This window comes from Streptomyces sp. NPDC059455 (genome assembly GCF_042750115.1).
Lineage (GTDB): Bacteria > Actinomycetota > Actinomycetes > Streptomycetales > Streptomycetaceae > Streptomyces > Streptomyces endocoffeicus.
Genome location: NZ_JBHYVB010000032.1, coordinates 4,233 through 60,924 on the forward strand (window position 1 = coordinate 4,233; position 56,692 = coordinate 60,924).

48 protein-coding genes, 6 pseudogenes and 1 riboswitch (1 of these 55 running past the window's edge) are annotated in these 56,692 nt (G+C 72.0%); of the genes and pseudogenes, 30 read left to right on the forward strand and 24 right to left on the reverse strand.

The window, feature by feature from the left end; genetic code table 11:
• Nucleotides 1-811: pseudogene (locus ACFXB5_RS14110) on the reverse strand (SDR family NAD(P)-dependent oxidoreductase); the annotation flags it as partial.
• A gap of 151 nt (nt 812-962) precedes the next feature.
• On the opposite strand from ACFXB5_RS14110, the gene ACFXB5_RS14115 reads away from it, so the two are divergent.
• Nucleotides 963-1,880 (forward strand): helix-turn-helix transcriptional regulator, encoded by a 918-nt coding sequence (locus tag ACFXB5_RS14115; RefSeq protein ID WP_385206786.1) that lies wholly within the window; start codon nt 963-965, stop codon nt 1,878-1,880.
• Here the strand turns inward: ACFXB5_RS14115 and metE are convergent.
• From metE to ACFXB5_RS14150, 7 genes and pseudogenes are all read right to left on the reverse strand, one after another.
• Nucleotides 1,821-4,139: a 5-methyltetrahydropteroyltriglutamate--homocysteine S-methyltransferase gene (gene metE / locus ACFXB5_RS14120; RefSeq protein ID WP_385206788.1), complete on the reverse strand. Its 2,319-nt coding sequence runs from the start codon at nt 4,137-4,139 to the stop codon at nt 1,821-1,823. The genes ACFXB5_RS14115 and metE overlap by 60 nt on opposite strands.
• A gap of 166 nt (nt 4,140-4,305) precedes the next feature.
• Nucleotides 4,306-4,528: riboswitch (cobalamin riboswitch) on the reverse strand.
• Nucleotides 4,529-4,596: 68 nt separating this feature from the next.
• Complete coding sequence (locus tag ACFXB5_RS14125) at nt 4,597-4,806, reverse strand: hypothetical protein (RefSeq protein WP_201850588.1); 210 nt, start codon at nt 4,804-4,806, stop codon at nt 4,597-4,599.
• Between the two features lie 167 nt (nt 4,807-4,973).
• Nucleotides 4,974-5,888, reverse strand: coding sequence for a helix-turn-helix domain-containing protein (locus ACFXB5_RS14130; RefSeq protein WP_385206791.1), 915 nt, complete (start codon nt 5,886-5,888; stop codon nt 4,974-4,976).
• A 218-nt stretch (nt 5,889-6,106) separates the two neighbouring features.
• Nucleotides 6,107-9,145, reverse strand: coding sequence for an endo-alpha-N-acetylgalactosaminidase family protein (locus tag ACFXB5_RS14135; RefSeq protein WP_385206930.1), 3,039 nt, complete (start codon nt 9,143-9,145; stop codon nt 6,107-6,109).
• Nucleotides 9,146-9,352: 207 nt separating this feature from the next.
• Nucleotides 9,353-10,006, reverse strand: coding sequence for a hypothetical protein (locus tag ACFXB5_RS14140; RefSeq protein WP_385206794.1), 654 nt, complete (start codon nt 10,004-10,006; stop codon nt 9,353-9,355).
• A gap of 13 nt (nt 10,007-10,019) precedes the next feature.
• Nucleotides 10,020-10,292 (reverse strand): annotated as a pseudogene (locus tag ACFXB5_RS14145) (alpha/beta hydrolase); the annotation flags it as partial.
• A gap of 84 nt (nt 10,293-10,376) precedes the next feature.
• On the reverse strand, nt 10,377-10,688 hold the full coding sequence (locus tag ACFXB5_RS14150; RefSeq protein WP_385206796.1) for a hypothetical protein: 312 nt from the start codon (nt 10,686-10,688) through the stop codon (nt 10,377-10,379).
• A 154-nt stretch (nt 10,689-10,842) separates the two neighbouring features.
• Here ACFXB5_RS14150 and ACFXB5_RS14155 point away from each other — a divergent pair, with 154 nt between their 5' ends.
• From ACFXB5_RS14155 to ACFXB5_RS14170, 4 genes are all read left to right on the forward strand, one after another.
• A complete protein-coding gene (locus ACFXB5_RS14155) occupies nt 10,843-12,018 on the forward strand; it encodes a sensor histidine kinase (RefSeq protein WP_385206799.1) in 1,176 nt (391 codons plus the stop codon).
• Nucleotides 12,019-12,696, forward strand: a complete 678-nt coding sequence (locus ACFXB5_RS14160) for a response regulator (RefSeq protein WP_385206801.1) — start codon at nt 12,019-12,021, stop codon at nt 12,694-12,696.
• A gap of 152 nt (nt 12,697-12,848) precedes the next feature.
• Nucleotides 12,849-14,186, forward strand: a complete 1,338-nt coding sequence (locus tag ACFXB5_RS14165) for an aldehyde dehydrogenase family protein (protein ID WP_385206804.1) — start codon at nt 12,849-12,851, stop codon at nt 14,184-14,186.
• A gap of 31 nt (nt 14,187-14,217) precedes the next feature.
• Nucleotides 14,218-15,033: an alpha/beta fold hydrolase gene (locus ACFXB5_RS14170; RefSeq protein WP_385206806.1), complete on the forward strand. Its 816-nt coding sequence runs from the start codon at nt 14,218-14,220 to the stop codon at nt 15,031-15,033.
• A gap of 39 nt (nt 15,034-15,072) precedes the next feature.
• Here the strand turns inward: ACFXB5_RS14170 and ACFXB5_RS14175 are convergent, their stop codons facing one another.
• Complete coding sequence (locus ACFXB5_RS14175; protein WP_385206809.1) at nt 15,073-15,639, reverse strand: CGNR zinc finger domain-containing protein; 567 nt, start codon at nt 15,637-15,639, stop codon at nt 15,073-15,075.
• A gap of 143 nt (nt 15,640-15,782) precedes the next feature.
• On the opposite strand from ACFXB5_RS14175, the gene ACFXB5_RS14180 reads away from it, so the two are divergent.
• On the forward strand, nt 15,783-16,799 hold the full coding sequence (locus ACFXB5_RS14180; RefSeq protein ID WP_385206812.1) for a hypothetical protein: 1,017 nt from the start codon (nt 15,783-15,785) through the stop codon (nt 16,797-16,799).
• 140 nt (nt 16,800-16,939) lie between these two features.
• Nucleotides 16,940-17,422, forward strand: coding sequence for a molybdopterin-dependent oxidoreductase (locus ACFXB5_RS14185; protein ID WP_385206815.1), 483 nt, complete (start codon nt 16,940-16,942; stop codon nt 17,420-17,422).
• Between the two features lie 33 nt (nt 17,423-17,455).
• Here the strand turns inward: ACFXB5_RS14185 and ACFXB5_RS14190 are convergent, their stop codons facing one another.
• A complete protein-coding gene (locus tag ACFXB5_RS14190; protein WP_385206818.1) occupies nt 17,456-18,307 on the reverse strand; it encodes a putative RNA methyltransferase in 852 nt (283 codons plus the stop codon).
• A 251-nt stretch (nt 18,308-18,558) separates the two neighbouring features.
• On the opposite strand from ACFXB5_RS14190, the pseudogene ACFXB5_RS14195 reads away from it, so the two are divergent.
• Nucleotides 18,559-19,617: pseudogene (locus ACFXB5_RS14195) on the forward strand (glycoside hydrolase family 71/99-like protein); the annotation flags it as partial.
• A gap of 336 nt (nt 19,618-19,953) precedes the next feature.
• On the opposite strand, the gene ACFXB5_RS14200 reads toward ACFXB5_RS14195, so the two are convergent.
• Nucleotides 19,954-20,205: a hypothetical protein gene (locus tag ACFXB5_RS14200; RefSeq protein WP_385206820.1), complete on the reverse strand. Its 252-nt coding sequence runs from the start codon at nt 20,203-20,205 to the stop codon at nt 19,954-19,956.
• Nucleotides 20,206-20,366: 161 nt separating this feature from the next.
• On the opposite strand from ACFXB5_RS14200, the gene ACFXB5_RS14205 reads away from it, so the two are divergent.
• From ACFXB5_RS14205 to ACFXB5_RS14235, 7 genes and pseudogenes are all read left to right on the forward strand, one after another.
• Complete coding sequence (locus tag ACFXB5_RS14205; protein ID WP_385206823.1) at nt 20,367-21,161, forward strand: IclR family transcriptional regulator; 795 nt, start codon at nt 20,367-20,369, stop codon at nt 21,159-21,161.
• A gap of 121 nt (nt 21,162-21,282) precedes the next feature.
• The gene (locus ACFXB5_RS14210) at nt 21,283-21,561 is read left to right on the forward strand and encodes a hypothetical protein (RefSeq protein ID WP_385206825.1); all 279 of its coding nucleotides are present in this window, start codon (nt 21,283-21,285) and stop codon (nt 21,559-21,561) included.
• A gap of 61 nt (nt 21,562-21,622) precedes the next feature.
• On the forward strand, nt 21,623-22,798 hold the full coding sequence (locus tag ACFXB5_RS14215) for a Gfo/Idh/MocA family protein (RefSeq protein ID WP_385206828.1): 1,176 nt from the start codon (nt 21,623-21,625) through the stop codon (nt 22,796-22,798).
• 8 nt (nt 22,799-22,806) lie between these two features.
• Nucleotides 22,807-23,159 (forward strand): annotated as a pseudogene (locus tag ACFXB5_RS14220) (alpha-mannosidase); the annotation flags it as partial.
• A gap of 15 nt (nt 23,160-23,174) precedes the next feature.
• Nucleotides 23,175-23,774, forward strand: coding sequence for an ROK family protein (locus ACFXB5_RS14225; protein WP_385206933.1), 600 nt, complete (start codon nt 23,175-23,177; stop codon nt 23,772-23,774).
• 260 nt (nt 23,775-24,034) lie between these two features.
• Nucleotides 24,035-24,778, forward strand: a pseudogene (locus ACFXB5_RS14230) (ThuA domain-containing protein); the annotation flags it as partial.
• Between the two features lie 29 nt (nt 24,779-24,807).
• A complete protein-coding gene (locus ACFXB5_RS14235; RefSeq protein ID WP_385206936.1) occupies nt 24,808-27,195 on the forward strand; it encodes a glycoside hydrolase N-terminal domain-containing protein in 2,388 nt (795 codons plus the stop codon).
• 52 nt (nt 27,196-27,247) lie between these two features.
• Here ACFXB5_RS14235 and ACFXB5_RS14240 read toward each other — a convergent pair whose 3' ends face one another.
• The 8 genes from ACFXB5_RS14240 to ACFXB5_RS14275 form a co-directional block, all read right to left on the reverse strand.
• Entirely contained in the window at nt 27,248-27,946 is a 699-nt protein-coding gene (locus ACFXB5_RS14240) for an HAD family hydrolase (protein WP_385206830.1), read from the reverse strand.
• A gap of 5 nt (nt 27,947-27,951) precedes the next feature.
• Nucleotides 27,952-29,055 carry an FAD-dependent oxidoreductase gene (locus ACFXB5_RS14245; protein WP_385206832.1) on the reverse strand — a complete coding sequence of 368 codons (1,104 nt, stop codon included), beginning with the start codon at nt 29,053-29,055 and terminating at the stop codon, nt 27,952-27,954.
• Between the two features lie 81 nt (nt 29,056-29,136).
• Nucleotides 29,137-29,943 (reverse strand): acetoacetate decarboxylase family protein, encoded by an 807-nt coding sequence (locus ACFXB5_RS14250; RefSeq protein ID WP_385206835.1) that lies wholly within the window; start codon nt 29,941-29,943, stop codon nt 29,137-29,139.
• A gap of 48 nt (nt 29,944-29,991) precedes the next feature.
• Nucleotides 29,992-31,353, reverse strand: coding sequence for a pyridoxal phosphate-dependent decarboxylase family protein (locus ACFXB5_RS14255; protein WP_385206837.1), 1,362 nt, complete (start codon nt 31,351-31,353; stop codon nt 29,992-29,994).
• A 70-nt stretch (nt 31,354-31,423) separates the two neighbouring features.
• A complete protein-coding gene (locus ACFXB5_RS14260; RefSeq protein WP_385206840.1) occupies nt 31,424-32,272 on the reverse strand; it encodes a fumarylacetoacetate hydrolase family protein in 849 nt (282 codons plus the stop codon).
• 11 nt (nt 32,273-32,283) lie between these two features.
• The gene (locus tag ACFXB5_RS14265; protein ID WP_385206843.1) at nt 32,284-33,222 is read right to left on the reverse strand and encodes a 3,4-dihydroxyphenylacetate 2,3-dioxygenase; all 939 of its coding nucleotides are present in this window, start codon (nt 33,220-33,222) and stop codon (nt 32,284-32,286) included.
• Nucleotides 33,215-34,726 (reverse strand): aldehyde dehydrogenase, encoded by a 1,512-nt coding sequence (locus ACFXB5_RS14270; protein ID WP_385206846.1) that lies wholly within the window; start codon nt 34,724-34,726, stop codon nt 33,215-33,217. Before ACFXB5_RS14270 ends, ACFXB5_RS14265 begins: the two co-directional genes overlap by 8 nt.
• 119 nt (nt 34,727-34,845) lie before the next feature.
• On the reverse strand, nt 34,846-35,421 hold the full coding sequence (locus tag ACFXB5_RS14275) for a MarR family winged helix-turn-helix transcriptional regulator (RefSeq protein WP_201850642.1): 576 nt from the start codon (nt 35,419-35,421) through the stop codon (nt 34,846-34,848).
• Nucleotides 35,422-35,747: 326 nt separating this feature from the next.
• Between ACFXB5_RS14275 and ACFXB5_RS14280 the strand changes: the two genes are divergently transcribed.
• Entirely contained in the window at nt 35,748-37,103 is a 1,356-nt protein-coding gene (locus tag ACFXB5_RS14280; RefSeq protein WP_385206849.1) for a glutamine synthetase family protein, read from the forward strand.
• 48 nt (nt 37,104-37,151) lie between these two features.
• Here the strand turns inward: ACFXB5_RS14280 and ACFXB5_RS14285 are convergent, their stop codons facing one another.
• Together ACFXB5_RS14285 and ACFXB5_RS14290 are read right to left on the reverse strand one after the other, a co-directional pair.
• Nucleotides 37,152-37,571 (reverse strand): cupin domain-containing protein, encoded by a 420-nt coding sequence (locus ACFXB5_RS14285; protein WP_385206851.1) that lies wholly within the window; start codon nt 37,569-37,571, stop codon nt 37,152-37,154.
• Nucleotides 37,572-37,654: 83 nt separating this feature from the next.
• On the reverse strand, nt 37,655-38,632 hold the full coding sequence (locus ACFXB5_RS14290; RefSeq protein ID WP_385206854.1) for an aldo/keto reductase: 978 nt from the start codon (nt 38,630-38,632) through the stop codon (nt 37,655-37,657).
• Nucleotides 38,633-38,891: 259 nt separating this feature from the next.
• On the opposite strand from ACFXB5_RS14290, the gene ACFXB5_RS14295 reads away from it, so the two are divergent.
• A complete protein-coding gene (locus ACFXB5_RS14295; RefSeq protein WP_385206857.1) occupies nt 38,892-39,779 on the forward strand; it encodes a helix-turn-helix transcriptional regulator in 888 nt (295 codons plus the stop codon).
• A gap of 43 nt (nt 39,780-39,822) precedes the next feature.
• On the opposite strand, the gene ACFXB5_RS14300 is transcribed toward ACFXB5_RS14295, so the two are convergent.
• Nucleotides 39,823-40,764: a LysR substrate-binding domain-containing protein gene (locus tag ACFXB5_RS14300; RefSeq protein ID WP_385206859.1), complete on the reverse strand. Its 942-nt coding sequence runs from the start codon at nt 40,762-40,764 to the stop codon at nt 39,823-39,825.
• Between the two features lie 98 nt (nt 40,765-40,862).
• On the opposite strand from ACFXB5_RS14300, the gene ACFXB5_RS14305 reads away from it, so the two are divergent.
• From ACFXB5_RS14305 to ACFXB5_RS14325, 5 genes are all read left to right on the forward strand, one after another.
• Complete coding sequence (locus ACFXB5_RS14305; protein WP_385206862.1) at nt 40,863-42,176, forward strand: aspartate aminotransferase family protein; 1,314 nt, start codon at nt 40,863-40,865, stop codon at nt 42,174-42,176.
• A gap of 138 nt (nt 42,177-42,314) precedes the next feature.
• Entirely contained in the window at nt 42,315-43,241 is a 927-nt protein-coding gene (locus ACFXB5_RS14310; protein ID WP_385206939.1) for an ABC transporter ATP-binding protein, read from the forward strand.
• Nucleotides 43,238-44,053, forward strand: a complete 816-nt coding sequence (locus ACFXB5_RS14315) for an ABC transporter permease (protein WP_385206865.1) — start codon at nt 43,238-43,240, stop codon at nt 44,051-44,053. Before ACFXB5_RS14310 ends, ACFXB5_RS14315 begins: the two co-directional genes overlap by 4 nt.
• A gap of 310 nt (nt 44,054-44,363) precedes the next feature.
• A complete protein-coding gene (locus ACFXB5_RS14320; protein WP_385206868.1) occupies nt 44,364-45,320 on the forward strand; it encodes a sensor histidine kinase in 957 nt (318 codons plus the stop codon).
• Entirely contained in the window at nt 45,317-45,922 is a 606-nt protein-coding gene (locus ACFXB5_RS14325; protein ID WP_385206871.1) for a DNA-binding response regulator, read from the forward strand. The genes ACFXB5_RS14320 and ACFXB5_RS14325 overlap by 4 nt, the downstream gene beginning before the upstream one ends.
• 40 nt (nt 45,923-45,962) lie before the next feature.
• Here the strand turns inward: ACFXB5_RS14325 and ACFXB5_RS14330 are convergent, their stop codons facing one another.
• Nucleotides 45,963-46,979: an alpha/beta fold hydrolase gene (locus ACFXB5_RS14330; RefSeq protein WP_385206874.1), complete on the reverse strand. Its 1,017-nt coding sequence runs from the start codon at nt 46,977-46,979 to the stop codon at nt 45,963-45,965.
• Between the two features lie 211 nt (nt 46,980-47,190).
• Here ACFXB5_RS14330 and ACFXB5_RS14335 point away from each other — a divergent pair, with 211 nt between their 5' ends.
• The 7 genes and pseudogenes from ACFXB5_RS14335 (at nt 47,191) to ACFXB5_RS14365 (ending at nt 54,368) form a co-directional block, all read left to right on the forward strand.
• On the forward strand, nt 47,191-48,345 hold the full coding sequence (locus ACFXB5_RS14335) for an anion permease (RefSeq protein ID WP_385206877.1): 1,155 nt from the start codon (nt 47,191-47,193) through the stop codon (nt 48,343-48,345).
• Nucleotides 48,346-48,372: 27 nt separating this feature from the next.
• A pseudogene (locus tag ACFXB5_RS14340) lies at nt 48,373-48,608 on the forward strand (hypothetical protein).
• A 20-nt stretch (nt 48,609-48,628) separates the two neighbouring features.
• Entirely contained in the window at nt 48,629-49,567 is a 939-nt protein-coding gene (ppk2, locus tag ACFXB5_RS14345) for a polyphosphate kinase 2 (RefSeq protein ID WP_385206880.1), read from the forward strand.
• A 271-nt stretch (nt 49,568-49,838) separates the two neighbouring features.
• Nucleotides 49,839-50,777 (forward strand): phosphate/phosphite/phosphonate ABC transporter substrate-binding protein, encoded by a 939-nt coding sequence (locus tag ACFXB5_RS14350; RefSeq protein WP_385206883.1) that lies wholly within the window; start codon nt 49,839-49,841, stop codon nt 50,775-50,777.
• The gene (gene phnC, locus ACFXB5_RS14355) at nt 50,774-51,691 is read left to right on the forward strand and encodes a phosphonate ABC transporter ATP-binding protein (RefSeq protein WP_385206886.1); all 918 of its coding nucleotides are present in this window, start codon (nt 50,774-50,776) and stop codon (nt 51,689-51,691) included. Before ACFXB5_RS14350 ends, phnC begins: the two co-directional genes overlap by 4 nt.
• Nucleotides 51,692-53,482, forward strand: coding sequence for a phosphonate ABC transporter, permease protein PhnE (gene phnE / locus ACFXB5_RS14360; RefSeq protein WP_385206888.1), 1,791 nt, complete (start codon nt 51,692-51,694; stop codon nt 53,480-53,482).
• 157 nt (nt 53,483-53,639) lie between these two features.
• Nucleotides 53,640-54,368: a GntR family transcriptional regulator gene (locus ACFXB5_RS14365; protein ID WP_385206891.1), complete on the forward strand. Its 729-nt coding sequence runs from the start codon at nt 53,640-53,642 to the stop codon at nt 54,366-54,368.
• A gap of 147 nt (nt 54,369-54,515) precedes the next feature.
• On the opposite strand, the gene ACFXB5_RS14370 is transcribed toward ACFXB5_RS14365, so the two are convergent.
• Nucleotides 54,516-55,847: a family 43 glycosylhydrolase gene (locus ACFXB5_RS14370; RefSeq protein WP_385206894.1), complete on the reverse strand. Its 1,332-nt coding sequence runs from the start codon at nt 55,845-55,847 to the stop codon at nt 54,516-54,518.
• A gap of 126 nt (nt 55,848-55,973) precedes the next feature.
• On the opposite strand from ACFXB5_RS14370, the gene ACFXB5_RS14375 reads away from it, so the two are divergent.
• Nucleotides 55,974-56,692, forward strand: the start of a protein-coding gene (locus tag ACFXB5_RS14375; protein WP_385206897.1) for an aconitate hydratase. The gene runs 1,261 nt beyond the window's last position; only the first 719 of its 1,980 coding nucleotides appear in the window; it begins with the start codon at nt 55,974-55,976; its stop codon lies beyond the right edge, outside the window.

Below are 56,692 nucleotides of genomic sequence, written 5' to 3' on the forward strand. Positions count from 1 at the left end.
GTGCCGGGGTCGTGCCCAGCACGACATCGGCGAGGTAGCGGCCCGCGGCGCCGCGGCCGGTGGCGAACGGCGTGAGGACCATCACCGGCAGGACGCGCCGCATGGCGAAGCGGGAAAGCGGACCGGCGTTGCGGGCGAGACCGGTGCCGGGGACGAAACCGGGGTTGTACGCGATGGCGTCGATCCCGGCCGGAAGCCTCCGCGCGTACTCGTGCACGAGGTGGATGGCGGCCAGCTTGCTCGTCGAGTACGCGGTGCGCCCGCCCGCCGTGCCGGCCGGCTTGGCGAAGGCGCCCGGACGGGCCAGGACATCGGGGGAGTTCCAGACGGGGCCGGGCACCATGCCCAGGTTGTGCTTGAAGTCCCCGAAGTGGGTGTCGCTGACGGTGATCACGATCCGGGCGGGCGCGGTGAAGCGGTCCTGGAGCACCCGGACGAAGAGGTGGTTGGCCAGTACGTTGATGGCGAAGGTGGCCTCGTACCCGTCGGGGGATTCGGTCAGCGCGTTGGTGTACTGCATCCCCGCGTTGCCCACGAAGCCGCGCAGCGGTGGCAGATCACCGCGCTCCAGCCGGTCATGGATCTCGGTGGCGGCGGAGCGGACGCTCTGGAGCGAGCCGAGGTCCGCCGGGACGTACGAGACCGTACGCCCGCCCGTGGCGAGCTCCTCGGCGAGCTGGGCGCCGGAGGACGCGCGGGCCACGACGAGGAGGTGCGCGTCGGGCGACCGGCGCACGATGTGCTCCGCGGCGACGCGCCCGATCCCGCGGCTCGCGCCCGTCATCACGATGGTGTGCTCCGTAGCGGGCATGGAAGGCTCCCTCACTGGTCGGCCGATGGCGCCCGGTCCGGGCGCGGCGGCTCCACGTTCGCCGCCCCCGTCGACGCCGACCAGTGCCGTCCCCGTCACTAGGACCGGCAGTACCCAGGCTCATCCGGCGCCGCGCGGCGAGAATGAACCCATGGCTTCCTCCCGCTCCGACTTCGCCGCGCTCCTGCGCGCCTGGCGCGACCGCCTCGCCCCGGCCGACGCCGGCTTCACCCCGAAGGCGAGCCGCCGCGCGCCGGGGCTGCGTCGCGAGGAGCTCGCCGAGCTGGCCGGGCTCTCCGTCGACTACATCCTGCGCCTGGAGCAGGGACGCGCGAAGCACCCCTCGGACCAGGTCGTCGGCGCCCTCGCCCGCGCCCTCCAGCTGTCCCGCGCCGAACGCGACCAGCTGTACCGGAGCGCCGGGCTGCTGCCGCCGCGGGACGGGACGGTCAGCGCCCATGTGCCCCCGGGCATCCAGCGGCTCGCGGCGCGCCTGGGCGACGTCCCGATCGGGGTGTTCACCGCCGACTGGACCCTGGTGTGGTGGAACGCCATGTGGAGCGCCCTGCACGGCGACCCCACCGTCCTCCCGGCCGCCGAACGCAACCTGGCCCGCGCCCTGTTCGGCACCGGTGCCGCCCGCGACCCGGTGCTCCGCGTCCGGCCCGAACGCGGACTCGACACCTTCGAAACCTCCATCGTGGCCGACCTCAAGGACGCCGTCTCCCGCTACCCCGCCGACACCCGGCTCGCCCGCCTGGTGCGGGAACTACGGGCGGAGTCCGAGGCCTTCGCCCGTCACTGGGCCACCCGGACGACCGCCGCCCAGCACACCTCCGACCGCAAGACGATCCGGCATCCGGAGATCGGCGACATCCTGCTCGACTGCGATGTGCTCATCGTCCCCGGCGCGGATCTGCGCATGGTCACCTACACGGCGGCGACCGGAAGCGGCGACGCGGGCAAGCTGGACCTGCTGCGCGTCACCGGTCCCGGCCGGTCGTCCGGGTCAGGACGCGGGCAGCTCACCGCGGACCGTACGGGCCGCGGTGACCAGGTTCTCCAGTGAGGAGCGGGTCTCCGGCCAGCCGCGGGTCTTCAGACCGCAGTCGGGGTTGACCCACAGCCGCTCGGCGGGGATGGCCTTCAGGCCCGTCCGCAGCAGTTCGGCCGCCTCTTCCGCGCTGGGCACCCGCGGGGAGTGGATGTCGTACACCCCGGGCCCGGCCTCGCGCGGATAGCCGTGGGCGGCGAGCTCGCGGGCCACCCGCATATGGGAGCGGGCGGCCTCCAGACTGATGACATCGGCGTCGAGGTCGTCGATCGCCTGGACGATGTCGCCGAACTCGGCGTAGCACATATGGGTGTGGATCTGGGTGTCGGGGCGTACCCCGCCGGTGGTGAGCCGGAAGGCCTCGGTCGCCCAGGCCAGATAGGCGGGCCGGTCGGCGGTGCGCAGGGGCAGGGTCTCGCGCAGCGCGGGCTCGTCCACCTGGATGACCGAGGTCCCGGCCGCCTCCAGGTCGTTCACCTCGTCGCGCAGGGCGAGGGCGACCTGGCGCGCGGTGTCGCCGCGGGGCTGGTCGTCGCGGACGAAGGACCACGCGAGCATGGTGACCGGGCCGGTGAGCATGCCCTTGACCGGGCGTTCGGTGAGGGACTGGGCGTACGCCGTCCAGCGCACCGTCATCGGTTCGGGGCGCGAGACGTCACCGGCCAGGATCGGCGGGCGGACGTAACGGGTGCCGTAGGACTGGACCCAGCCGTGCTGTGTGGCGAGATAGCCGGTGAGCCGCTCGGCGAAGTACTGGACCATGTCGTTGCGCTCGGCCTCGCCGTGCACCAGCACATCCAGGCCGGTCTGCTCCTGGAAGGAGATCACCTCCTGGATCTCGGCCTTGATGCGCTCCTCGTAACCGGCCGTGTCGATCCGGCCGCGGCGCAGGTCGGCGCGGGCGGTGCGGAGTTCGCCGGTCTGCGGGAAGGAGCCGATGGTGGTGGTCGGCAGCGGCGGCAGGCGGAGGTGGGCGCGCTGGGCCGCGGTGCGCTCGGCGTACGGCTGGGAGCGGCGGGCGTCGTCCCCGGTGACCGCGGCGGCGCGGGCGCGGACGGCCGGGTCGCGGGTGATGGGGGAGTTGGCGCGGGAGGCGAGGTCGGCCCGGTTCGCGGCCAGCTCGGCGGTGATCGCGCCGGTGCCGCGGGCCAGGCCCTTGGCGAGGGTGACGATCTCCGCGGTCTTCTGCCGGGCGAAGGCCAGCCAGCGCAGGATCTGCGGTTCGATGTCCCGCTCGGCCGTCGTGTCGAGGGGGACGTGCAGCAGCGAGCAGGAGGCGGCCACATCGACCCGGTCCGCCAGGCCCAGCAGGGTGCCGAGCGTGGTCAGGGACTTTTCCAGGTCGTTGACCCAGATGTTGCGGCCGCTGACGACCCCGGCGACCAGTCGCTTGCGGGGCAGCCCGCCGACGGCGGCCAGCGCGTCCAGATGCGCCGCGGCGGCCTCCGTGAAGTCCAGCGCCAGCCCCTCGACCGGGGCCTTGGCCAGCACCGGCAGCGCCTCGCCGAGGCGGTCGAAGTACGAGGCGACCAGCAGTTTCGGGCGGTCGGTGAGGGCGCCGAGGTCACGGTAGGCGCGCCCGGCCGCGTGTCGCTCGGCGGGGGCGCGGTCCTGGACCAGGGCCGGCTCGTCGAGCTGCACCCACTCGGCACCGGCCGCCCGCAGATCGGCCAGGACCTCGGCGTACACCGGAAGCAGCCGGTCCAGGAGGGTGAGCGGCTCGAAGCCGGCGGGCGCGCCGGGCGCGGGCTTGGCGAGGAGGAGGTAGGTGACGGGGCCGACGAGGACCGGCCGCGCGGTCAGCCCGAGGGCGAGGGCCTCCTTGAGCTCCGCGACCTGCTTGGCGGAGTCGGCCGCGAACACCGTGTCCGGACCCAGCTCGGGGACCAGATAGTGGTAGTTGGTGTCGAACCACTTGGTCATCTCCAGCGGCGCCACGTCCTGAGTGCCCCGCGCCATCGCGAAGTACCCGTCGAGCGGGTCGGCGGCGACGGCGTCCCGGTGGCGGTCGGGGATGGCGCCGACCATGACGGTGGTGTCCAGCACATGGTCGTAGTACGAGAAGTCGCCCGTGGGGACTTCGTCGATGCCCGCCCCGGCCAGTCGCCGCCAGTTGGCGCGGCGCAGTTCGGCGGTGGTGGCCCTCAGCGCTTCGGCGGTGACGCGGCCCTTCCAGTAGCCCTCGATCGCCTTCTTCAGTTCCCGGTTCGGGCCCTGGCGGGGGTAGCCGTACACGGTGGCCCGTGCCGCCGCGGCCGCGGACTTGGTGGTCACGGAGATCTCCTTCGCGAGATGAATCCCTGAGGTCCCGGCGACGGGAGGAGAGCGCGAAGGGTGACGGACCGGACGCCACGACCTCGCGCGGCAGGCGCGCGGTCGTCCGCCTGGTGCATGTTCGCCGACCCGCCCTCGAGGTCACCGGGATGTCCGCGCACGGGTGGTCCGTACGCGGGCAGATGGCAGGTCTTCGGACTCACGGGCGCGTCCTCCTCAGGAGGACACCTAATGGCCGTCGCTTCCCAGGTCCCTCTCACCGGACCCAGTGCGTATGACGGCGGTCGTTCCCGCTCACCGCTGCGGGGCAGTCCCGGATTTCCACCGGGTTCCCTCTTGCGACGCGTCCCGCCTGGCGGACGGGGCGAACCAGCTGCACCGGCCAGCCTACGGCATGGGAAACCCCCGGCCGCGTGGGCCGGGGGTTCCGCCCCTCACGGGCTCGTGGCGCGGGGGGTCAGCACGAGCTGGAGTCCGACTGGCCCACCAGGTTGACCGGGACGGTGACGAAGGAGAACTGGTTGCTGGCGCATACGCCGGGGAAGGTCGTGCTGCTGGCGTTGTTGACGGTGACATCGGGGCCGTCCTCCGCGACGGCACCGGTCGCGCCGACGGCGAGGGACGCGGCGGTGAGAGCGAGCGTGGACAGGGCGGTCCGCATACGCATGGGAACTCCTTGATGGGGATGAGCGGCCGGAAATGACCGGCTTCGCATGCATGGTGCCCCTTTGTCGTGCGGATCGCGGCCCAACGTCCCCCCAATGGGCTAACACGTCACCCGCCGCCTCGTCATGCGCCGCCTCGTCATGCGCCGCCTCGTCACTCGCCGTTTCGTCATGCGCCGCCGAGCCGTGCGTCGTCCGGCGGGGCGCAGGGCGGGATCGTCGGTGGGCGGGCCGGGTCGGGGACGCGGTTGGTGAAACCGCCGGGGACCGAGCGGCACTGCTGCTCGCGGAAGTGGACCGGTGCGGTGCCCACGCGGCGGGCGAACAGCCTGCTGAAGTAGGCGGGGTCGTCGTAGCCGACGCGGCGGGCGATGGCGGCCACCGGCATTTCGGTACCGACGAGGAGCTCCTTGGCCCGGCCCAGCCGGATCCCGAGGAGGTAGTCCTTGGGGCTGCACCCCGCGCCGCGCCGTACCGCGGTGCGCAGTTCGGCCGGTGTCATGCCGTGCCGGGCGGCGTGCTCGGCCACCGACAGGGATTGGAAGGCGTCCCTGGCCAGCGCCTGGAGCACCGGATGGCCGTCCGAGCCGCCACCGGCGCGCACGCGGCGCAGGGCGACGAGGAGTTCATGGACGGCGGCGGCCGTCTCGACCTCCAGGAACGGATTGCCCCGGCGCGCGGCGCGGACGATGCGACCGATGGCCGTACGGGCGGTGGCGGTGTCGGTGAGCGCGACCACCGGACGGTCCGGGTCGATATAGCCCAGATCGGCGTACGCGGCGGTGGCCGGGCCGGTGAAGTCGACGAACGCCTCGTCCCATCCGGTGTCCGGGTCCGGGCCGTAGTGGTGGCTGACACCGGGGGTGAGCCAGAGCAGCGCGGGCGCGGTGACGGTACGGCGGCGGCCGTCCGCGCCGCGGAACCAGCCGCGGCCCGCGCTGATGACCACCGCCACATGATGGTCGAGGACCCGCGGGCCGACGACGGGCAGGGCGCCGTGCTGGAGGCCGACACCGAGACACACCAGGCCGAGCCGGTGATGGGCCGGGCTGGGCGTGAAGTACCGCATCCAGGTGTGATACATCCGCGGTCCCCTCCGGTCGGCTGCGCCCCCACCCGCAGATCTTCGCCCACGGACCGCCCGCTCGCCAGGGGGCGGGAGGGGGCCGTGCGGCGGGGTGGATGGACACGTAACCGAAGGTGGGGACCGCGGGGAGCGGGACACGTGTGCGGGCCGTCCCGCTCCCTCCGCGGTGTCAGCCCCGCTCCCTCCGCGGTGTCAGCCCCGCTCCCCGCGCGGTGTCAGTCCAGCTCCTCCACGGTGAAGGAGTCGAGCGTGAACTCCGCGGTGCCGCTGTCGCCGGTCTTCCGCAGCCCCACCCACAGCTCGCCGTCCGCGGGCGCGGTGACGGTGTAGCCGTGCGTGGCCCGCCCGGTGGCGGCGGGCAGCGGGGTGCGCTCCAGCTCCCGCGCCCCGGGCTCGTCCACGGCCGTGACCCATGCGTACTGACCGGCCGCCTCGTTGGCGTAGGTCAGGGTCACCCGGTAGCACCGCCCGGGGCGGAAGCGGGCGGTGTGCGGCACCGTACGGTAGACCAGGCCCGGGTTCTCGCCGCGCGACTTCAGCGACTGGCCGCCCTCGAGCACATCGTCGATCACCTTGCCGTTCCAACCGGCCTGAGTGTACGGGGCGTGCCGCCGCGCGATATGCGTCCGCGGGTCGGTCACCCCGCCCGCGTCGCCCTTGACGAACGGGCCCCAGCCCTGGGGCACCCGCTCGAAGTCCTCGTACACCAGCGCGCCGGGCCTCGTGGTCCGCCGGGCCCGCACGACCCGCAGCCGGTCGAAGCGGACCCGGGCCCGCCCCGCCGCCACGTCGAGGGTGAGGGTGACCGGGCCGCCGCCGTCGGGGACGGTGAAGTAGGTGAACATCCGCTGGAAACGGGTGCCGTGTTTGCGGTCGGCCGCCATGTGGTTCACGGCGGTCGAGGTCTCGGTCCAGTTCTCCGCGGTGACGCCGTCGGCGGTGTGCACCCGCAGCGCGGCCCGCCGCCGCTCACCGGCCTCCGCCCCCACCTCCACCTGTACGGAGGCCACATAGCCGCCGGGGGCCAGCCGGCCGATGCGCTGGCCGACGGTGGCGGCGGCGCCCTCGCCGATGACCAGTTCGTAGTCGCCCAGCGCACCGCGTTCCACGGTGGCCGGGCCGGTGGTCTGCCGGCCGCGCAGCGAACCGGAGTGGAAACCGGGGTCGTACAGCGGGGTGCCCTCGCCCCAGCCGGGCGCCGCCTGGGCAGGGGCGGGGGAGCGCAGCACCACATAGGGGACGTCGGGGTCGGCGGTGACGCTGATGTGGCCGTCGCGCACCGGCAGGGTGACCGGCTTGGCGCGCCCCTGGTCGGTGAGGCGGTACAGCACCACGGACCGCCGTCCCGACCAGCCGCGCGGCAGCCGCCAACGGGTGGTGCCACCCGCCGGGTTGTAGTGGTAGAGCTTGGCGGGGTCGGTGGCCTCGCGCGGCTCCCAGGGCAGCAGATAGCCACCGCCGTCGTAGACCAGCCGCCCGTCGGTGGTGATGCGGCGGACGCCGCCGGTGTCGGTGACGGAGGTGCGGCCGGGCCCCTCGAAGGTGATCTCGTGGTCGCCCCAGGTGCGGATGGGGTACGCCTGGAGATACTTGGCGGGCAGACTGTGGGTCCAGATGAGCCGGTAGAAGGCGGTCCAGTCGGTCTTGCCGGTCCAGCCCTCGAAGTTGCCCATCCGGGGGATGCCGAGCAGGGTGGGCCACTTGTCGGCGAAGGCATCCTTCTGGTGGTTGCGGAGGAAGCGGATGAGCCGGGAGTTGATACCGCGCGAGCTGTCCGGGCCGTAGTCGGTCTCGGTGGCCCAGTGCGACCACAGCGAGGAGCGCTCCAGCCCGTGGCCCCATTCGGTGGCCACCCGCCAGCCCTGCTCGCGCAGGGCCCGCTGGAGCCGGTCGGAGTTCCAGCCGGACTCGCGGAAGACATCGATGTAGAGACCGGCGAGGGCCGGGTCGGTGTCGTTCCGCAGGTCCTGGAAACGCCGGACGATATCGCCGGAGACCAGGTCGCGGCGGGCGTCGATGCGGTACGACTGGTCCAGCCAGTCCCACTGCTTGTCGTGTCTGTCGACCAGTGTCTCGGAGAAGGCGTTGGCCACCGGATAGGACTCGGTGGCGTTGACGTGCACCGCGAAGTCGCTGTTCCAGCGGCGTCCGGAGCGCAGCAGGGTGTTGAGGTCGGCCAGACCACCGGCGCGGGTGTTGTAGTTGCCCGCGTAGTCGGGGTGGGCGGAGTCATGGCCCTCCGACTGATAGCCCTTGAGCAGGGTGTACTGCCGCAGTCCATCGGTGGCCAGCGCGATGCGCTTGACATTGTCGAGGGTGTCGAGGAACGGGTTGGTGGCCTGGCTGGCGAAGTTGAACGGGATGTGCGGGACGACCCGCAGATGCTGCTCGTCGGCGCCGAGCGGATTGACCATGATGTCGCGGAAGGCGATGGCGGCGTCCTGCCAGTCGACCACGCCGTCGCCGTTGCGGTCCCGGGTGAGGACCACGGTGGCCCAGGGCAGCGGCTCGGTGGCGCCGACGGGAGCGGTGGCGGCCCGGTGGGTCCACTCACCGCAGCAGAGCCGGGCGGTGATCTGCCCGTCCTCGCGCACCGTCTGCCGCCACAGCCGTCCGTTCTCCCACGTGGTGCCCGCGGCGGAGGAGGGCTTGTCCCAGACCGTGTTGGTCTCGACGGCGGCGGCGAGCCGGTCGGTGCTGACGACGGCGTAGGCGCAGCCGATGGGGTCGTCGTCGGTGGGCGTGTCGGCCGTGGGCCGGACCACGGTGTCACCGCTCTTGGCCTGGTCGAGGTCGATCCGCGCGGCCAGCAGGGTGGCGCCCGGCTGGTCGGCGCCGACACTGAGGAACGCGAGGCCGGGGATGCGCAGGGTGCCCACGCGCAGCGCGTCGGTGTCGGCGATCCGGGTGACGCGCCAGTCGACCTGCCATTCGCTGACCCGGACACGGATGTCGATCTCGGCGTCCGCGCCGAAGGCGAGGGTGTAGCTGATGTGGTCCGGGCCGCTGGTGACGGCGGTGGTGCGGGGGGTGTGTTCGACGCCGTCGATGAGCACCGTACGGACCGGCTCCCGCTGCCCGTACAGCACCGCGCCGCTCTCGCGGTCGGTGTACGCGACGATGCGCGGGAACTCCGGGTCCACCCGGACCTCCAGCCGCTTCGACCGCAATGTGCGCTCGGTGTCACGGGCGTGCGCGGTGCCACCGCCCGCGCTGATGGCCGTTCCGATTCCGGCCAGTGTGGTGGTAACCATGACCGCTCTGCGGCCGGGCCGCCACGCTCCCGGCCGCCCCTCCTCTGTGTGGGTCAACGCGCCGCTCCTCCCTCGCTGGTGGGAACAGTGCTCCACCTTGGGACGGCGGCGGGGCGGCCGCCCATGGACAAGTGCGCGGGGGTGTTGGACTAACGGACCGTGGCGCCCATCACGACAAGCGGCCACGACCAGTCCGAGGAACTGGGATCAGCCCGCCGCGCCGTCGAGCAGCCGGCTGTACCGCAGCCGCAGCGCCCGCTCGGTGCTGGCCGCCACGGTGACGAGCCCGACCACGGTGTTGCCCCATGCCGACAGATCAATGGGCGAGGTGAACGTCCCGACGTACTGGGCGACGCCCTCCGGCGCCCGGGTGACCTGTTCGGCGAGCTGAAGGATCAGGAGAACCAGGCCGACGACGAGCATGATCACTGAGAGGAAGCCGATAAAGCGGCTCAGTCCGGGGTGCGATCGGTCGAGGCGCGCGCGGCGCCCCTCGGCGGAGCGGGGGTCCGGGATGAGCTGGAGCTCGGCCCCCTCGGCGGTGACGTAGTGGCAGCGCTTGAGTCCGAAGCCGCTCGCCCTTACTTCGACGGTGCCGCCCTGGACGGGGAAGACGGCAGGGACTTTGGACTCGGCGTGATGCCTGCCATCGAGGTACAGATGGGCCTTGACGTAGCCGTCCGACGTGTTCTGATGCTTGACGTCGACGGCGTAGACCGTCTGCCGGCCGTCGTCGTTCATCAGCCGGAGGTGGAACAGTGCGCGGGTAAGCATCTGCCACCAGCGGAAGCGCTTCAACGCTCGTCCGTCCCCGGGCTTGACCCGCTGCACGGCCCGACGATGCCGCCACTCCTTGATCATGTCTCTACTCCTGTGACGTGCTGGGCTCGGCAGCGCAGGCGAGGTCCGCCCGGATCCGGTCCATGTCGCGCGCGGTGTTCGCGGTGGCGGTGTGCGGCAGCATCCGCGCCGTCCGCGAGGTGGCGCACTGCTTGGCGATGGTCCGGGCGTTCCCCGCCTCCCGCGCGACATCGGCCGCGGTGTCCGCGTACGGCGGGAAGTTGCCGCGGGTCTGCTGCTCCGGCGTCAGGTCGCAGGTCACCGGCGTGCTGTGGCCGACGCCACGCGTATCGAAGCCGATCACGTTTGCGCATCTGTTGTCCTCCTGAGGGGCGCGTACGGGGGCGCCGGAACGGGTGGGCTCGGGACGGCCCCGTCGTCCCGGATGCCGTCAGACCGTTCCTCGGCCGCGGGTTCCCCCGGAATTACCGGCCCGCTCGGTGGTCGGTTCCTTGCGAGTGTGCGCCCAGCCACCGAGCACCATGGCGACGAGCGCGATGGATCCGAGGAGGATCATCTGGCCGGTGAGGCCGCCGGGAACCCCGTTGACGATGCCCCACAGCGGCTCGGTGTCCGGGTTGAGCAAACCGTGGATCACCCCTTGGGCGGCCAGGGCCGTGATCACCATCCCGACCGCCTCAAGGGCCGCATAGCCACCCTTGCGCATCGCGCTTCTCCGTTTGGTGTTCGGTTGTCTCGGCACGTGAACGAGTCTGTCCGTGCGGCGCGGCAGGCACATCAGCCCGGCGGCTCGAACCGCCTTCGACCAAGGACGAGGCGGGGATACGACTCTGGTCGGGGGCACATCAGCCCCCGGGTCTGACGCACGGGCCGCACCGTGTCGCGATAATGACCAGGTGAATACGGACGTCGCGCCACCGCTCGGATGGTGGCAGCAGACCTGGCGGCTGATGGCGGCCGCGGCAGTGGGCATACCGCTCTGGCTCTCCACCGGTGTGGTGCTGCGGACGGAGACGACCGGACCCGGCTCGTGGTTCTTCATCGGTGATCCGCTGGTGGCTCTCGGCTGTCTGACGGCGCTTCTGTGGCGGCGGCGGTTCCCGCTCGCTGTCGCCATGACGGTCGCGATCGCCTCGACCGCGTCGGCGCTCGCCTCCGGCGCCGCGTTTCTGGCGCTGCTCTCGCTCTCCACCCGTCGCCGTCCGGTGGAGAGCGGGGTCGCCGGGCTGGCCCTCGTGACCGCGTCACAGTTCGCCGGCGGGATCTACCCGACCCCGGCCGGCCCGCTGTGGCTCGCACTCGCGCTACCGGCGCTGATCGCGGGCATCGCCGTGGCCGCGGGCATGGCCATCGGCGCGCGCCGTGTCGAAGTGCGGTCTTTCCGGGACCGGGCGGAGAGCGCGGAGCGGGAACAGGCCGCGCGAGCGGCACAGGCACGGGCGTTGGAGCGCAACCGGATCGCCCGCGAGATGCACGATGTGCTCGCGCACCGGATCTCCCTGGTCGCCATGCAGGCCGGAGTGCTGGACCACCGCGGCGACCTCACAGCGGAGGAAAACCGCGTGCTGGTCCGCGGTATCGCCGATGGCTCCCACCAAGCGCTGGAAGAACTACGGGATGTCCTGGGTGTGCTCCGGGCCGACCCGGGCCGCCCGGAACCACCGCAGCCCTCCCTCGACGGAATCCCCGACCTGGTGGCCGACGCCCGCACGTCCGGACTGGACGTCACGCTCACCACCACCGTGACGGGAACACCGTCCGACGTCGTCGGACGCACCTGCTACCGGATCGTCCAGGAAGGACTGACCAACGCCGCCAAACACGCCCCTGGCGCACATGTACACATCACCCTCGAAGGAACAGCGGGCGACGGATTCAACGTCAGCGTCCACAACACCCCGGCCGCCAGGGCGACCGCACCACCACCGGCATCGGGATTCGGTCTGCTCGGCCTCAGCGAACGCATCACCCTCGCCGGCGGAGAACTCGACCACCACCCCACACCCGACAACGGATACCTCCTCACCGCGCGGCTACCCTGGCCGAACCCCACCCACGAAAAGAGAGCATGAGTGGATACCGATCGGGAGCCGGTGCGTGTCGTCATCGTCGACGACGACCAACTGGTGCGGATGGCGCTGCGACTCGTCCTCGAGGCCGAACCGGACCTGAACGTCGTCGCGGAGGCGGCCGACGGGGATGCCGCGCTCACCGTGGTGGACGAGCGGCGGCCGGACGTCGTGCTGATGGACGTGCGGATGCCCGGCCGTGACGGTCTCAGCGCGACCCGGGAACTCCTCACCAGGCCGGCGCCGCCGCGGGTGCTCATCCTGACCACATTCGACTCCGACGATCTGGTGCTCGGCGCACTGCGCGCCGGAGCACTCGGGTTCGTCCTCAAGGACACCCCGCCGGCGCGGATCATCGACGCGGTGCGGACCGTCGCGGAAGGGAACCCCGTGCTGTCCCCGGTGGCCACGGCACGGGTGATCGCCGCGGCCACCGGGCCACAGTCCTCCACGGCTCGCAGCTCGTCCCGCGAGGCCGCGCGGAAACAGCTGTCCGCCCTGACGACACGAGAACTCGATACCGCTCGGGCCATCGCGGACGGGCTGGGCAACCCGGAGATCGCCGGGCGGCTGCACATCAGCGTCGCGACCGTCAAGGCGCACATAAGCAACCTGTTCGCCAAGCTGGCGGTGGAGAACCGGGTGCAGATCGCACTCCTGGTCCGCGACGCGGAGGAATGAGCCTGGTCAGCGAGCACCTGGGACATGGTCTATTAACTGAAGAGGATTACAGATCCGCGGTCACGTGTGCTATAACGTAAGCGTCTAAATCATAAAGACGCTTACGTCGAGCACCCGTGCCCGCCGGCCGGGCGCCAGAGAACGGACGCCCCATGACCCTCACCCACCCCGCCTTCACCGAGACCGACGCCGCCGCCCTCGTGGCGCGGCTGCGGGAGACCCATCGCAGCGGCCGCACCAAACCCCTCGCCTGGCGCCGCGAGCAGCTCATCCGGCTGCGCGCCCTGCTGACCGAGAACCGCGAGGCCATCGCCGACGCCCTCTGGGCCGATCTGCGCAAGAACCGCGCCGAGGTCGACCAGTCGGAGATCGACATCACGGTTCGCGAGATCGACGACTACCTCGACCACCTGGAGGAGTGGCTCGCCCCGCAGCCCGCGGAGGTCACCGTCTCCCATCTGCCGGAGGGGACCACGGCCCGCACCGAGTTCGACCCCCTCGGTGTCGCCCTGGTCCTGTCGGCCTGGAACTATCCGATCTATCTGCTGCTGACCCCCGTCGCCGCCGCGCTGGCTGCCGGTAACGCGGCGGTCATCAAGCCCTCCGAACTCGCCGAGCAGACCTCCGCACTGCTGGCCCGGCTGCTTCCGGCCCATCTCGACACCGAGGCCACCGCCGTGGTCGAGGGCGGTGTCGCACAGACGACATCGCTGCTGGCCCAGCGCTTCGACCACGTCTTCTACACCGGCAACGGCACCGTGGGCCGGATCGTGATGCGCGCGGCGGCCGAGCATCTGACCCCCGTCACCCTGGAACTCGGCGGCAAGTCCCCGGTCTTCGTCGACCGGGATGCCGACCTCACCACGGTGGCCGAACGCATCGCGGCCACCAAGTTCTCCAACGCCGGGCAGATCTGTGTCGCGCCCGACTACGTCCTCACCGACCCGGACACGGCCCAGGCGCTGGTGCCCGCCCTGGCCCAGGCGATCGAGCGGCAGTACGGCGCCGATCCGAGGGCCGCCGGGAACTTCGGCCGCATCGTCAACGAGCGCCACTTCGACCGGCTGACCGCACTGCTCGGCTCCGGCCGCACCGTGGTCGGCGGGCAGACCGACCGCGCCGAGAAGTACATCGCCCCGACCGTGCTGCTGGACGTCAAGCCGGACGAGCCGGTGATGCGGGAGGAGATCTTCGGCCCCATCCTGCCCATCCTGGCCGTCGACGACCTCTCCGAGGCCATCGCCTTCATCAACGACCGCGACAAGCCGCTCGCGCTCTACGCCTTCACCGAGAACGACACCACCCGGGCCCGGCTGATCGCCGAAACCTCCTCGGGCGCCGTCAACTTCGGCTTCCCGGTCTTCCATCTGACCCTGCCGACCCTGCCGTTCGGCGGCGTCGGGGAGAGCGGCATGGGCAGCTACCACGGCCGCTACTCACTGGAGACGTTCAGCCACCGCAAGGCGGTCCTCGACGTCCCGCTGAGCTGAATCACCACATGGTGTGCGAAAGGACAAGGACATGAGCGAGATCAAGCCCCGGTTCCGGACGGTCGACGGACTGTCCATCCGGTACGCCGAGAGCGACAAGCCCCATGAGCACGAAGCGCTGCTGCTGAGCCCCTGGCCGGAGAGTCTGTACGCCTACGACGCCGGCTGGTCGCGGCTGGCCGAGCACGCCCATCTGATCGCGGTGGACCTGCCGGGGTTCGGGCACTCCGAGCTCCGCGAGGACCTGCTGTCGCCCAGGGCGATGGGCGAGTTCATCGTGCGGCTCGCCGATGCCTTCGGGCTGGCGAAGCCGCATGTCGTGGGCCCGGACATCGGCACCAGCGCGGTGTTGTTCGCCGCGGCCCAGCACCCGGACCGGTTCCGCAGCGCGGTCGTGGGCACCGGTGGCGCGGCGGTCCCGCTGCAACTGGGCGGTGTGCTGGACGAGTGGGTGCACGCCGAGGACCTGGCTCCGTACCGGGCGCTGGGCCCCAAGGACATCATGACGGCCGCCATTGCCAACATCGAGGGCTATGAGCTGCCGGAGGTGGTGCGCGAGGACTACCTCGCGGCCTATGTGGGCCAGCGGTTCGTCGATCAGATGCCGTACGTCCGTGCGTACCCCGGCGAACTGCCGGTGCTGAGCACGCTGCTGCCCGGTATCGAGACGCCGGTCCAGGTCATCGCGGGCCGCCACGACCCGGTGGTGCCGCTGGCGAACGCCGAGTATCTGCACGAGCGCCTGCCGAACAGCAAGCTCGACATCATCGATGTGGGCCACTTCGTCTGGGAGGAAGGCGCGGACGACTACGCCAAGGCCGTCACCGGCTGGTGGCAGGCGAACTGACCCTTCCCCCACCGCATGCTCCGCCCGGCGGCTCTCGGGTCAGCCGCCGGGCCGGGCCTTCTTCCGGGCCCGGTACGCGGCCACGTTGCTCTTGTTGCCGCAGGTGTCGTACGCGTGCCAGCGCTGGGTGCGGCTGCGCGTGGTGTCGTAGAACGCGTGGTCGCAGCGCTCATTGGCGCAGATGCGGATACGTGGCCAGGTGCCGTCGGAGATAAGCTCCGCCACCGCGAGGGTGATGCCACCGAGCACGGGGTCGCCGCCCACCTGCCGCAGCCGCACCTTCCCCGGCTCCGAGAAGTCCTGCCGCAGTGTGACGGGGGACGCGCGCTCGGCCAGCCGTGCCCAGCCGGGTGCCGCCTCCGCGCTGTCCGGCGCGGTGATGATGTCCATGAGGGTCGTGCGCAGACCGCGGATCTTGGCCATGCGCTGCGGTGATGGTCTCTCCGCGGCGGGTTGGCCGAACGGGCGCAGGACGGTGCTCGCCGTCTCGGGGTCCTGGAGCGTCTCCGGGAACGCGGGGCCGTGCGGCCGGGAGTTGAGCAGGTCCACGATCGCCTCGGCGGTCGCGGGGATCCGCCGCCCGGAGTCCGATTCTTCACTGGCCACCCAGCCAGCGTAGCACATGGTCTATTGGCAAATGAGACTTACGTCTCAGTGGTCGCACATGCTATAACGTAAGCGGCTAAAAAATTAGACCATTACGTCACTCTGGCAACTCCGTGGCTCCATCGACTCCTAGGACACAGCTCATGGCCTCCGCCACTTCGGTCGAATCCCCGCCGTACACGGCCCCCGCCTCCCGTGGCTCGCGGAGCGCGAGCATCAGTCTGCTGGCGATCTCGCTGGGCTCGGCGGGCCTCGGCGGGGCCTGGCAGGCGGCGGCCTCCGCCGTGTCGGCGTGGATCCAGATCAGCGATGCGCTGTACGCGGTCAGCGGGCTGATCTGGGTCGTCCTCCTGGCCGCGTACGTACGCCACGGCGGAGCCCGGTGGCGCAATCTGCGCGAGGATCTGCGCCACCCGGGCCAGGGGTTCGCCCTCGCGTACGTCCCCATCATCGGCATGCTGATCACCGGCCACTTCTCGCGCTTCGGTCAGGACGGGGCCCGCTGGGCCTACGTGGTCTTCCTCGTGGCGGCCGCGCTGGTGGCCGCCCGGCTGCTCGCCCACTGGCTCACCGGCACCCTCAGTGAGACCGCCCTGCACCCCGGCTATCTGCTGCCGGTCTCCTCCGGGCCGTTCATCGCGAGCATCACCGCGTCGACGCTGCGCCTCCCCGAGGTGGCGGCGGCGGCCTTCGCCGTGGGGGTTCTGTACTGGCTGGCCTTCGGGACGGTCATCCTCGGCAGCCTGGTCACCGGCAGTCCGCTTCCGCCACCGGCCCGGCCCACCCTCACCGTCCTGATCATCCCGCCCGCCGTGGGCGGCAGCGCCTGGCTCGCCGCCCATGGGGGCCGCCTGGACGGGGTCGGCTACGGATTCTCCGGCATCCTCTTCTTCACCCTCGCCCTGGTCGCCTTTCTGCTGCCGACCCTCCGCGAGCGGTCGTTCCACACGGGGCTGTGGGTCTACATCTTTCCGGTGGCCGCCACCACGAACTTCCTGGTGCGCTGGTCGTACGCGGCGGACGTGCCGGATCGGGAGGTCGCCGTCTGGGCGCTGCTGACCGTGGCGAGCGGTGCCTTCCTCCTCCTGGGCGCCGCGACGCTCGTCCATGGCGGTCGGCTCTGGCGCCTGCGGTCCGGTCGTCACCCGAACCATCGGTGAGTCGGATGTCGCCATGCCGCAGATGCGAGGGACAGACAGGCTTCTCCCTGGCATGAGCGCGATCTTTGGTCTATCGGCATGGCATGTGCGTTTGCCTGGGATGGGTGTTCGGGTAACGCTCCTCCAGGAGGTGGTAGGCCGTGAGTGACTCCCTCGCAGCTGCCAGGACGGCCGCCGGTCCGATGGCGGAAGTCGCCCTCACCGGCGATCTGACCCGCCCCGCCCGGCTGACGGTGTCCGAGCTGCTCTCCTGGCCCCAGCACCGGGCCCAGGTGAGCTTCGACTGCGCCACCAGTGGCATCCAGCACCACCGCTTCACCGGGCCGTTTCTGCATGACGTCCTGGTCGCCGCCGGCCCCGGCTTCGACCCCGCCCGGCGCAAGGACCGGCTGCGCTTCCTGATCGCCGTACGTGGCGTGGACGGCCACCGCGCGCTGCTGTCCTGGGCCGAGATCGACCCGGACTTCGGCCGTGCCCCCGTGCTGCTCGCGGTCACCATCGACGACACTCCGCTCGACCGCGCGGGCCCCCAGCTCGTCCTGCCCCAGGACCGCTGCGGCGCCCGGTACATCAGCGGTATCGAGGCGATCCGCGTGGACGGCGGATACACCGTCTGGACGTGATGGCCCCTGGCGGAACCCGGTGGGGGCCGGGCGTCAGACCAGCGGGCGGTACGCGGTGAGCGTGACGGACAGCGTCACATCGCAGGGCTCGGGCAGCCGCGCGATGCGCTCCTCCAGCCGTCCGCCCTCCTGATGCCAGGCGTTGGGGCCCATCCCCACCAGCTGCGGCAGGGCCTTGTGGTCCAGTGTCATGGTGCTCCGCGACCGCTCCCGGGCCACCTCGGTGAAATGCGCCGAGAGCCGGTCCGCCAGCCGCTCGTCCTTCTGCTCGCCCACCCGCAGCAGCCCCAGCGCCTCCACCAGTTCCCGTAGATGATCGGGCCGGGGTGTCACCACCAGCAGCACACCCTCGGGACGCAGAATCCGCCGCAGCTCGGCCGGATTGCGCGGTGCGAAGACATTGAGGACCACCGACGCGGCCCCGTCGGCGAGCGGCAGCCCGTCCCAGGCGTCGGCCACCACCGCGCTGATCCGGGGATGCGCCCGCGCGGCCCGGCGGGCGGCGAACTTGGAGATGTCGAGCAGGATTCCCTCGGAGTCCGGGAACTCCGACATCACCCGGCCGAGGTGATAGCCCGTTCCGCCACCGATGTCCACGACACAGCCGGGGTCCCCGCCCGTCGCCGCCGGTGCCGTCTCGCGCGCGAGCGCGGCCAGTGCTCCGGCGATCGGCGCGTAGTGACCGGCGGCCAGGAAGTCCGCGCGGGCCGCCACCATGGCGGCGGTGTCCGCGCTGAACTTGGCGGCGCCACGCAGCAGATTGACATACCCCTGCTTCGCCACGTCGAAGCTGTGCCCCTGCGAGCACCGCAGCACGCCGTCGGTCATCGTCATGGCGCCGGAACAGTACGGGCAGTGAAGGTACCGAACCGCCTCTTTCCGCATTGTGTCCCCCGTTACCGCCGTTGTCCTGACAGGACCCCAGCCTATGCAGAGGACCCCGGGGTGCCGCACACCCACCCCCGCCTCGGTCCGCGGGCGGGCTCGTTCCTCGCAATAGCACGAGAGGCCAGGATGGCGGTGGCCGCCTGAATTCGGCTTATCGTCAATTGAATTGCGGAACCGTTAATGCGTTATTATGCTCCGCCGCAGCGAGCACCCCACACAAGCCGCTCACTGCCGGAAAGGCAGGCCCTATGGGTATTTCACGCCGCCATCTCATCGGTTCCGCGCTCGGTGCCACGGCGCTCGGCGCGTTGGGCGCCGCCAGGCTGACGACGGGCACCGCGGACGCGGCCAGTCCGCCCGGTGACGTCGTAGGGAAGATCACCGTCGGTTATCAGGGCTGGTTCGCCTGTGCGGGTGACGGTGCCCCGATCAATGGCTGGTGGCATTGGGCCGCCGATATGTCCCGGCCGCCGTCGCCGGGCAATACGGGCATTCACAGCTGGCCGGATATGCGCGACTACGCCAAGGGCTACAAGACCGGCTACAACAACCTCAACAACGGCCGGCCGGCCACCTTGTTCTCGTCCTATGACCAGCAGACCGTGGACACCCACTTCCGCTGGATGCGGCAGTACGACATCGACACCGCCGCGCTCCAGCGGTTCAACCCCAGAACGGCAAGCCGGTGGTGGGCATCTGGGGGTTCGGCTTCAACGAGGCCAACAAGCCCTGGGCGGCCGCGGACTGCCTGGACATCGTCAACTGGTTCACATCCCAGGGCTGTTATGTGATGGGCGGGGTCCCACACCCACTGGCGGTCCGGCAACGAGGACTCACGCCCCGGCTACATCGGCGTCTACCACGCCTTCCACATGCTCTCGCCGTGGATGGTGGGCCGCATCGGCAACATCGCCGACACCGACCGCTTCTTCGGCGGCGTCAACACCCCGGACCAGGCCGACTGCGATGCCAACGGGATCGACTACCAGCCGTGTGTGCTCCCCGGCGACACCCACTCGCGGCAGCGCGCCCACGGCGACTTCATGTGGCGGCAGTTCTACAACATGGTGCGGGTCGGCGCGCAGGGCATCTACATCTCCATGTTCGACGAGTACAACGAGGGCAATCAGATCGCCAAGACGGCGGAGAACGCGTCGATGGTGCCGTCCGGATCGGGGATCTGGGCGCTCGACGAGGACGGCACCGTCTGCTCCTCCGACTACTACCTCCGGCTCACCGGAGACGGCGGCCGGATGCTCAGGAAGCAGATCGCGCTGACCCCCAACCGGCCCACGAAACCGGTGGTCTAGGCCTTGAACCGGCCCACCCAGTACGCGGTGCGGTCGAGATAGGCCGTCTCGGCCGCGTGGCCCGTCCGCCCGTACGCCCCGCTGTAGGTCCGGTAGCTCGGCGCCGTGGGCGGGGTGGCGGTGGCGGGCTCGATCTGGCTGGGCGAGCCGGGCGGTGGCGGATGAACTCGAGGCGGCGGGCACGGCGGCCGCCGCCCGGCCTCCCGCCGCGGTGAGGGCCCCGGCGCCCAGGGCGCCCGCGGCCGTGCGGGTCAGAAAGGTCCGGCGCGTGGTGCCGGGGCTCTGTGCCATCTCACGTTCCTTCCGTGGCGGAGGAGCACCTCGGAACCCTCGTCAGTGGGGGTCCTTGGTGACGGCGTCCGCGGTGCGCCAGCGGTGGGCGGGGGAGAAGCCCAGCAGCCGGACGCAGCGCGAGGTGTCGTACAGCCCCGCGAAGCGGGACAGCGGGGCCGTGATCTCGGCGGTGGGGTGGTAGCGGGCGAGCGGCTTGGCCGTGCCGACAGCGCCGCGGCGAGGCCGAGCGCCGCGAGACGGGCACGTCGTGGCGGCGGGGAGGAACGGCCCGAGGGAGGAGAAAGAGGACAACTGGTCCGCATACGAGCCCTCGCCTGATGCAAAGCGTTCAGAAGACCGAATAACGTTGGAGTAACGGAACGTAGGCTTGCCGTGATATAGCGTCAAGACGAGCTACGTAAGTTGTCGGGGACCGGGGCCGACGGGCGCCGGGCCGGGGAGCGGAGGCTGGTGTGGAATCGGTGTCGGGAGCAGCGCGGGTCCGGCGTCACGAGGACGTCAAGTCCGCGGCGCGCGTCCTGGAAGTGCTCGAACTCCTGGGTGCCGAGGGCGCCCGGCTCTCGCTCGCCGACATGGCGAGCACCCTGTCCGTGCCCAAGAGCAGCCTGCACGCGGTGCTGCGCACCATGGAGTCACGCCGCTGGGTGGAGACCGACCCGTCCGGAACGCTGTACAGCATCGGCCTCAAGGCGCTGCTGACCGGCACCGCGTATCTGGAGAGCGACGACCTGGCCGGGATCGCGGGGCCCGTGCTCGACCTGCTGGCCGAGGAGACGGGCGAGGCCGTCCACCTCGGGCGGCTGGACCACACGGACGTCGTCTATCTGGCCAAGCGCGAATCCCGCCACGCCCTGCGGATGTACTCGGCGGTCGGCCGCCGGCTGCCCGCGCACGCCACCGCGCTGGGCAAGGCGGTCCTGTCCCAGTACGACGCCGCGGAGGTCCAGCGCCGCCTCAACTGGCCGCTCCCGGCGCTCACTCCGAGCACCGTCACCGACCCGGACGAGCTGCTCGCCCAGCTCGCCGACGCCCGCAAGCGCGGCTGGGCGGTGGACGAGGGGGAGAGTTCGGTGGACATCCGCTGTGTGGCGGTCCCGCTCGGCACCGGGCACGGCGGCGGCGACGCGATCAGCTGCTCGGCGCCGCGCAGCCGCATGGACGACGCCCGGCTGGGCGAGATCGCCGCCCATGTCACCGAGGCGGCCCACTCGTTGCGCACCCTGCTGAAGCGCCTCGGGGAGCACTGAGCCTCCGGGCCCCGCCGCACGCCTGGGTCCGGCCATATCCCGGTACGGTCATTGACACCGCTCCCGAACCCTCCTTACGTTCGAATGGACGATCGCCATTCGGCTATGGGAATGGGAGCGTATGTCCGCACCCCGCGAGCCGCATCTCCCGCTGGCCCAGGCCCCCTGGGTGGAGGAGCGCGGCGACAAGCTCCGCATCACCGCCGTACGCACCTTCCTGACGGCACCTCAAGGCTGCCCGTACCCCATCGTGCGGGTCGAGACCAACGACCCCGGGCTGTACGGCCTCGGCGTCGACTTCGACGAGTTCGCCGCGCGCGGATATCCGGCGCCCGAACCCCTGGCCCACGACCGCTGGGCCCTGCTGCGGACCACCGACGGGAGCGTGCAGAGGCCGTGACACCTAACGCGACGAGCGAATGGGCGCCCCAGGGGCGGGCGCTGACCGGGAGGGGGCCGCTGTGGGCGAGCCGCTGAGGATAGGGCTGGTCGGGGCGGGCAAGATCAGCGGGGCCTATCTGGACACGCTGCCACGGCTGCCGGGACTGCGCCTGACCGCTGTGACCGACCTCAACCGGGCCCGCGCGGAGGCCGCGGCCAAGACCGCCGAAGCCGCGGCCAAAACCGCCGAGGCCGCCGCCAAGGGCGCGGAGGCCGCGGCCAAGAGCACCGGGGGCGGCGTGGCCGTCGCCGCGTCTGCCGACGAGCTGATGGCACGCGAGGACGTCGACGCCGTACTCAACCTGACCATCCCGGCGGCGCACGCCGAGGTCGCGCTGGCCGCGCTCGCCGCGGGACGGCATGTGTACGGCGAGAAGCCGCTGTCCGGCACCCGCGAGGAGGCCGACGCCATCCTGGGCGCGGCCGGGCGAACGGGGCTGCGGGTCGGCTGCGCGCCGGACACCGTGCTCGGCCCGGGTACCCAGACCGCGCGCCGGGCCGTGGACGACGGGCTCATCGGCACACCGGTCGCGGCCACCGCCTTCATGACCACCGCCGGGCACGAGGCGTGGCATCCGGACCCGGAGTTCTACTACCGGCCCGGCGGCGGGCCGCTGCTGGACATGGGCCCGTACTATCTGTCCGCCCTGGTGCACCTGCTGGGCCCGGTGGTCCGGGTCACCGGGGCGGCCTCCCGGCCGCGCGCCCAGCGAAGCGTCGGCAGCGGGCCGCGCGCGGGCGAGCGTTTCGCGGTCGAGGTGGACACCCATGTCACGGGCGTCCTGGAGCATCGAGGCGGCGCGCTCACCACGCTGCTGATGAGCTTCGATGTGCACGCGGCCCGGCTGCCGCGCATCGAAGTCCACGGCAGTGAGGGCTCGCTGTCGGTACCGGACCCCAACACCTTCGACGGCCCGGTGGAGCTCTGGCGCGGTGGCGCCTGGGAGCCGCTGGCGCCGTCGGCCGGGTACGCGGGCTCCGCCCGGGGGTACGGCCTGGCCGATATGGCGCGGGCGCTGCGGGCGGGCCGTCCGCACCGGGCCTCCGCCGAGCTCGCCCGGCATGTCCTGGACGTCATGCTCACCCTGCTCGACGCGGCCCGGGAGCGGACCTCGCTGCCGGTCGGCACCACATGTTCCCGTCCCGAGCCCGTGCCCTTCGTGGGCGAGCTGTCCGCGTCGGCGGGCCACGGCTAGGGCGGTGTCACGACGTCAGCCGCCGCACCCGCGAGGACGGCGGAACCACCACCCTCCGGCTCCCCCTGCTGCGCGGCCCCCACAGCCCCGACCCCCACGCGGACCGGGGCCGGCACCGCTTCCGCTACGCGCTGTGCCCCGGCGCCGACATGGCGACGCCGTGACCGGGGGGTACGCCTTCAGCCTCCCGCTGCGCCCGGCCGCCACCCGGCTCGCCGGACCGCCGCTGGTCGCGGTGGGCGATCCGGGCGTCGTGGTGGAGGCGGTCAAGCTCGCCGACGACCGCTCCGGCGATGTCGTGGTCCGGTTCTACGAGTCGCGAGGGGGCAGGGTCCGTACCACCCTCGCCGCCGGGTTCGCCCGCGCCCGTGACTTCGTGTACTTGTACCTGGGCACCGGGGTCGGCGCCGGGCTGTTCCTCAACGGCGATATCCACCGCGGGGTCAGCGCCAACGCCGGGGAGTTCGGCCAGCTGTGCGCCGTCGCCCTGGAACGGGTGGGCGCGGACGGCAGACCGGAGATCCTGCCCGAATGCAATCCGCCGGTGTCCGTCCCCGGCACGGCCGCCCGGCTCGGCTTGGCCCTCGGCCCGCGCGCCGCTCACGATCCGCGCGAGGCGCACCGGGTGGTGAGCGCGGCGGCGGGGGCCGGTGACCCGGTGGCCGAGAAGGCCATGCGCCACGTCGCCGGGGCCATCGGCAGGGGAGCGCTGTCCCTGGTGGACCTGCTGGACATCGATCTGATCGTGCTCGGCGGGGCGTTCTTCACCGACGGGGGTCGCCGACCTCTACACGGACGAGATCTCCCGTGTCGTCAACGACTTCCCGACCGCCAGACGACTGCGCCGCGTCGATGTCGAACGGTCCGTGCTCAGCCGCGAGGCCGCCGCCGTCGGCGCCGCGTCGACCATCTTCCACGCCACGTTCACCACGCGGCTGGCGGGCCGTCCCGCACCCACGAGGCGGTGAACGGATGACCGGGCACAGGATTTTGTCAACGGGCTTTGCAAAGTGGGGCCGACTCGGTACGGTCCCCTTACGCTCAGCGGACGCGGCCCATCCCCTCACGGAGGCTCGCATCCGTGCGGAGCCCCAGGCGCGACGGCGCGCGCTGTGCCCAACCCCCTTTGAGAATCACACTTCTCCCCGGAGGTTCCCCGTGCACAGGAAACGTCCCGACCTGCCCACCCCCGGCCTCGACCTGCCCGCCCCCGGCCCCGCCCGGCGCCGCTCCGTGATGAAGGCCGCGACCGGCGCCGTCCTGATCACCGCGGCGAACGCGCCCGCGTGGGCCGCGCCCGTCCGCAGACGGCCGAAGGCGGGCCGGGTGCTGGTGTTCTCCAAGACGGCGGGCTTCCGTCACGACTCCATCCCCGACGGCATCGCCGCCATCCGGCAACTGGGCACCCAGGCCGGGTTCGCCGTCGACGCCACCGAGGACGCCGCCGCCTTCACCCCCGGCAACCTCGCCCGCTACGCCGCCGTGGTCTTCCTGTCCACGACCGGCGACGTCCTCGACACGGGCCGGCAGACGGCCTTCGAGGGTTACATCGCGGCGGGCGGCGGCTACGCGGGGGTGCACGCCGCCGCCGACACCGAGTACGACTGGCCGTTCTACGGCGGCCTGTGCGGTGCCTGGTTCCAGTCCCACCCGGCGATCCAGCAGGCCACGGTGAAGGTCGAGGACCACGCCCACCCGGCGACGGCCCACCTCGGAAACACCTGGGTCCGCACCGACGAGTGGTACAACTACCGCACCAATCCCCGTGGTACGCCCACTGTGCACGTGCTGGCCTCGCTGGACGAGTCCTCGTACAGCGGCGGCGCCATGAACGGCGATCATCCCATCAGCTGGTACCAGGCGTACAAGGGCGGCCGGGCCTTCTACACCGGCCTGGGCCACACCAAGGAGTCCTACGCCGAGCCCGCCTTCCGGCAGCACCTCCTCGGCGGCATCACCTACGCCATGGGCGTGGCCAAGTGACCCCTGACGTCCCGCGCCGGCGGTTCATGGCCCTCGCCGCCACGACCACCACGGGCCTCGCGGCCACCGGCCTGCCCGCCGGGTCCGCCCACGCCGCGCGGCACGGCGGCCATCAGGCGGCGGACCGGCCGCTGGCACTGTGGTACCGCGCGCCCGCCGCCGACTGGCTGAGCGCCCTGCCGCTGGGCAACGGGCGGCTCGGCGCGATGGTGTTCGGGGGCACCGAGACCGAGCGGCTGCAGCTCAACGCGGACACCCTCTGGGCGGGCGGGCCGCACGAATACGACAACCACAAGGGGCTGGCCGCCCTGCCCCGCATTCGGCAGCTCGTCTTCGACGGCAAGTGGCCCGAGGCCGAGACGCTGATCAACTCCGACTTCCTCGGCGTGCCCGGTGGCCAGGCCCAGTACCAGACCGTCGGCAACCTGCTCCTGAGGCTGCCGACGGGCGGCACGGTGTCCGGCTACCGGCGGGAGCTGGACCTGGACTCGGCGATCGCCACCACCACCTGCACCCGCGACGGTGTGACGTACACCCGCGAGGCGTTCGCCAGCGCTCCCGACCGTGTCATCGTCGTCCGGCTGTCCGCCTCGAAGAAGGGCGCCCTGTCCTTCGACGCCACGTTCGACAGCCCGCTGCACACCTCCCTGTCCTCGCCCGACCCGCTCACCGCCGCGCTCGACGGGACCGGAGACGCCACGGGCGGGGTGGACGGCGCGGTGGGATTCCGCGCGCTTGTGCGGGTGCTCGCCGAGGGCGGCACCACCACCAGCGCGGGCGGGACCGTCACCGTCCGGGGCGCCGACGCCGCCACCGTCCTGGTGGCCATCGGCACCACCTATGTGAACTGGGAGAACGCCCATGGCGACGCGGCGGGCCGGGCGGCGGGGGACCTCAACCCGGCGGCGAACCGCCCGTACGGCCAGCTGCGCGGCCGCCATGTCGAGGACCACCGCGCGCTGTTCCGCCGTACCGCGCTGGACGTGGGCACCAGCGACGCCGCGGCCCTGCCCACCGACGAGCGCGTCGCCCGCTTCGCCTCCGGCGGCGATCCGCAACTGGTCGAGCTGCACTTCCAGTACGGCCGCTATCTGCTCATCGCCGCGTCCCGCCCCGGCACCCAGCCGGCCAATCTCCAGGGCATCTGGAACGATCTGACGAGCCCGCCCTGGGGCTCGAAGTACACCATCAACATCTATACGGAGATGAACTACTGGCCGGCCGCCCCCGCCAACCTCCTGGAGTGCTGGGAGCCGGTCTTCGCCCTGCTCGACGAGCTGGCCGTCGCCGGGCGGTCCACGGCGCGCACCCAGTACGGCGCGGACGGCTGGGTCACCCACCACAACACCGACGCCTGGCGCGGCACGGCGCCCGTCGACGGAGCCTTCTGGGGCATGTGGCCGATGGGCGGCGCATGGCTGTCCATGGCCATCTGGGAGCACTACCGGTACACCCGCGACACGGCGAAACTGCGGGCGCGCTACCCCGTCCTCAAGGGCGCCGCCCAGTTCTTCCTCGACGCGCTGGTGACCGACCCGACCACGGGCGCGCTGGTCACCTGCCCCTCCGTCTCCCCCGAGAACGCCCACCACGGCGGGGGCGGCGGTTCGCTGTGTGCCGGGCCGACGATGGACATGCAACTGCTGCGCGACCTGTTCGGCGCCGTGGCCTCGGCCGCCGACCTCCTCGGTGTCGACGCCGCCTTCCGGGACCAGGTGCTCGCCGCGCGCGGACGGCTCGCCCCCATGAAGGTCGGCGCGCGGGGCCAGCTCCAGGAGTGGCAGCAGGACTGGGACGCGGGCGCCCCCGAGCAGCAGCACCGCCATGTCTCCCATCTGTACGGGCTGCATCCGAGCAACCAGATCAGCCGGACGCGCACCCCGGACCTCTTCACCGCGGCGCGCACCACCCTCGTACAGCGCGGTGACGCGGGGACCGGATGGTCGCTCGCCTGGAAGATCAACTTTTGGGCGCGGCTCCAGGAGGGGGAGCGCTCCTACAAGCTGCTCACCGATCTGCTCACCCCCGAGCGCACCGCCCCCAACCTCTTCGACCTGCATCCGCCGTTCCAGATCGACGGCAACTTCGGCGCCTGCGCCGGAGTGACCGAATGGCTGCTGCAGAGCCAGCACGACGAACTGCACCTGCTGCCGGCCCTCCCGCCGAATCTGCCGGACGGCAGCGTGCGGGGCCTGCTGGCGCGGGGCGGATTCGAGGTGGACGTCAGCTGGCGGGGCGGAGCGCTGAGCGAGGCGCGGCTGGCGGCCCGGGCCGGTGGGCCGACCCGGCTGCGTACGGCGAAGGCCGTGCGGGTGACCTCCGGGGACGCACCAGTCGCCACCACCCGGCCGGAGCCGGGGGTCACGGCCTTCACCGCGAACGCGGGCGCCACCTATGTGGTCCGTCCCGCTTGAGCGTGGGCTCGGCTGCCGGTGGCCGACTTCCAGGCGTCGAAGCGGACGCCCATCAGCCGACTCCGCGCAGCAGGGCGGGCAGGTCGGCCACCGAGTCCAGCACATGGGTCGCCCCGGCCGCCCGGAACGCCTCGTCGCCGTGGGCCCCGGTGCGCACCCCGGCGACCAGCCCCGCCCCGGCCCGTACGCCGCTGAGCATGTCGTAGGAGGTGTCGCCGACGACGGCGACCTGGGCCATCTCCTCGGCGGCCTTGGTCCGCAGGAACGCCTCCAGCACCATGTCCGGGTACGGCCGCCCCCGCCCGCCCGCGTCGGCGGGGCACAGGGTGAGCGGCACCAGACCGCGCCAGCCGAGCGCGTCCAGGATGGCGTCCTGGGTGACACGGGCGAAGCCGGTGGTGAGCACGACGGTGCGGCCGTCGGCGGCGAGTTCCCCGACGGCCTCGCGGGCGCCGGGCACGGGGGCGATCAGACCGCCGTCGACGAGTTCGCCGTACGTCCGCTCGAAGGCGGCGTTGGCGCGCCGGGCCAGATCCTCGGCGCCGAACAGATGGCGGAAGACGGAGATCTTGGACTCGCCCATGGTGGCGCGCACATAGGCCAGCTTCTCGGCGTGGTCGGGGGTGCCGGGCTCGACACCCAGCTCACCGGCGGCGGCGTCGAAGGCGCGCTCGACCAGGCCGCCGTCGGCGACGGTGGTACCGGCCATGTCGAGGGCCACGAGGCGGATGCCGGGGGTGGGGGCGGTCATGTGTGTCACCAGCCCAATTCGTTCGCGGTGGTTTCGGCTATCGCGGGCGAGCAGGTCATACCGCGCCCGCCGGGCCCGGTGACCAGCCAGACCCCGTCGCGCACTCGCTGGCGGTGCACGACCCGGCGGGTGTCGGCGCACTGCGCGTACACCCCGGCCCAGCGGCGCCGGACCTTCGGCAGCGGGCGGCCGAGGAGGGACTCCACGACACCGGTGAGGTGGTCGTAGGGGTCCTCGAGGGTGTCGAAGGCGAAGGGGTGCTCGTACTCGTGGGTGTCGCCGATGGTCAGCCCGCCATCGGCGCGCTGCACCATCAGCAGCTGCATGCGGTGCTCCGCCGCCGTAGCGGCCTGCGGCTGCCGCCCGTTCAGCTCGTCCAGGGCGGGGGAGGCGTACGCCGGGTAGTAGCGGAAGCTGTCGGAGTCGGCGACCGAGGTGGTCAGCGGCTCGACGAGCGGGTCGGTCTGCATCATCTGGAGCCGGACGCGCCGTACGGGCAGGTCAGGACCGGCCAGCTCGCGCACCAGACCGCCCAGCCAGGCGCCGGTGCACAGCACGACGGCGTCACCGGTGTGCACCTCGCCGTGGTCGTCGCGGACGGCCCGCTCGCCGATCACCTCCCGGACCTCGCGGCCGGGCAGAAAGGTGTACCGGGGGGACTTCCGCAGCTCGGCGCGCAGGGCGACCTGGGCGGTGCGCGGCTCGACGGCCGCGTCCCGCTCGCAGTACAGAGCGGCGTCGAACTCCCCGCGCAGGGCGGGGTTGAGAGCCCGTGCCTCGTCCGGGGTCAGCAGCTTGTGGCCACGCGCGGCGGCGTCCGCGCGGGCCACGGCGGCCTCGGCGACGGCCAGCTCCAGCCCGCCGCGGATCGGGGTCAGGGAACCGTTCGGGCGGAAGCCCAGCGCCGGATTGAGGTCCCCCGCCGCCCGGCCCGCCGCGTCGCCATGGGCGTTCTCCCAGTTCACATAGGTGGTGCCGATGGCCACCAGGACGGTGGCCGCGTCGGCGTTCGGTTGCGCCTTCACGGCGTAGTACTTGGGCACCCGGCCGTGCTCCGGGATGCCGGAGCGGACGGGGGCGCCGGGGGCCTGGTCGTTCGGGTAGTCCACGCGGAGATCGTCGCAGACGGGGGCGCGGGCCCCGGGGGTTCCCCCAAGGCTGATGTGGGAGATCCGGCCTTCCGTGTGCCGCTACCGGGCCCCGGAGGTGCCGGACTCCAGCAGCCGGCCGCCGTCCCAGACCACGCCGACCTGGCGGTAGTACGCGGCGATCGGCTCGCGGACCTCCAGCCGGGCCAGCTCCTCGGTGGGGGAGTCGAACAGCTGCAGTTCGGCGTCGCCGACCCACGGCTGACCGCCCTCGAAGGAGGCGGCGCCGGACTCGATCAGCTCGTCGAGGGCGAGGCCCTTACCGTTCTCGATCGACGGCAGCCAGCGGTGGTGGGCCATCGGGTGGCCGTTGACGAAGCCACCGGTCCCGGAGGGCTCGCGCAGGGTCACCACGGCCTGGGCGAGGCGCCGGTCGGCCGCGGCGAGGGTCGCGCCGAACCGGGCGCCGGCCTCGACGCGCGGGGCGGGCCCGTACGGGTGGGGGCGGGTCTGGTGGATGGAGCCGAGCTTCTTCGGATAGCCCTGGTGGAGGCCACGGGCGATCGCGAAGTCCTTGTCGACCCAGATGTAGACACAGCGGGAGTACGTGCGGCCCCGGTACGCACAGCGGACGACCGCGAAGGTCTCCTTGTACTGGGAGAGCACCGGATCCAGCAGCTCCCGTCCACCCGCCGCGCAGGACTGCCAGTCGGCCCAGATCAGCGCGACCGCCCCCGGGTCCTCCTCGGCGGGCTCCAGCGGCTCGGGCAGGAGTTCGCGCACCCGCGCGGGGTCGGTGCGGTACTCGATGGTGAGCAGATCGCCGGAGTAGTGCCACGGCGGGGCGGGGATGAGGGACGCGGCGCCGGTGGCGGTCTTGGGCGGGAAATAGCCTCGGACGCTGGTCATGCCGTCACGCTCCTGACGCGGATGGGATGAGGGGCTCAGGGGCGGCCGTCACGCACGCGCGAGCCGCTCCAGACGCTCGTGGAGCTGGTCGACATAGCCCTCGGACTCCGGCTTCATCAGCACACTCCGCAGGACGCGGGCCCCGTCGGCGTCCCGGACGAGCTTCGGATGGAGGGCCGTGAGGCGATCGGCGCCGACGCGGAGCGTGCTCACGAAAACGGGGTCGCTGTCCGTCATCCCCTCCCGGAGGACGCGGTTGCTGGCCGCGTCGATCTGCGACAGCGTGGCGGCCTCGGTCACCGGGAAGTAGCTGACGATGTCCAGCTCCGGGGCCTGGTACAGCTCCAGGTGCTGCGAACCCTCGATCAGTTCGGCCCAGCGCAGCGCCGCCCGCCGGCCCGCCGCGAGCGACTGCCCCAACCCCTCCCGCGTGGGCGGTATCAGCTGGAACGTGAGCCACAGCGCGGCGGCCGCCGCGCCCGCGCGGGAACACTCCAGGCTGATCTCCCCGAGGTGCAGCTCCTCGGAGGTGAAGTAGGTGTACGGCGAGTCATGCAGATAGAACCGGCCCACCGAGGGATCGCGGAACAGGACGGCGCCGCAGCCGTACGGCTGGAGGCCGTGCTTGTGCGGGTCCACGACGATGGAGTCGGCCTCGGCGATGGCCCGCCACGGCTCCTCGGGCAGGCCCTCCGGGCCCGGCGCCCCGGCCAGCAGGGTGAAGAAGCCACCGTAGGCGGCGTCGACGTGGACGCGGACGCCGTAGCGCTCGCGCAGCGCCAGCGCCTCATGGACCGGCTCGACGGCTCCGAGCCCGGTGGTGCCCGCGGTGAGCACGACGGTGCCGACGCGGCCGGTCCGCAGGACCCGCTCCAGCGCGTCGAGATCGATCCGGCCGAGGTCGTCCACCGGGACCGGATGGCCCTCCACCCCCAGGACGCCGCACATCCGGCCGTGGGTGTAGTGGGCCTCGGTGCTGTAGGCGACGCCCTTGCCGGGGTGCAGTTCGCGTGCCACGAAGAGCGCCTCGAGGTTGGCGATGGTGCCGCTGGTGGTCAGGTGGCCGAGGTGGGTGTCGTAGCCGAACATCGTGGCGAGCTGCTGGACGGCCTCCCGCTCCATCTCGGCGGTGGCCGGACCGCCGTCCAGAGCGTGGTTGTTGGGATTGATCAGCATCGCCGTGAGGTAGCCCACGACGGCCGCCGGATGCGGCGGCTTGAGCATCTGGCCCGCGTAACGGGGGTGGAAGAAGGGGTAGTTGTCCTTGAGCCGCTCGGTGAAGGCCTCGAACGCGGCGGCGAACCGGGCGTCGTCGACCGCCAGCGCCGGATGGCCCTGGTAGGGGCCGAAGCTCTTCACCCAGTCGGCGTTCGACGCCACGGCCGTGGCGAGCCAGGCATTCAGATCCATGTGGTCCACTCCTTGGTCGGGCCGGAGGTCTTGTTCAGGGCTGCTGGTGCGGTCAGGGCTGCTGGTGCGGTCAGGGCCGCTTGGGCGGGCGGATGCCGCGGAACTCCCAGTCTCCGCCCAGGGCGGTGGACAGGACTTCCTCCGACTCGGTGGGCTGCGCTCCGACATCGCCGCGGATCGGGGTCGGTCCGGTGACGATGTGGTTGGTGAGCCGCCCCAGGCCCGCCACCTCCACCTCGACGACGTCGCCGGGCCGTACGGGGCGGGAGTTGGCGGGGGTCCCGGAGAGCAGCACATCACCGGGGTGGAGGGTGATGGTGCGGGCGATGTCGGCGACGAGATAGTGCATGTCCCACTCCATCTCGTCGGTGGACCCGTCCTGCGCCAGCCGGCCGTTGACATAGGTGCGCAGATACTTGCCGCGGAAGTCCCAGTCGGTGACCAGCCCCGGCCCCAGCGGGCACAGGGTGTCGGACCCCTTCACACGGAGCATCGAACCGGCGTCGGTGTCCCGGAAGTCGTGCAGCCCGTAGTCGTTGGCGATGGTGTAACCGGCGATGTGCTCCGCCGCCCGGTGGGGCGCGATGTTCCGTGTGGTCTTCCCGATGACGATCGCCACCTCGCCCTCGTAGTTGAGCCACTTGCAGCCCTCGGGGCGGACGACGGCGCCCCGGTGGGAGTTGAGGGCCGAGGTCGGTTTGTGGAAGTAGGTGGGGGCGGTGGGGAGTCGGACCTGGAACTCGGCGACGCGGCTGCGGTGGTTGAGGTGGACGGCGATCACCTTGGAGGGGACCACGGGAGGCAGGTGGTGTGCCTCGTGGATCGCGACGCGGCGGCCGTCGCCGGTGACGAGTTCATCGCCCTCACGGAGGGTCTCCACGACGGCGCCGTCGAGGAGGACGCGTCGGTACTCGGGCATATCGGCTCTCCTCAGACGGGGCTGGGCGGAGTGGTGGCGGAGGTGGCGGACGTGGCCGGGCCGGTGCCGGTCCAGCCGTCGGCCGGGCGGTCGAACCAGAGGTGGGCCTGGCCGGTGCCGACGGAGTTCTCGTACGCACCGTACTGGCGGGCCGGGGCCACGCACCCCCGCTCGCCGAGGGCGCCGGCCATCATCAGATAGTGGAAGAACTTCGCCTCGGGCTGGTGGGTCCAGAATTCGTCCATGGTGTCGACGACCTTGTCGTGGCGGCCCTCCTTGAGCCAGCCGATGCGCTCCTCGTCGGCCGCCCTCGCCTGCGGGGTGAAGACATGGCGCGGGTCGCTGGCCTCGTGGTCCCGGATCTCGCGCAGTGGCCAGAAGGTGTGCGAGAGGGCACCGGAGGCGATCAGGAGCACGCGGCGGCCGGGCGTGGCGGCGATGCCGTCGGCGAGCGCCCGGCCCAGCCGGAAGTGGTCCTCCATATCGCCGGTCTGGCACACCCCGATCGTCATCCACCGCTTGCCGGGCAGCCCCTCGCCCAGGAACTTCCAGAGGTTGACGGTGGCGTAGTGGATCGGCAGGAAGGGGTCGTCGATCGGAGTGATGAAGGTGCCGTGTGCCTCGGCGAACCGGGCGACGGCGTGGGCGAGTTCGGGGTCGCCGGGGAAGTCGTACGGCATCCGGCACATGCCCCGCGGCAGCTCGTCGGAGGTGAACAGCCCCGCCCGCCGCGAGTGGGCCGTCACGACGAACTCGACCGTGGTGGCCCAGTGGGAGTCCAGGACGACGACGGTGTCGTAGCCATCGCGCCCGAAGACGTCCTCGCGGAGCTGCCGGAGGCCGGTGACCAGGGTGATCTCCTTGCCCTCGTTGAGCTCGCGCCGGGTTTCCCCGGGGAGCACGATGGTGGGGACATGGGCGAGCAGCCCCGCCCCGACGATCTCACCCATGGTCGCTGAATCCCTTCGGGGCGGTCACGCGGTTCTTCAGATCGCAGTAGAAGTCGAAGCTCCAGGTGCCGCCCTCACGGCCGACGCCGGAGAGCCGGGAGCCGCCGAAGGGCGCCCGCAGATCGCGTACGAAGAAGCAGTTGACCCAGACCGTGCCCGCCACCAGCCGGGCGGTGACGCGTTCGGCGCGCCGGTGGTCGCCGGTGGCCACGGTGGCGGCCAGCCCGTAGCGGGTGTCGTTCGCGAGATGGATCGCCTGCGCCTCGTCCGCGAAGGTCTGCAGCGTCAGCACCGGGCCGAAGACCTCCTCCTGCACGATCTCCGAGTCCTGGGCGACGTCGGTGAGGAGGGTGGGCCGGTAGTACAGGCCCCCGAGCCGGCTGTGGGAGCCGCCGCCGAAGATCACGCGGGCACCGGCCGTGATCGCCCGCCGTACGAAACCGTCGACCCGCTCGAGCTGGCGGGGGTGGATGGTGGGCCCGATGTCGGTGGCCTCCTCGCGCGGATCGCCCTGCGTCAGCCGGGAGGCTCTGCGCATGAAGTGGTCGGTGAACTCGTCCGCGATCGACTCCTCGACGAGGAGGCGGGTGGCGGCCAGACACACCTGTCCGGCGTTGTCGAACTGCTCCACGGCCAGCTCGACGGCCAGCTCCAGATCCGCGTCGGCGAAGACCAACAGCGGTGACTTGCCGCCGAGTTCCAGGCTCAGCGGGGTCAGGTTCCGAGCGGCCGAGGCGGCGATGCGCCGGGCGGTCGGCACCGAGCCGGTGAAGCTGATCCGGCGGACGTCCGGGTGGGAGGTGAGATCGTCGCCGACCTCGGAGCCGTAGCCCTGGACCACGTTGAGGACACCCGGCGGCAGCCCCGCCTCGGCGGCGATGTCCGCCAGCAGCGAGGCGGTCAGCGGGGACCACTCCGCGGGCTTGAGGACCACCGTGTTCCCGGCGGCCAGGGCCGGGGCGACCTTCCAGGTGGCCAGCATCAGCGGGGCGTTCCACGGCGTGATCAGCACACAGGGGCCCGCGGGGTCCCAGCTGACGTGGTTGGTGTGGCCGGGGTCGGTGGGGCCGCCGGTGTGCGTCGTGAGGTCCTCGTGGCCCAGGGACAGCAGCCAGTCCGCGAAGAAGCGGAAGTTGCGGGCGGCGCGCGGTATGACACCCCGGCGGTGCGAGCGCAGAAGCGCGCCGTTGTCGGTGGTCTCGACGATCGCCAGCTCCTCGAGGCGCTCCTCGACGCCGTCGGCGATGGCGTGGAGGACGCGGGCGCGCTCGGCCGGGGGAGTGGCGGCCCAGCCGGGGAAGGCGGCCTTGGCGGCGGCCACGGCGGCCTCGGCCTCGTCGGCGCCGCCGCGGGCGATCCGGGCGAGGGTGCTGCCGTCGATCGGCGAGACATCGGGGAAGGTGTCGGTGGACGCCACGCGCCGGCCGCCGATCCAGTGCCGGGTGTCGACGGCGACCCCGGCGATCCGCGCCTCGCTCACAGCTGTGTCCGGCCCTTGGGGCATGTCCCGGTCCTCCATTTTGTTTGGCCCCAAACAAGCTAAGGGTGCTACGGGGCCGGGTCAAGGTCGCCCCGGCGGCCGGGGCCCTGGGGGCGCTGCTCCGGGGAGGTGTCCGGGCGCGGTCACTGGCGCGAGCGGCGGCCCGAACGTCGCGGGGCGAGATCCCTTCCGTCGAGCAGCTGCCGTCGGCGCTCCTCGCCGTGCTCCTCCAGCTGCGCCACGATGGCGCGCAGCCCATTGGCGAGCCGCAGGCACTCCTCGGCGCTCAACGGGGTGGCGACGAACGCCTCTTCGGCGTTGAACGCGGGGAAGAGCCGCTCCATGAGCTCCTCGCCCTCGGGCGTGAGCGAGAGCAGCACGCGCCGTCCGTCCTCCGGATGGGGTGCGCGGGCCACGAGGTGACGCGATTCGAGGGTGCGCGCGATCCCGGTCAGCGTCCCCTTGGAGATGCCCGCCTCCTCCGCGACCGACCAGGTCTCGGCCTCGCCCCAGATCCACAGCACCCACAGCACCACGAAGCCGGTCCAGGTCAGATCGTGCGGGCGCAGCGCGGAGTTCTCCAGGTGCTGGCGGACGGCCGCGGCGGCGCGGTGGATATTGGCGATGGCCGCCATCTGTTCACGCTGCAACTCGAAGCCGCCCAGTCGTTCCTGGACTGCCTGTTCGGTCTCGGCGATGGATCGGCGGCGCCCGGGCACGGTGGATCCTCCTCGGCTTCGGGCGGCCTGGGCCGCCGGGTGATTCGTTCGCGCTCAAATGTAGCCCCGGGCGCGCCGGGTGCCGGGCGACGGTGGTGCCCGGGGCTGGGTGGCGGCGGTGCCCGGGGCCGGGTGGCGGCCACGTCCCGGCCCGCGGGCGGCCGCGTCCGGCCGTACCGCGGCAACCCTTGTGGACGGCCCGGCCGCCTCGTATCGTGTGGCCTCTCTCGTTTGGCATCAAATAATTCCGGCGCCCTCGGGCGGCCAGGACAGAGCACGGGGCCAGAACGGAGCACACCGTCCGGCCCACTTCCAGGGAGCGACCATTGAGCGCCGAGGCAGCCGACCGGGTCCACCGGAGGACCGAGGCGCTCGCGGCCGAGGGCATCGACGTCATACGCGTCGCCTATCCCGACATGATGGGCTCCGACCGCGGCCGGGACATCCTGCTGCACCACCTGCCCCACGCGGTCGGCCACGGGCTCGCCTTCAGCCGGGCCGTGTACCACACCGCGGCGCTGGGCGATCACTCGTACATCCCCGGCGGCCTCGAGGCCGGTATGCCGGACTTCCTCGTCCGCCCCGACCTGACCACGCTCGTCCCCCTGCCATGGGAACCGGGCGTGGCCTGGTGCATCGGCGACGTCCGGGACCCGGCCACCGGACTGCCCGTGCCCGAATCGCCACGGGACCTGTTGCGCCAGGTCATCGGCCGGCTGCTCGACGCGGATCTGACCGCGGTCGTGGGTCCGGAGCTGGAGTACGTCCTGCTCGACCCGGATCCGGACTCGCCCGTCGGCTGGCGGCGCTACGCCCCCGCCCCCGGCCACGTCTACACGACCGGCCGCGAGGGCGACCCGGACGGGCACCTCCCGCGCACCCTCCGGGCGTTGCACGCGCTCGGGCTCGACGTCAGTGGCGGCAACCGGGAGTTCGACAGCGGCCAGTTCGAGATCAACCTCAACCACTCCGAGGCGCTGGACGCGGCCGACCGGGCCTTTCGCTTCAAGGCCGCGGTCAAGGAACTCGCCCATGCGGAGGGCAGGTTGGCCACGTTCATGGCCAAGCCGTTCAACGACGGAGGCGGCTCGGGGTTCCATGTCCATCTGTCCCTCGTGGACGCGGACGGGCGCAACGTCTTCGACGCGCCCCGGGAGCCGTACGGGCTCTCCGCCTCGGCGCGCCACGCCCTGGCGGGAGTGCTCGCCCACGCCCCCGCGCTCTCCGCGCTGCTCAACCCCACCGTCAACTCGTACAAGCGCTTCGGCCCGGACACCACGGCCCCGTGGCTGGTCAACTGGGGCCTGGACAACCGCAACGCCCTGGTGCGCGTCCCGCCCGAGCGCGGTGTCGCCGCCCGCCTGGAGGCCCGCCTCGGCGACGCCACCGCCAACCCCTATCTCGCCATCGCCGGTCTGCTCGCCGCGGCCCACCTGGGCATCGCCGCCGCCGAGGAGCCCCCGGCGCCGATGACCGGCGAGGGCCGAGACAGGGGCACCGCCACCCTGCTGCCGACCGGCCTCGGTCGGGCCCTCGACGCACTGGAAGGCGACGACCAGCTCACCGATGCGCTCGGCAAGCCCTTCGTCGACGCCTTCCTCACCTTCAAGCGGGACGAACTGACCAGGTTCCAGCGGTACGTCACCGACTGGGAGTTCCGCGAGTACGCGCGGCTCATCTGAGGCGGTTCCGCCCCGCGAGCGGCTGTCGCGGTTCAGGGGTGGCACCGGTCAGTGGCCGCGGGTGCGCTCAGCGCCGTACTGCTCGTCGGTGACGTGCTCCAGCCAGATGGTCTCCGGCCGGTCGTCGTCGGGAGCGGTGCCGTCCCAGAGCGCCAGGTGCTGCATGAAACGGTCCTCGGTGGCGCCGTGCCAGTGCTCCTCGCCGGGCGGGCAGGCCACTGTCTTGCCGGGGTGGGCCTCGAAGACGGTGCCGTCGCGAGTGCCGATCAGCGCGATCCCGGCAACGACGTGGAGGGTCTGGCCGACGGCGTGGTGGTGCCAGGCGGTGCGGGCGCCCGGTGCGAAGCGCACCATGTTGGCGCGGATCCGGGAAGGCTCGGTGCCCGCCTGGATGACGTCGAACCACACGTCTCCGTTGAACCACTCCGCCGGGCCCTTGCCGGTGGCCCGCTGTTCCTTGAACTCCATTGCGCGCTGTTCCTCTCGTGTCTGCGGTGGCGGCTGCGCGCCGGTGGGCAGCTGTCCGTGCGGGACAGCCGCGCGGCGCGGCGTCAGCGTTCCAGCAGGCGCATGCCCGCCTCGGTGTGGGTGTCGCCGACGGCCGGCGGCAGACCGGCGAGCCGCTCCAGCTGTGCGGAGGTGAGCCGGATGCCATCGGCGGCCGTGTTCTCCTCCACCCGCGCCACGCGCTTGGTGCCGGGGATGGGGGCGATGTCGTCGCCCTGGGCGAGCAGCCAGGCCAGCGCGATCTGGGCGGGGGTGGCCCCCGCGTCGGCGGCGATGGCCTGGACCTCGTCGGCGATGGCCATGTTGCGCCGGAAGTTCTCCCCGGTGAAGCGCGGGTTGCCACGCCGGAAGTCACCCTCCTCGAACGCGGCCTCGTCCCGGACCGCGCCGGTCAGGAAGCCATGTCCGAGCGGGGAGAAGGGGACCAGGCCGATGCCCAGCTCGCGCAGCACGGGCAGGACCCGCTCCTCGAGCCCCCGCGTCCACAGCGAGTACTCGGACTGCACCGCGGTGACGGGGTGGACGGTGTGGGCGCGGCGGATCGTGTCCGGCCCGGCCTCGGACAGGCCGAAGTGCCGGACCTTGCCCTCGGCGATCAGCTCCGCGACGGCTCCGGCGGTCTCCTCGATGGGCGTGTCCGGGTCGACACGGTGCTGGTAGTACAGGTCGATGTGATCGGTGCCCAGCCGCTGCAGCGACCCTTCCACGGCCGCGCGGATGTTGGCCGGGGCGGAGTTCAGGTTCCACACCCCCGCCCCGCCGTGGTCGATCAGACCGAACTTGGTCGCCAGCACCACCTGGTCGCGGCGGCCCTTCAGGGCCTGGCCGAGGAGGTTCTCGTTGGTGTAGGGGCCGTAGATCTCGGCGGTGTCGATGAGGGTGACGCCCAGGTCCAGCGCCCGGTGGACGGTGCGGATGGACTCCGCGTCGTCGGTACCGGCGCCGGTCAGCCCGTGGGACATGCCCATCGCGCCGAGTCCGATCCGGGAGACCTCCAGGTCGCCCAGGTTGATGTACTTCACGTTCGATCGCTCCTTGTGGTGGTTCGCCCTTGTGGTGGTTCGCCCTCGTGGTGGGTTGCCCTTCGGGGCGGGTTGCTCTTCGGGGCGGGTGACGGCGTGGCCGTGCGGGTCCGGACCGGTCGCGGCCACGTGTCTTTCCAGCCTGCCGCCCCGCGGCCGCGTCAGGCAGGCCGCGCTGTGCGGGGGAGCGGCCAGCGGGGGTGTGACAGGGCCTCCCTCCGCGGGCGTGTCACGGTGGCGGCGGGGCGACACTGGCGTCATGGCACCCGAGCAGCACAGCGGCGGCGAGGAACTGGGGCGCTTCCTGCGCGCCCGCCGCACCCAGACCAGCCCGCGGACCGTGGGTCTCACCCCCGGGCCCGGTGTCCGGCGCACCCCCGGGTTGCGCCGCGAGGAGCTGGCCACCCTCGCCGGTGTCAGCATCGACTACTACACCCGCCTGGAGCGCGGTAAGGAGACCCGTCCCAGCCCCGCCGTGGTCGACTCCCTCGCCCGCGCCCTTCGTCTCGACGACGCCGAGCACCAGCATCTGCGCGAGCTGGCCGTCCGCGCCGCCCGCTACGCGCCGCAGCCCGCTCCCGCCCCCAGCCGCACCGTGCGCCCGCATCTGAAACTGCTGCTGGAGACCGTGCGGCCGAACCCCGCCTATGTCGTCAGCCGCGGTATGGACATCCTGGCCCACAACCCCGGCGGCCTCGCCCTCTACGCGGGCATCGCCGACTGGCCGGCCAAGCAGCGCAACCTCGCCCGCTACCTCTTTCTCCACCCCGCCGCGCGCGATCTCTTCCCCGACTGGGACAACCAGATCCGCGGCTGCGTCGCCCGGCTGCGCGCCCTGGCCGGAACCGACCCCGACGCCCCCGACCTCACCACCCTCGTCGGCGAGCTGCTGCTCAAGAGCCCCGACTTCGCCGGACTGTGGGAACGCTACGAAGTCACCGGCCGTACGATGGCCACCAAGACCTTCCAGCATCCGCAGACCGGCAGGATCACCCTCAGCTTCCAGGGCATGGCCCTCGAAGGCACCCCCGGCCACCGTCTGGGCGTCTACACCGCCGAACCCGGCACCCCCGACCACGACGCCGTCCTCCTGCTCGACATGGCCGCCACTCCCACCGAACCGAGCCCGTCCGAGCGGCATCGATAACCGGTCGAACCGGGCAGTCGCTCCGTCCCCGAGCGCCCGGCCGTCAGCGGTCCCGGGCGGGGTGCTGGTTCCGCTGGTTCGGGGCGGACAGGGCCGGGATCTCGGGGTGGTCGCGCAGGGCCGCCACGACCGCGTTCACCGCGGCGCGCTGCGTCGTGCCGCGCCGCACCGCGATGGTGATGTTGCGGTGCACCGGTGTGCTGAGCTCGCGGGTGGCGACGGCGTGGTCCGGGGTGATGGCGAGGGCGGGCAGCAGGGTGATCGACCGGCCCGACTCGACGTGTTGCAGCAGCATCAGATAGTTGCTGAACCGGCAGGCCACCCTGGGTTCGAACCCCGACTCGCGGCACAGCCGTACGGTCAGATCCGCCATGTACGACTGGGGTCGGTCACACGCCCAGGTCTCCTCCGCGCACGCCGCGAGGTTCACCGTCGTACGGCTGGTGAGCGGGTGGTCGCGCGGCAGCACCAGCACGATCGGGTCGGTTCCCAGCGGGATGATCTCGAGGTCCGCGCCCCACGAGAGGCCGACGTAGTCGGTGGTGGTGACGATGACGTCCGCCTCGCCCGAGCGGAGGGCCGGTCCGCCCTCGTGCGGATCCAGCTCGATCAGTTCGAGGTGCAGCCGCGGATGGGTGGTGGCCAGGCGGGTCGCCGCCGGGACCGCGAGGGTGTAGATCGCGCTCTGGAACGCCCCGAGCCGTACGGTGCCGATGGGCTCGTCGTTGAGGGCGTGCAGCTCGGCCTCGGCCTCCGCCATCTGGTCCAGGATCTCCCGGCCCCGGCGGGCCAGCAGCAGTCCGGCCGGGGTCAGCCGCACCTTCCGCCCGGTCCGCTCGATCAGCTTGCACCGGGTCTCGGTCTCCAGGACCGCCAGTTGCTGGGACACCGTCGACGCGCTCAGGTGCAGCGTCTCGGCCACCGCACGGACGGTGCCCAGGGTTTCCAGCAGGCTGAGCAGCCGCAGCCGACCCGAGTTGAGCATGGGTGCGATTCTACGGCCCAGCTGTCCGGTTCTGCCGAACAGAACGGTCGGATCTGTGCGATGGACACGCGCAGTGGCGCATCCCTAACGTCGTTCGTATGGATCCCGAGACAGCCGGTGGCGCCGTGGAGCGCCACCTCATCCGCTATTCCGGCCGAGCCGCGTTCACCCCCGAGGTCATCGCCCGCGCCGCGGGCACCTCGGTGTTCACCGAGAGCGGCCGCGAGCTGCTCGACTTCACCTCCGGCCAGATGAGTGCGATCCTCGGCCACTCCCATCCGGAGATCGTCGCCACGGTGCGCGAGCAGGTCGCCCACCTCGATCATCTGCACAGCGGCATGCTCAGCCGCCCGGTCATCGACCTCACCCGGCGGCTCGCCGAGACCCTGCCCGACCCCCTCGAGAAGGCGTTGCTGCTGACGACCGGGGCGGAGGCGAACGAGGCCGCGGTGCGGATGGCGAAACTCGTCACCGGCCGCCATGAGATCGTCTCGTTCGCCCGGTCCTGGCACGGCATGACCCAGGCCGCCGCGAACGCCACCTACAGCGCCGGGCGCAAGGGCTACGGACCCGCCGCACCGGGCAACTTCGCGCTTCCGGTACCGGACCGCTTCCACCCCGACATCGTCGACGCCGAGGGCGGGCTCGACTGGCGCCGCCAGCTCGACCTGGGCTTCGACCTCATCGACGCCCAGTCGGTCGGCAGTCTCGCCGCCTGCCTGGTCGAGCCGATCCTCAGCTCCGGCGGCGTCATCGAACTCCCGCCGGGCTATCTCGCCGCCCTGGCCCAGAAGTGCCGGGAGCGGGACATGCTGCTGATCCTCGACGAGGCGCAGACCGGGCTGTGCCGCACCGGCGACTGGTACGCCTTCGAGCATGACGGCGTCGTCCCGGACATCCTCACGCTGTCCAAGACGCTCGGCGCCGGGCTGCCGCTGGCCGCCGTGCTGACCAGCCCGGAGATCGAGCAGCAGGCGTACGACCGGGGGTTCCTGTTCTTCACCACCCATGCCAGCGACCCGCTGCCGGCGGCCGTCGGCAACACCGTCCTCGACGTGCTGGTCCGTGACCACCTCGACAAGCGTGCGCGCGAACTCGGCACGGCACTGCGCGGTCAGCTCGATGAGCTCGCCACCCGCCATGACGTCGTCGGAGACGTCCGCGGCCGCGGGCTGCTGCTGGGCATGGAGCTGGTCGGTGACCAGGTGCTGGGTGCCGGTGGCGCCGACCGGCTCGGCGCGGCCGTCACCCGGCGCTGCTTCGAGCTCGGGCTGCACATGAACATCGTCCAATTGCCCGGCATGGGCGGCACCTTCCGGATCGCGCCCCCGCTGACCGCGAGCGACGACGAGATCGCCCGCGGTGTCGCCATCCTCGACCAGTCGCTCACCGACGCCGTCCGCGGCCTCTGACGCCATGCCATGAGTCCGTCTGACGCCATGCCATGAGTACCGCCTGACGCCATCTCATGAGTCCGCATGACATCTGTCATGCGGACTCATGACACACCGCACTCCTCCCGGCCCCGCCGTGCCGGAAACCTGGAAGACATGGACACCGTCATCGAAACCGCCGACTTGCGGCGGCACTACAAGGGGTTCGAGGCCGTGCGCGGCGTCGATCTCACGGTCGCCCGTGGTGAGCTCTTCGCGCTCCTGGGGACCAACGGGGCCGGTAAGACCTCCACCCTCGAGGTCCTGGAGGGGCAGGCCACCCCCACCTCCGGGACGGTTCGGGTGCTGGGCAGCGACCCGTACCGCGACCGCGCCGCCGTCCGCCCCCGGATCGGGGTGATGCTCCAGGAGGGCGGCTTCCCGACCGAGCTCACGGTCACCGAGACCGCGCGCATGTGGGCGGGGTGCACCAGCGGCGCCCGCCCCGTGGCCGAGGCCCTGGAGCTGACCCGGCTGACCCAGCGGCGGGCGGTGCGGGTCAAGCAGCTCTCCGGTGGCGAGCGCCGCCGCCTCGATCTCGCCCTGGCCCTGCTGGGGCGGCCGGAGGTGCTGTTCCTGGACGAGCCGACGACCGGCCTGGACGCGCAGTCCCGCCACGAGACCTGGGAGCTGATCCGCGAGCTCAAGGAGCAGGGCACGACCGTGCTGCTCACCACCCACTACCTGGAGGAGGCGGAGCAGCTGGCCGACCGGCTGGCGATCATGCACGCCGGGCGGATCGCCACCTCGGGCCGGGTCGCCGACGTGGTCGCCGAGCGGCCCTCGCGGATGAGCTTCGAGCTGCCCCTGGACTACTTCCTCGGCGATCTGCCGCCGCTGGCACCGCTGGGGGTGACCAGGCAGGAGAACACCGGGCGGACGGTCCGGCTGGAGACCGCCGATCTCCAGCGCACGGCGACCGCGCTGCTGCTGTGGGCCCGGGACAAGGACGTGGCGCTGCGCGGGTTCGACGCCCGGTCGGCCACGCTGGAGGAGGCGTTCATGGAGATCGCGAAGGGCCTGGAGAGCGAGGGGGCACGATGACGACGTCAGCAGCCCGTACGGGACGCGCACACGTGGCCACGCCCACCCGGGTCACCGCCATGGACCGCCTGGCCGCCCTCGGCCGCGCCGAGCTGACGCTGCTGGTGCGCAGCAAGGCGTCCCTGGTCAGCGCGGTGATCCTGCCGAGCATCATGGCCTTCGCGATGCGCGGTGTGGTCAAGCAGCTGGACCTGGGCGGCACCGGCCTGTCGGTGGCCACCGTCATGCTGCCCGCCGCGCTGGCGATGGCGATGTTCTTCTCCGTCTACACGAACCTGGTCGGCGTGTATGTGCTGCGCCGCGAGACCCTCGTGCTGAAGCGGCTGCGCACCGGCGAGGTGCGCGACTGGGAGATCCTCGTCGGCAACGCCCTCCCGGCGTTCCTGCTGGCGGTCGTGCAGTCCGTGCTGCTGGCGGTCGGGATGACCGTGTTCCTGGACGCGGACGCGCCGGCCGCCCCGCATCTGGTGGTGTTCGGCCTGCTCATCGGCGTGGCCATGCTGGTGGCCTCGGGAGCGCTGACGGCCGCGTTCACCCGGACCGCGGAGAGCGCACAGCTGACGTTCCTGCCCTTCCTGCTGGTGACCATGGCCGTCTCCGGGGTCTACGCGCCGCGTGAGGTGATGCCGGACACGATGGCCGACATCGCCGCCTGGCTGCCGTTCTCGCCGGTGATGGACCTGCTGAGGGGCGGCTGGACGGGCGACCTGGACGGTGTGGACCAGCTTCGGGCGGCGCTCCTCGCGCTGGCCTGGACGGGCCTGGCAGTGCTCGGTGTGCGTCGGTGGTTCCGCTGGGGACCGCGGGGTTGAGGACGGCGGAGCCCGAGGTGATGGGATGAGGAGCATGAGCGGGACGATGAGTATGCGCGTGGATCACTGGGTGGAGCGGTTTGGGGCCCGGACGGGCCCGAGCGCTACCGCCGTTACACTCTCGCCACCGTCGCCTTCCTCGCCGTCACCGAGGCGGCGCTGTGGGTGTTCTGGATCGCCACGTCGGAGGCCGGCACGCTCGGGCTGACCCTGGTGGCGGCGGTGGGCACGGTGCACGTCGCCGTCCAGGGGCTGCTCTCCCGCGCCGCCCTGCTCCATTACCTCGGCGCCGGACCGCGCCCGGTCTGGCTTGGTCGCGCTGTACGCCGCCGTCACCGTGGCCATGGCCGCCCTGGGGTGTGCGTTGCTGGCCGCCGGACGCATCCACGAAGGGAGCCTGGCGGCGTATCTGGTCTGGCTGCTGATGTACTACGCCGGCCCGCCGATGCTGGCGCTGCCGCGCCGCGCCGGGGCGGCGCTGGTCGCGGCGGTGCCGGTGGTGGCGCTCGGCGCGGCGGCGGCCAGCGGGCTGTCGGGCGAGCCGCTGGCCCTCGCGATCGGCGCCAGCTTGCTGATGGTTCCGTTCATGGCCATGGCGATACGGGTCTCCGGGTGGAGCGTGCGGCTGATCGAGGAGCTGGCCAGGGCGCGGGCGACGCAGGCCCGCCTCGCCGTGGCGGAGGAGCGGCTTCGCTTCGGCCGCGATCTGCACGATGTGCTGGGCCGTAACCTCGCGGTGGTGGCGCTGAAGAGCGAGCTCGCGGTGGAACTGGCCCGGCGGGGCCGGGAGGAGGCGGTGGCTCAGATGGAGGAGGTGCAGCGGATCGCGCAGGAGTCACAGCGGGAGATCCGCGCGGTGGTACGCGGCTACCGCACCGCCGATCTGCACGCCGAACTGGCCGGGGCCCGGTCCGTGCTCGAAGCGGCCGGGATCGACTGCCGGATCGAGAACGGACCGGCGGCGCGGCTGCCCGCGCAGACGCAGACGGCGCTCGGCTGGGTGGTCCGCGAGGGAACGACGAACGTGCTCCGCCACGCGCAGGGCGCGTCCCGCTGCGAGGTGTCCGTGCGTGCCACGGTCGCGGGCTCGGTGGCACTGCTGATGGAGAACGACGGGGCGGACACGGACCCCCGACCGGGCACCGGCAGCGGCCTGCCGGGGCTGCGCGAGCGCCTGGCCGAGGTGGACGGCACCCTGGCCACCGAACGGCACCCGGACGGGACCTTCCGCCTGACCGCGAGGATTCCGTGGGAAGCGGGCGAATGATCAGGGTTCTGCTGGCGGACGACGAACACCTCATCCGGGGCGCGCTCGCCTCCCTCCTCGCGCTGGAGGACGACATCATCGTGGTGGCGGAGGCCGGAACGGGCGACGAGGCGCTGGCCATGGCCAGGGCACACCGCCCCGACGTGGCCGTCCTGGACATGCGGATGCCCGGACGTGACGGGGTGTCGGTGGCGGCGCGGCTGCGCGACGAGGTACCGGAGTGCGCCTCGATGATCGTCACCAGCCATGCCGGGGCCGGGGCGTTGAAACAGGCGCTGGCGGCGGGTGTGCGTGGCTTCGTGCCGAAGACGGTGTCCGCGCGGCGCCTGGCCGAGATCATCCGTACGGTGCATACGGACGGCCGCTACGTGGATCACGAACTGGCGGCGGACGCGATCGCCGCGGGCGAGTCGCCCCTCACTCCCCGCGAGGCGGAAATGCTCTCCCTGGCCGCGGACGGGGCACCGGTGGCGGAAATCGCGTCCCGCGCCGCGCTGTCGCCCGGGACGGTGCGCAACTACCTGTCCGCCGCCGCGGCCAAACTCGGCGCGGAGAACCGCCACATGGCGGCGCGGATCGCCCGCGAGCGCGGATGGCTGTAGGGGGCTGTGCCGGTAGCCGTCAGCGGTCATCGGCGGCCGGTCAGCGCGGGCGCCGGCGTCGGCGGCGGCCGACGAGGAGTGCGCCACCGCCCAGAAGCAGCGCCGCCGCGCCCGCGGTCACCCAAGCGGCGGCCGTGTCGGCGGGCCGGGACTCCCCCCGGGCGCGGGAGTCGGAGGGGTTGGCCGCGGGCGACGGCCGGGCCGAACCGGTGGCCGTGGCGGCCTTGATGATGAGGTCGGTGACCGCCTGGGGGTGGGCGATCATGGCCACGTGGGAGGAGTTGATCTCCACGGTGTGCGAGTGGGCGCGCTTGGCCTCGAAGCGCTCCTGCCGGGGGTTGATGGTCTTGTCCTGCCGGGCGACGAGGAACCAGGACGGGATCTGCCGCCACGCCGCCACTTTGGCCTTCTCCGAGAACGCGGCCGTTGCGGCGGGCCGTTGGGTCGCCGCCAGCAGCCTCGCCGTACTGGCCGGCAGATCGGCGGCGAAGACCCGGTGGAGCTTGTCCCGCTTGAGGTACAGATCCGTGCCCCGCACCCCGCCACCGGCCCGGTACGGGACCGCCTTGATGGCGGTGGCGAGTTCGCTGGGGTACCGGGCGGCCAGCGACTGCCCGCTCTCCCCCTTGTCGAGCGCCTGGGCGGACACGTACACCAGCGACTTCACCCGGGAGTTCCCCGCCGCGGCGACGCTGATGACCGCGCCGCCGTAGGAGTGGCCCACCAGCACGATCGGGCCCTTGACGCTGTCCAGGACGGAGGCGATGTAGGCGGAGTCGGTGGTGAGGCCGCGCAGCGGGTTGGCGGGGGCGATGACGGGGTAGCCGCGGCGCTCCAGCCGTTCGATGACACCGTTCCAGCTGGAGCCGTCCGCGAACGCGCCGTGGATCAGGACCACCGTGGGTTTACCAGGGGCGTTGTCGTCCTCCGCGGCGGCCGGGGCCGCCACGGCCGCGCACACCGCCATCGCGCACCCGGCCGCCGCGACACGTGTCCGGAGCCGTCCGCGTGTCCGGAGCCGTCCGCGTCCGGAGCCGAGAGCCGGAGACGCCGCCATGGTGTCCTCGTTTCCCTTGAGGGTTGTGGCTCCTCAACGTTCGCCGGACCCGCGGCGCGCGGCCGCGCGGCGGGGCCCGATCGGGTGAAGTAGGTGATCCACCAGGGTCATGCCGCGCTGACAACGATTCCCACGACCTGCCCGCGTCGTCCTTGTACTGCCTTTGCCTCGAGTTCGCCGGGCATTGGCCTGAGCTTGTTTGCATACAGGAATGGACCACATCACCTTCTTGGTGGCGGTCGTCATCGTCACGGCGCTCGCCTTCGACTTCACCAACGGATTCCATGACACGGCCAACGCGATGGCCACCTCCATCGCCACCGGCGCGCTCAACCCCAGAACCGCGGTTCTGGTGAGCGGGATCCTGAATATCGTCGGTGCCTTCCTGTCCACCGAGGTCGCGAAGACCATCTCCGGTGGCATCGTCGACGACACCCTGGTCACCCCAGGCATGATCTTCGCGGGGCTGGTCGGGGCGATCCTCTGGAATCTGCTGACCTGGCTGGTCGGGCTGCCGTCGAGCTCGTCGCACGCCCTGTTCGGCGGGCTGATCGGGGCCGTGTGGGTCGGTGCGGGTTCTCATGGCGTGCACTTTGACAAGGTTGTCGAGAAGGTGCTGATACCGGCGGTGGCCTCGCCGGTCGTGGCCGGTGTCGCCGCGTTGCTGGCCACCTACCTCGCGTACCGGCTCACCGACCGCGCCCGCAAGAAGTCCGTGACCAAGGGGTTCCGGGCCGGTCAGATCGCCTCGGCCTCGCTCGTCTCCCTCGCCCACGGCACCAACGACGCGCAGAAGACCATGGGCGTCATCACGCTGACCCTGATCTCGACGGGTGCCCTCGGCCACGACGCCGGTCCGCCGCTGTGGGTGATCGCCTCCGCGGGTCTCGCCATCGGCCTCGGCACCTACCTGGGCGGCTGGCGGATCATCCGCACCATGGGCAAGGGCCTGACCGAGATCCAGTCCCCGCAGGGCTTCGCCGCCGAGACGGCCTCCACGACCGTCATCCTCACCTCCGCCCACCTCGGCTTCGCCCTGTCCACCACCCAGGTGGCCTCCGGTAGCATCCTCGGCGCGGGTCTCGGCCGGCGGCTGGCGGAGGTGCGCTGGGGCGTCGCGGGCCGGATGGTGATCGCCTGGATGGTCACCCTGCCCGCCGCCGCGCTGGTCGGCGGCGTCTCCGCGAGCGTGGTCACGAACGGCGGAAACATCGGCGCGGTGGTCGTCGCGCTGATCGGCGCGGCCCTCGCCGGGGGCATCGTGCTCCTCGCCCGCCGTAACCCCGTGGACGCGAAGAACGTCAACGACGCCCACGAGGTCACCATCCGCAACGAGCCGCCGGCCAAGGTCGGCACGGCCGCATAAGTCCTCGATTTCCGGAGAGTTAAAACGATGCATCTCGACTGGACCGCACTCGGCCAGGTCACCGCGGTGAGCATCGGCGTCACCATTGCCGCTGTCACCGTCTTCGCCCTCGGCGTCCTGGGCGTCGCCCGCGTGGAGGCGGCCCGTGAGGAGAGAACGGCACCGGCTCGACCCTGGGCCTCACCCAGGCCGGACTGTGCTTCGTGGCGTGCGCGGCGGTGGTGGCCTACGGGATCTACCTGATCGTGCCGCAGTTCCACTGAGAACGGAAAGGAAGGACTGGATGACAACGCCGCCCTTGCTGTCCGAGCTGGCCGACCTGACGGTCGACTACAGCGACCACGACGACCCCGTGCTCATCCGGCCGGACGGCAGCCCGGTCGACACCTGGCGGGAGAACTATCCCTACGCGCACCGCATGGAGCGCAAGGAGTACGAGTGGCACAAGCGGCTCCAGCAGATAGAGCTGCTGAAGCTGCAGAGCTGGATCAAGGAGACCGGACGCCGGCTCGTCATCGTCTTCGAGGGTCGGGACGCGGCCGGCAAGGGCGGCACCATCAAGCGCTTCACCGAGCACCTCAATCCGCGTGGCGCCCGGGTCGTGGCGCTGGAGAAGCCGACCGAGCGCGAACGTGGTCAGTGGTACTTCCAGCGGTACGTGGAGCATCTGCCGACCGCGGGGGAGATCGTGCTCTTCGACCGGTCCTGGTACAACCGGGCCGGTGTCGAGCGGGTCATGGGCTTCTGCTCCAAGGACGAGTACCGGCGCTTCATGCGCCAGGCGCCGCTCTTCGAGCGGATGCTCGTGGACGACGGCGTGGACCTGGTGAAGTTCTGGTTCTCGGTGTCCCAGAGCGAGCAGCGCACCCGCTTCACGATCCGCCAGGTGGACCCCGTACGGCAGTGGAAGCTCAGCCCGATGGACGTCGCCTCGCTGGCCCGCTGGGACGACTACACCGCCGCGAAGGTCGCCATGTTCCGTGAGACGGACACCGAGTACGCGCCCTGGACGGTGGTCAAGAGCAACGACAAGAAACGGGCGCGCGTGGAGGCCATGCGCAGTGTGCTCGCCCGTTTCGACTACTCCGACAAGGACGAGGAAGTCGTCGGCACCGCCGATCCGCACGTCGTGGGCGCGGCGGCGGGTCTGCTGGAGGAGGGCGAGGACGACACGAACGACGCCACCGGTGCCACCGAGACGAACAACGCCGACGGGCGCTGACGAGCACACCGAAGTCGAGCACACCGAAGTCGAGCACACGGACGCCGGACGCCAGGGCCGGGCCCCCACACCCCGGCCCCCCCCAGGCGTGGGGGGGCGCGGCGGGCCCCCCCCGGGTTTGCCGGGCAACCCCCCCGTTGCTCCCCCCACGATCAGACAGCCGTAACCGACGGCGCGGGGTGTGCACACCTGTTCTCCGCAGGGTGGGCGTCATCCCCGGTGCCCTCACTCCCCGAGAGGCCCGATCGCCCCACCGCTCGAAGGACGACGCATGCCTCGCCACCTCCGCATCCCCCTCGCTGCCGCGCTGCTGCCGCTCGTGCTCACGGCCTGCGGTGCCAGCGCCTCCGACAACGGCTCCACCTCGGAGGGACGGGACCCCGACACCCTGGTGGTCGCGGCGATCCCGTCGGAGAACTCCACCTCGCTCGCCCAGCAGTACGCCCCGATCGTCAAGCTGCTGAAGGCCGAGACGGGCAAGAAGGTCCAGATGCAGAAGGCGACCAGCTACGCCGCCGTCATCGAGGCGCAGCGGGCGCACAAGGCGGATGTCGCGCTGTACGGTCCGCTCTCCTACGTCGTGGCCAAGGACAGCGGAGTGGGGGTGAAGCTGGCCGGTGCGCTGGTCGCCGCCAAGGGCGAGACGCCGGGCTACCAGTCGTACGGCATCACCCGCGGCAGCAACAAGGACATCAAGAGCCTCGCCGACTTCAAGGGCCACAAGGTGTGCTTCGTGGACCCGACCTCGACGTCCGGCTATCTCTACCCGCAGTCCGGTCTGCTGAGGGCGGGCGTGAAGCCCGGCGACTACACCAAGGTCATGGCGGGTGGCCACGACGCCTCGGCGCTGTCGGTCGCCTCCGGTGACTGCGACGCGGGCTTCGCCTTCGACACCATGGTGGACAGCGACCTGATCAAGCAGGGCAAGCTCAAGAAGGGCCAGTTGAAGACCGTCTGGAAGTCCACCGAGATCCCCGGCTCGCCCGCCGCGGTCTCCACCGACCTCACCGCGAGCCTGCAGAAGAAGATCGTCGACGCGTTCGAGACCAAGGCCAACGCCGACTACATGGAGTCCAAGGGCTACTGCTCCGGCGACGGCTGCAAGATCGACGACAACTGGGGCTTCGTCGCGGTGAAGGACTCCGACTACGACAGCGTCCGCGCCGTCTGCGACGCCACCAAGGACGCGCAGTGCAAGGGCGGCTCGTGACGGCCCCGACCGCCGTCAGCGCCACCGCCACCGGCTCCCCGGTCCCCGCCGGGGAGCCGGTGATCCGGCTGGACGGGCTGACGAAGCGGTTCGGCAGCGGCGCCGACTCCCTGCTCGCCCTGGACGAGGTGTCGTTCGAGGTGCGGCCCGGCGAGGTCGTGGCCCTGCTGGGGCTGTCCGGCTCCGGCAAGTCGACGCTGCTCTCCCTGCTCGACGGGCTCCAGCCGCCGACCTCCGGCGACGGCACGGTCCTCGGCACCGCGCTGGCCCGGGCCGACCGGTCCGAGCTGCGCGCGCTGCGCCGCCGGATCGGCTTCGTCTTCCAGCAGTTCCATCTGGTCGGCCGGCTCAGCGTCCTGGAGAACGTGTGCACCGGCGCCCTCGGGTCGCTGCGCGGGCCCCGGCTGGGGCTGCTCAGCTATCCGCGGGCGGTGCGGGAACGCGCACTGGACGGGCTGGAGCAGGTGGGCCTGGCCGCGCACGCCTTCCAGCGGGCGGACACCCTGTCCGGCGGCCAGCAACAGCGCGTCGCGGTGGCCCGCGCCCTGATGCAGGAACCCGGCCTGCTGCTGGCCGACGAGCCGGTGGCCTCCCTCGACCCCGAGTCCTCGGCCCAGGTCATGCGGCTGCTGGCGCGTGTGGCCCAGGAGCGGGAGCTGACCGTGCTGTGCAGTCTGCACCAGGTCGATCTGGCCCTGTCCTGGGCGCACCGGATCGTCGGCCTGCGGTCGGGCCGGGTGGTGATGGACGTCGCCACCGAGGGCATCGACCGCGCGACGGTGATGCGGCTGTACGAGGAGGTGGCCGCCGAGAGCGCCGAGGGCATGGCCGCGGCCGTCGCGGCGGGCCCGACCGCCGCCCGCCAACCCGTCTCCGCGTCCGTTCCCGTCCCCGCGCTCGCGAAGGGGGACTGAGTGTCGGTAGTCGAACAGCATCCCCCGGCCGCGCCCCCCAGCGGTCCCGGCCCGGGTCCCGGCGCGGCGCGTCCGCACCGGCGGACCCTGGCCCGGCCCACCGCGGCCGGGCTCAGCGCGGCCATGGCACTGCTGCTGTGCGTGGGCGGTGGCGTCTGGGCGTTCATCGCGCTCCGGCTCAACATCGCCACGCTCCTGGACAGCGGCGACAACGCGGTGGCCTTCCTCTCGCGGGCACTCCCGCTGGACTTCCCGCCGATCGGTGAACTGCTCTCGCTGATCTGGCAGACCCTGGCCATCGTGGTCTCCGCCACCGTGCTCTCGGTGGTGCTCAGCGTGCCGCTGGCCCTGCTGGCGGCCCGTAACACCACGCCGGGGACCGCCGCTCGGGCCGCCTCCCGCGGGGTGATCGTGCTCTGCCGCGCGGTCCCCGAGGTGGTCTTCGCCATCGCCGCCTTCCGTGTCTTCGGGCTGGGCGGGATGACGGGTGTGGTCGCGCTCGGTGTCCACTCCGTCGGCATGGTGGGCAAGCTGTACGCCGACGCCGTCGAGCAGACCGACGAGGGCCCGCGCACCGCGCTGCGCGCGACCGGCGCCGGGCGGCCGCAGCAGATCACCGCCGCGGTGCTGCCGCAGGCGCTGCCGTCCCTGGTGGCCACCGCGCTGCACCGCCTCGACATCAACCTGCGCGCCTCGGCCGTGCTCGGCTTCGTCGGCGTCAACGGCCTGGGGTACGCGCTGTCCACGGCGATCACCACCCTCGACTACCAGCGGGCGATGGCGATCGCCCTGGTCCTGCTGCTGCTCTGCTTCGTCGCCGAGTCGATCTCCGGCGCCATCCGGCGCACCCTGCTCCAGGACGTCACCGCTCCACGGCGGCCCCGCCGTTCGTGGCCGGCGCTCCGGGGCGCGCGCCGCGACGACCGGCCGGGCGACACCAACGCCGCCGTGGGCACCGCCGCCGTGGGTACCGCCGCGCCCCCGGCCGACGGTGCCACGCCGGTACGCCGCCGCAGCCTGCCGCGCTGGAGCGCCCGGCGGATCCGCCGGACCACCTGGCTGGTGCTCACCGTCGCCCTGGTCGTGGCCTCGGCCGTGCGCTCCGGTCTGTCCTGGGACACCCTGCGGCGTGGCGCCGAGTCTCTCTTCCCGACGCTGGGCGACTTCCTGCCGCCGGGCACCGGGGGGATCGGCGGCCAGCTCTTGGACGATCTGTGGGTCACCCTCCAGATCGCGCTCGCGGGCACCCTCATCGGGCTGGTCCTGGCGCTGCCGCTGGGAGCCCTCGCGGCCCGGAACGCGGTGGGGTCGCCCCGGGTGGCGCGGTTCTTCCGCACGGTCATCCTCCTGGTGCGGGCCATCCCGGAACTGGTCCTGGCGATCGTCTTCGTCGTCGTGACCGGCCTGGGGGCGGTCTCCGGCGCGCTCGCCCTCGGCGTCGGCTCCATCGGTCTGCTCGGCAAGCTGGTGGCGGACTCCCTGGAGGAGACCGACCCCGGCCCGGCCCGCGCCCTGGTGGCCACCGGTGCCCGCAGGCACCAGGTGTTCTTCGGGGCCGTCCTGCCCCGGGCCTGGCCCGCGGTGGTGGGGCATCTGCTGTACCAGCTGGACGTCAATCTGCGCGCGGCGACCCTGCTCGGCATCGTCGGCGCCGGTGGCATCGGCTACGACCTGCTGAACGCGGCCCGGGTCCTGCAGTTCCCCGTGGTCACCACCATCGTGCTGATGGTGCTGGGGCTGGTGCTGCTCATCGAGGGGCTGGCCGTCTGGGTGCGCAAGGTGTACGCCTGACCTGGCACTCCGCCCCTGGGCTCGGGGTCTGGGGCGGAGGCTCCCACAGGCGGCCCGGCAGAGGACACGACAACTGTTCCCACCGTTCACCCACTGGAAGCGGAATGATTCATTTCGCTGACTTGTCCGGACAACTCGCGAGGTTCAGAGTGACCAGGTGCCCAGTCGAAGCCGCTACACAGAGATCGCCGAGGTGCTCGCCGCCGAGATAGCGGACCAGCCGACTGACGTCCGTGTCGCCAGCGAGCACGAGATCGCGGCCCGCTTCGGCGTCAGCCGGGCGGCCGCCCGCTCCGCTCTCCAGGAGCTGGAGGGCCGCTATATGGTCCGCCGGGTCCGGGGCGCGGGCACCTTCGTCAACCGTCCGCTGGACTATGTGCTCTCCCAGAGCCGGGTCCCCTCGATGCACCAGACCATCCGCGAGGCGGGCGGGGTGCCGCGCACCGTGGTGCGTGACGTGACCACCGTCCCGGCCACCGGCGCCATCGCCGAGCGGCTGGAGCGCGAGGAAGGCAGCGCGGTCCACCTGCTGATCCGGCAGTCGTACATCGACGGCCTGCTGAGCGGCTGGTCCCAGGAGTGGATCCCGGTCGACATGCTGCCGGAGCTGGACGCGGCCGTGCACGCCGTGGAGTCGCTGGACTCCATCCTGCGGCAGATGTGCGGGGTGAACCCGGTGCGCTCCTGGTGCCGGGTGTGCAGTGTGCTGGCGGACCGGCGGGTGGCGGAGGGGCTGGAGACGGCGCACAACCGGCCGGTGTGGCTGGTGGAGAGCCTGAGCCGGGACGCGTCCTCCGGCCGTGCGGTGATGTGCAGCTCCAGCTGGTCCCGCCCGGACAGCATCCGGATCATCGTCGAGCTCGACGGCCCGGCCGCCACCCCTTGACCGCCCGGCTCTCGTCGCCTGGGCGGCCTCGCTGAAGTCCGGTGCGGCTCAGGTGGGCCCCGAAGGGGCGCGGGGCTGTGCCGATGTGCGGCTCCGCCGCGTGGGCGCGACCAGCCACGACGTGGCCGCAGATGAACGACCGCACCTCTACCGTTGGCGGCGCCGGACGTACAGCCGACGGTCCTGCGGGCCGGTCCACTCCAGTCGTACGACGCCGGGCACGGCGGCGTCGGCGATGCGCGACGGGTCGGACCAGTAGCCGAAGTTCGGATTGCGGAAGAACGTGGCCCACAGGCGGCCGCCGTGATCCACGAAGACGTTGTTGTGGCCGGCGCCGACACCTGCGGTCCATCGCTTGGAGTACGGCCCCTCGAAGCGGTCCGAGACGGCGATGACGGCGTCGTAGTGGTACTGGACACGGCCCGGACCGGGCGGGTCGTAGGCGTAGCGGGTGCTGCCGTCGGGATTGACCGACGCCCGGTTCCACGCGGCCTGGAGCAGGTAGTACGCGCCCCCGTACTTGAACACGTACGCACCCTCGAGATATGGCTCGGGGGAGTAGGGCCGCTGCCGGAACGCCGGGAGGCCGCTCGTCGGGACGATGTCCTCCATGTCGTCCCGGAACCTCGCGTAGAGGTTGTTGTGCAGCACGAGCCACGCGTCGTCGCCCTCGGTGAAGAGGCTGCCGTCGATGTGGTGGTACGCGCCGGGCTCGATGAAATCCGGCCCCCCGATGAACGGGTCACCGAAGGGCTTGTCGAGGTTGCCCTCGACGAGCCGGTACGGGCCCTCGATGCCACCCTCGCTCACCAGCAGGAACGACCCGACCTTCCGGGAGTGGTCGCCCATGCACGCGACGATGTACCAGGTGCCGCGGAAGTGGTGCAGCTCCGGGGCCCAGACCTCGCCACGCTTGCCGAACCGCTCGTCGTACCAGTACTCCTGCCACGGGGCGACGACGGTGCGTCCGGGCCGGTTCTCGCCGGCGAACTCGGGTGACCACACCTTGCCCCGCTCGGCGCCGGGCCGGATACCGGTCGTGTCGACCAGCTTCCAGGGGCCCCGCAGGGACGGGGCCACCCACACGAAGATGCCGTCGTTCCACGGGCCGGCGGTGGTGAGTCCGGGCACGCGGGTGGTGCCCGTGGCCACGTAGACCGGACGGCCGTCCACGACGAAGCAGTTGACGTAGGTGTCCCGCATCCAGACCAGGCCGCGCTCCCGGTCGCGGGGGCGCGGCTGGAGCGGGAGGACGAAGGAGTTGTCCTTGCGCGGCCACAGGTCCGGACGGGTGTCCGCGAGGCCGTAGGGGTCGGGTTCGGGCCAGTTCGACGGGTAGCGCCGCGGCGCGGCGGCCTCCGGGGGCGATGCCTGGGCGGTGGCCGCGGGCAGTCCCGCCGCCACGCCCAGGGAACCCGCGACTCCGGCCAACAATGTGCGTCTGTGGACGGGCGACCTGTTCTCGGAGCTGGTTGGCATGAGCACAGCATGCGGATGTCCGCCGATTTTCGTCAAGAGCCAGGAAAAAAGATGACGCGACGCGGACCGGGTACCCGATGCGGGCGCCCGGAGGGCCCGGACGCTCCGCCCGGAAGGCGGTGTCTCATGGATCTGCCCCGTGCCCGTGCGCACGGCACCGTGACCCAGCGGCTCATCGATGATCATCTGTTGTCCGGCCGGATGGAGCCGGGGGAGGAGATCGCGCTGCGGGTGGACCAGACGCTGACGCAGGATGCCACCGGCACGCTGGTGATGCAGGAGCTGGAAGCGCTGGCCCTGGACCGGGTCCGTACCGAGGCCAGCGTCCAGTACGTCGACCACAACATCCTCCAGGCCGACGAGCGCAACGCCGAGGACCACCTCTTCCTGCGCTCGGCCGCCCGCCGCTTCGGCCTGTGGTTCTCCAAACCCGGCAACGGCGTCTCCCACCCGACCCATATGCACCACTTCGGCGCCCCCGGCAAGACGCTGGCCGGTTCGGACTCACACACCTGCGCGGCCGGTTCCCTGGGCATGCTGGCGATCGGCACCGGCGGCCTGGAAGTGGCGCTGGCCATGGCCGGACGGCCGCTCCACCTCACCATGCCGAAGGTCTGGGGCATCCGGCTGACCGGGGAGCTGCCCCCGTGGGTCAGCGCCAAAGACGTGATCCTGGAGCTGCTGCGCCGTCACGGGGTGCAGGGAGGCGTCCACCGAGTCCTGGAGTACCACGGCCCCGGTCTCGCCTCCCTCACCGCGATGGACCGCCACGTCATCGCCAACATGGGGGCGGAACTCGGCGCCACCACCACCGTGTTCCCCTCGGACGCGGCGGTGCGCGGCTT

What these genes read in the sequence shown, in the direction of transcription:
- ACFXB5_RS14370 (WP_385206894.1), bottom strand. Translation starts at nt 55,847, where the DNA reads ATGCCAACCAGCTCCGAGAACAGGTCGCCCGTCCACAGACGCACATTG.
- ACFXB5_RS14270 (WP_385206846.1), bottom strand. Translation starts at nt 34,726, where the DNA reads ATGCCCCAAGGGCCGGACACAGCTGTGAGCGAGGCGCGGATCGCCGGG.
- ACFXB5_RS14260 (WP_385206840.1), bottom strand. Translation starts at nt 32,272, where the DNA reads ATGCCCGAGTACCGACGCGTCCTCCTCGACGGCGCCGTCGTGGAGACC.
- ACFXB5_RS14140 (WP_385206794.1), bottom strand. Translation starts at nt 10,006, where the DNA reads ATGATCAAGGAGTGGCGGCATCGTCGGGCCGTGCAGCGGGTCAAGCCC.
- ACFXB5_RS14300 (WP_385206859.1), bottom strand. Translation starts at nt 40,764, where the DNA reads ATGCTCAACTCGGGTCGGCTGCGGCTGCTCAGCCTGCTGGAAACCCTG.
- ACFXB5_RS14305 (WP_385206862.1), top strand. Translation starts at nt 40,863, where the DNA reads ATGGATCCCGAGACAGCCGGTGGCGCCGTGGAGCGCCACCTCATCCGC.
- ACFXB5_RS14315 (WP_385206865.1), top strand. Translation starts at nt 43,238, where the DNA reads ATGACGACGTCAGCAGCCCGTACGGGACGCGCACACGTGGCCACGCCC.
- ACFXB5_RS14350 (WP_385206883.1), top strand. Translation starts at nt 49,839, where the DNA reads ATGCCTCGCCACCTCCGCATCCCCCTCGCTGCCGCGCTGCTGCCGCTC.
- ACFXB5_RS14255 (WP_385206837.1), bottom strand. Translation starts at nt 31,353, where the DNA reads ATGGATCTGAATGCCTGGCTCGCCACGGCCGTGGCGTCGAACGCCGAC.
- ACFXB5_RS14250 (WP_385206835.1), bottom strand. Translation starts at nt 29,943, where the DNA reads ATGACCAGCGTCCGAGGCTATTTCCCGCCCAAGACCGCCACCGGCGCC.
- ACFXB5_RS14170 (WP_385206806.1), top strand. Translation starts at nt 14,218, where the DNA reads ATGAGCGAGATCAAGCCCCGGTTCCGGACGGTCGACGGACTGTCCATC.
- ACFXB5_RS14210 (WP_385206825.1), top strand. Translation starts at nt 21,283, where the DNA reads ATGTCCGCACCCCGCGAGCCGCATCTCCCGCTGGCCCAGGCCCCCTGG.
- ACFXB5_RS14115 (WP_385206786.1), top strand. Translation starts at nt 963, where the DNA reads ATGGCTTCCTCCCGCTCCGACTTCGCCGCGCTCCTGCGCGCCTGGCGC.
- ACFXB5_RS14295 (WP_385206857.1), top strand. Translation starts at nt 38,892, where the DNA reads ATGGCACCCGAGCAGCACAGCGGCGGCGAGGAACTGGGGCGCTTCCTG.
- ACFXB5_RS14235 (WP_385206936.1), top strand. Translation starts at nt 24,808, where the DNA reads ATGGCCCTCGCCGCCACGACCACCACGGGCCTCGCGGCCACCGGCCTG.
- ACFXB5_RS14130 (WP_385206791.1), bottom strand. Translation starts at nt 5,888, where the DNA reads ATGTATCACACCTGGATGCGGTACTTCACGCCCAGCCCGGCCCATCAC.
- ACFXB5_RS14285 (WP_385206851.1), bottom strand. Translation starts at nt 37,571, where the DNA reads ATGGAGTTCAAGGAACAGCGGGCCACCGGCAAGGGCCCGGCGGAGTGG.
- ACFXB5_RS14125 (WP_201850588.1), bottom strand. Translation starts at nt 4,806, where the DNA reads ATGCGTATGCGGACCGCCCTGTCCACGCTCGCTCTCACCGCCGCGTCC.
- ACFXB5_RS14180 (WP_385206812.1), top strand. Translation starts at nt 15,783, where the DNA reads ATGGCCTCCGCCACTTCGGTCGAATCCCCGCCGTACACGGCCCCCGCC.
- ppk2 (WP_385206880.1), top strand. Translation starts at nt 48,629, where the DNA reads ATGACAACGCCGCCCTTGCTGTCCGAGCTGGCCGACCTGACGGTCGAC.
- ACFXB5_RS14335 (WP_385206877.1), top strand. Translation starts at nt 47,191, where the DNA reads ATGGACCACATCACCTTCTTGGTGGCGGTCGTCATCGTCACGGCGCTC.
- ACFXB5_RS14190 (WP_385206818.1), bottom strand. Translation starts at nt 18,307, where the DNA reads ATGCGGAAAGAGGCGGTTCGGTACCTTCACTGCCCGTACTGTTCCGGC.
- ACFXB5_RS14325 (WP_385206871.1), top strand. Translation starts at nt 45,317, where the DNA reads ATGATCAGGGTTCTGCTGGCGGACGACGAACACCTCATCCGGGGCGCG.
- ACFXB5_RS14265 (WP_385206843.1), bottom strand. Translation starts at nt 33,222, where the DNA reads ATGGGTGAGATCGTCGGGGCGGGGCTGCTCGCCCATGTCCCCACCATC.
- ACFXB5_RS14165 (WP_385206804.1), top strand. Translation starts at nt 12,849, where the DNA reads ATGACCCTCACCCACCCCGCCTTCACCGAGACCGACGCCGCCGCCCTC.
- ACFXB5_RS14310 (WP_385206939.1), top strand. Translation starts at nt 42,315, where the DNA reads ATGGACACCGTCATCGAAACCGCCGACTTGCGGCGGCACTACAAGGGG.
- ACFXB5_RS14330 (WP_385206874.1), bottom strand. Translation starts at nt 46,979, where the DNA reads ATGGCGGCGTCTCCGGCTCTCGGCTCCGGACGCGGACGGCTCCGGACA.
- ACFXB5_RS14135 (WP_385206930.1), bottom strand. Translation starts at nt 9,145, where the DNA reads ATGGTTACCACCACACTGGCCGGAATCGGAACGGCCATCAGCGCGGGC.
- ACFXB5_RS14240 (WP_385206830.1), bottom strand. Translation starts at nt 27,946, where the DNA reads ATGACCGCCCCCACCCCCGGCATCCGCCTCGTGGCCCTCGACATGGCC.